The 56,733-nt window shown below is 62.5% G+C and carries 53 protein-coding genes (2 of these 53 running past the window's edge); 25 read left to right on the plus strand and 28 right to left on the minus strand.

The genetic code is table 11. The features are described from left to right. Positions 1-492 carry the 3' end of an MFS transporter gene (locus tag J7I86_RS04945; RefSeq protein ID WP_214816279.1) on the plus strand. Its footprint begins 1,143 nt before the window's first position, so only the last 492 of its 1,635 coding nucleotides appear in the window; the start codon falls outside the window, past its left edge; the stop codon is at positions 490-492. Between the two features lie 128 nt (positions 493-620). Here the strand turns inward: J7I86_RS04945 and J7I86_RS04950 are convergent, their stop codons facing one another. Continuing rightward, positions 621-2,036: a PLP-dependent aminotransferase family protein gene (locus tag J7I86_RS04950; RefSeq protein ID WP_214816282.1), complete on the minus strand. Its 1,416-nt coding sequence runs from the start codon at positions 2,034-2,036 to the stop codon at positions 621-623. Between J7I86_RS04950 and J7I86_RS04955 the strand changes: the two genes are divergently transcribed. Further along, a complete protein-coding gene (locus J7I86_RS04955; RefSeq protein WP_214816285.1) occupies positions 2,035-2,955 on the plus strand; it encodes a DMT family transporter in 921 nt (306 codons plus the stop codon). The two genes, J7I86_RS04950 and J7I86_RS04955, sit on opposite strands and share 2 nt — an antisense overlap. 62 nt (positions 2,956-3,017) lie before the next feature. Continuing rightward, the gene (locus J7I86_RS04960; RefSeq protein ID WP_214816288.1) at positions 3,018-3,419 is read left to right on the plus strand and encodes a VOC family protein; all 402 of its coding nucleotides are present in this window, start codon (positions 3,018-3,020) and stop codon (positions 3,417-3,419) included. Here J7I86_RS04960 and J7I86_RS04965 read toward each other — a convergent pair. Further along, the gene (locus J7I86_RS04965; RefSeq protein ID WP_214816291.1) at positions 3,392-4,423 is read right to left on the minus strand and encodes an endonuclease/exonuclease/phosphatase family protein; all 1,032 of its coding nucleotides are present in this window, start codon (positions 4,421-4,423) and stop codon (positions 3,392-3,394) included. The two genes, J7I86_RS04960 and J7I86_RS04965, sit on opposite strands and share 28 nt — an antisense overlap. Before the next feature lie 62 nt (positions 4,424-4,485). Here J7I86_RS04965 and J7I86_RS04970 point away from each other — a divergent pair, with 62 nt between their 5' ends. After that, positions 4,486-5,169 (plus strand): response regulator transcription factor, encoded by a 684-nt coding sequence (locus J7I86_RS04970; protein WP_214816294.1) that lies wholly within the window; start codon positions 4,486-4,488, stop codon positions 5,167-5,169. Between the two features lie 14 nt (positions 5,170-5,183). Continuing rightward, positions 5,184-6,509 carry a cell wall metabolism sensor histidine kinase WalK gene (locus J7I86_RS04975; protein WP_214816297.1) on the plus strand — a complete coding sequence of 442 codons (1,326 nt, stop codon included), beginning with the start codon at positions 5,184-5,186 and terminating at the stop codon, positions 6,507-6,509. Between the two features lie 12 nt (positions 6,510-6,521). Here J7I86_RS04975 and J7I86_RS04980 read toward each other — a convergent pair whose 3' ends face one another. Both J7I86_RS04980 and J7I86_RS04985 read right to left on the minus strand, forming a co-directional pair. Further along, the gene (locus tag J7I86_RS04980) at positions 6,522-7,043 is read right to left on the minus strand and encodes a GNAT family N-acetyltransferase (protein ID WP_214816300.1); all 522 of its coding nucleotides are present in this window, start codon (positions 7,041-7,043) and stop codon (positions 6,522-6,524) included. Further along, complete coding sequence (locus J7I86_RS04985; protein ID WP_214816303.1) at positions 7,040-7,522, minus strand: SRPBCC family protein; 483 nt, start codon at positions 7,520-7,522, stop codon at positions 7,040-7,042. The genes J7I86_RS04980 and J7I86_RS04985 overlap by 4 nt, the downstream gene beginning before the upstream one ends. Before the next feature lie 123 nt (positions 7,523-7,645). Between J7I86_RS04985 and J7I86_RS04990 the strand changes: the two genes are divergently transcribed. Next, positions 7,646-8,722: an FUSC family protein gene (locus J7I86_RS04990; RefSeq protein ID WP_396019856.1), complete on the plus strand. Its 1,077-nt coding sequence runs from the start codon at positions 7,646-7,648 to the stop codon at positions 8,720-8,722. Positions 8,723-8,734: 12 nt separating this feature from the next. Here the strand turns inward: J7I86_RS04990 and J7I86_RS04995 are convergent, their stop codons facing one another. Together J7I86_RS04995 and J7I86_RS05000 are read right to left on the minus strand one after the other, a co-directional pair. Beyond that, the gene (locus tag J7I86_RS04995) at positions 8,735-9,166 is read right to left on the minus strand and encodes a hypothetical protein (protein ID WP_214816306.1); all 432 of its coding nucleotides are present in this window, start codon (positions 9,164-9,166) and stop codon (positions 8,735-8,737) included. A gap of 87 nt (positions 9,167-9,253) precedes the next feature. Continuing rightward, complete coding sequence (locus tag J7I86_RS05000; RefSeq protein ID WP_214816309.1) at positions 9,254-10,033, minus strand: SDR family oxidoreductase; 780 nt, start codon at positions 10,031-10,033, stop codon at positions 9,254-9,256. A gap of 136 nt (positions 10,034-10,169) precedes the next feature. On the opposite strand from J7I86_RS05000, the gene J7I86_RS05005 reads away from it, so the two are divergent. Next, complete coding sequence (locus J7I86_RS05005; protein ID WP_214816312.1) at positions 10,170-11,480, plus strand: BNR-4 repeat-containing protein; 1,311 nt, start codon at positions 10,170-10,172, stop codon at positions 11,478-11,480. Here J7I86_RS05005 and J7I86_RS05010 read toward each other — a convergent pair. The 7 genes from J7I86_RS05010 to J7I86_RS05040 all read right to left on the minus strand — a co-directional run bounded on the left by J7I86_RS05010 (position 11,477) and on the right by J7I86_RS05040 (position 19,434). After that, a complete protein-coding gene (locus J7I86_RS05010; RefSeq protein WP_214816315.1) occupies positions 11,477-12,235 on the minus strand; it encodes an NUDIX domain-containing protein in 759 nt (252 codons plus the stop codon). The two genes, J7I86_RS05005 and J7I86_RS05010, sit on opposite strands and share 4 nt — an antisense overlap. After that, positions 12,232-13,341: an AAA family ATPase gene (locus J7I86_RS05015; RefSeq protein WP_214816317.1), complete on the minus strand. Its 1,110-nt coding sequence runs from the start codon at positions 13,339-13,341 to the stop codon at positions 12,232-12,234. Before J7I86_RS05015 ends, J7I86_RS05010 begins: the two co-directional genes overlap by 4 nt. Before the next feature lies 1 nt (position 13,342). Continuing rightward, positions 13,343-14,014 carry a nicotinamide riboside transporter PnuC gene (gene pnuC / locus J7I86_RS05020; protein WP_286179307.1) on the minus strand — a complete coding sequence of 224 codons (672 nt, stop codon included), beginning with the start codon at positions 14,012-14,014 and terminating at the stop codon, positions 13,343-13,345. Between the two features lie 80 nt (positions 14,015-14,094). Continuing rightward, positions 14,095-15,936 (minus strand): IucA/IucC family siderophore biosynthesis protein, encoded by a 1,842-nt coding sequence (locus J7I86_RS05025; protein WP_214816320.1) that lies wholly within the window; start codon positions 15,934-15,936, stop codon positions 14,095-14,097. After that, on the minus strand, positions 15,933-16,523 hold the full coding sequence (locus J7I86_RS05030; protein WP_214816323.1) for a GNAT family N-acetyltransferase: 591 nt from the start codon (positions 16,521-16,523) through the stop codon (positions 15,933-15,935). Before J7I86_RS05030 ends, J7I86_RS05025 begins: the two co-directional genes overlap by 4 nt. After that, entirely contained in the window at positions 16,520-17,875 is a 1,356-nt protein-coding gene (locus J7I86_RS05035) for a lysine N(6)-hydroxylase/L-ornithine N(5)-oxygenase family protein (protein WP_214816325.1), read from the minus strand. The genes J7I86_RS05030 and J7I86_RS05035 overlap by 4 nt, the downstream gene beginning before the upstream one ends. Beyond that, positions 17,872-19,434 (minus strand): aspartate aminotransferase family protein, encoded by a 1,563-nt coding sequence (locus J7I86_RS05040; protein ID WP_309476667.1) that lies wholly within the window; start codon positions 19,432-19,434, stop codon positions 17,872-17,874. Before J7I86_RS05040 ends, J7I86_RS05035 begins: the two co-directional genes overlap by 4 nt. A 253-nt stretch (positions 19,435-19,687) precedes the next feature. Here J7I86_RS05040 and J7I86_RS05045 point away from each other — a divergent pair, with 253 nt between their 5' ends. Beyond that, positions 19,688-20,041 carry a hypothetical protein gene (locus tag J7I86_RS05045; protein WP_214816328.1) on the plus strand — a complete coding sequence of 118 codons (354 nt, stop codon included), beginning with the start codon at positions 19,688-19,690 and terminating at the stop codon, positions 20,039-20,041. Here the strand turns inward: J7I86_RS05045 and J7I86_RS05050 are convergent. After that, positions 20,038-22,971 carry a hypothetical protein gene (locus J7I86_RS05050; protein ID WP_214816331.1) on the minus strand — a complete coding sequence of 978 codons (2,934 nt, stop codon included), beginning with the start codon at positions 22,969-22,971 and terminating at the stop codon, positions 20,038-20,040. The genes J7I86_RS05045 and J7I86_RS05050 overlap by 4 nt on opposite strands. Before the next feature lie 191 nt (positions 22,972-23,162). After that, positions 23,163-24,815, minus strand: a complete 1,653-nt coding sequence (locus J7I86_RS05055) for a sigma-70 family RNA polymerase sigma factor (RefSeq protein WP_214816335.1) — start codon at positions 24,813-24,815, stop codon at positions 23,163-23,165. A 186-nt stretch (positions 24,816-25,001) separates the two neighbouring features. On the opposite strand from J7I86_RS05055, the gene J7I86_RS05060 reads away from it, so the two are divergent. Beyond that, a complete protein-coding gene (locus tag J7I86_RS05060) occupies positions 25,002-25,478 on the plus strand; it encodes a hypothetical protein (RefSeq protein WP_286179311.1) in 477 nt (158 codons plus the stop codon). 40 nt (positions 25,479-25,518) lie between these two features. Here the strand turns inward: J7I86_RS05060 and J7I86_RS05065 are convergent, their stop codons facing one another. The 4 genes from J7I86_RS05065 to J7I86_RS05080 are packed head-to-tail and all read right to left on the minus strand — an operon-like array spanning position 25,519 to position 29,940. Beyond that, on the minus strand, positions 25,519-25,875 hold the full coding sequence (locus J7I86_RS05065; RefSeq protein ID WP_214816338.1) for a GNAT family N-acetyltransferase: 357 nt from the start codon (positions 25,873-25,875) through the stop codon (positions 25,519-25,521). After that, positions 25,872-27,227, minus strand: coding sequence for an acyltransferase (locus J7I86_RS05070; protein ID WP_214816341.1), 1,356 nt, complete (start codon positions 27,225-27,227; stop codon positions 25,872-25,874). Before J7I86_RS05070 ends, J7I86_RS05065 begins: the two co-directional genes overlap by 4 nt. 38 nt (positions 27,228-27,265) lie before the next feature. Further along, positions 27,266-28,483, minus strand: coding sequence for a M20 family metallopeptidase (locus J7I86_RS05075; protein WP_214816344.1), 1,218 nt, complete (start codon positions 28,481-28,483; stop codon positions 27,266-27,268). A gap of 38 nt (positions 28,484-28,521) precedes the next feature. Continuing rightward, positions 28,522-29,940, minus strand: coding sequence for an MFS transporter (locus J7I86_RS05080; protein WP_214816347.1), 1,419 nt, complete (start codon positions 29,938-29,940; stop codon positions 28,522-28,524). Positions 29,941-30,059: 119 nt separating this feature from the next. On the opposite strand from J7I86_RS05080, the gene J7I86_RS05085 reads away from it, so the two are divergent. Continuing rightward, positions 30,060-31,115: an Lrp/AsnC family transcriptional regulator gene (locus J7I86_RS05085; protein ID WP_214816350.1), complete on the plus strand. Its 1,056-nt coding sequence runs from the start codon at positions 30,060-30,062 to the stop codon at positions 31,113-31,115. Next, positions 31,112-31,531 (plus strand): VOC family protein, encoded by a 420-nt coding sequence (locus J7I86_RS05090; RefSeq protein ID WP_214816353.1) that lies wholly within the window; start codon positions 31,112-31,114, stop codon positions 31,529-31,531. Before J7I86_RS05085 ends, J7I86_RS05090 begins: the two co-directional genes overlap by 4 nt. Positions 31,532-31,546: 15 nt before the next feature. Here the strand turns inward: J7I86_RS05090 and J7I86_RS05095 are convergent, their stop codons facing one another. The 5 genes from J7I86_RS05095 to J7I86_RS05115 form a co-directional block, all read right to left on the minus strand. Next, positions 31,547-31,939, minus strand: coding sequence for a DUF1304 domain-containing protein (locus tag J7I86_RS05095; RefSeq protein ID WP_214816357.1), 393 nt, complete (start codon positions 31,937-31,939; stop codon positions 31,547-31,549). Positions 31,940-31,978: 39 nt separating this feature from the next. Then, on the minus strand, positions 31,979-32,854 hold the full coding sequence (locus J7I86_RS05100; RefSeq protein ID WP_214816360.1) for a class II fructose-bisphosphate aldolase: 876 nt from the start codon (positions 32,852-32,854) through the stop codon (positions 31,979-31,981). Then, a complete protein-coding gene (locus J7I86_RS05105; protein WP_214816363.1) occupies positions 32,854-34,320 on the minus strand; it encodes a GntP family transporter in 1,467 nt (488 codons plus the stop codon). The genes J7I86_RS05100 and J7I86_RS05105 overlap by 1 nt, the downstream gene beginning before the upstream one ends. Before the next feature lie 101 nt (positions 34,321-34,421). Continuing rightward, positions 34,422-35,324 carry an NAD(P)-dependent oxidoreductase gene (locus J7I86_RS05110; protein WP_214816366.1) on the minus strand — a complete coding sequence of 301 codons (903 nt, stop codon included), beginning with the start codon at positions 35,322-35,324 and terminating at the stop codon, positions 34,422-34,424. A gap of 25 nt (positions 35,325-35,349) precedes the next feature. Then, positions 35,350-36,858: a four-carbon acid sugar kinase family protein gene (locus J7I86_RS05115; RefSeq protein WP_214816375.1), complete on the minus strand. Its 1,509-nt coding sequence runs from the start codon at positions 36,856-36,858 to the stop codon at positions 35,350-35,352. A 129-nt stretch (positions 36,859-36,987) separates the two neighbouring features. Between J7I86_RS05115 and J7I86_RS05120 the strand changes: the two genes are divergently transcribed. The 3 genes from J7I86_RS05120 to J7I86_RS05130 all read left to right on the plus strand — a co-directional run bounded on the left by J7I86_RS05120 (position 36,988) and on the right by J7I86_RS05130 (position 39,862). Further along, positions 36,988-37,797, plus strand: coding sequence for an alpha/beta fold hydrolase (locus tag J7I86_RS05120; protein WP_214816377.1), 810 nt, complete (start codon positions 36,988-36,990; stop codon positions 37,795-37,797). 75 nt (positions 37,798-37,872) lie between these two features. Continuing rightward, a complete protein-coding gene (locus J7I86_RS05125; RefSeq protein WP_214816380.1) occupies positions 37,873-38,574 on the plus strand; it encodes a FadR/GntR family transcriptional regulator in 702 nt (233 codons plus the stop codon). A 139-nt stretch (positions 38,575-38,713) separates the two neighbouring features. Continuing rightward, positions 38,714-39,862: a Fic family protein gene (locus J7I86_RS05130; RefSeq protein WP_214816383.1), complete on the plus strand. Its 1,149-nt coding sequence runs from the start codon at positions 38,714-38,716 to the stop codon at positions 39,860-39,862. Between the two features lie 14 nt (positions 39,863-39,876). Here J7I86_RS05130 and J7I86_RS05135 read toward each other — a convergent pair whose 3' ends face one another. Further along, positions 39,877-40,800, minus strand: coding sequence for an AraC family transcriptional regulator (locus J7I86_RS05135; protein WP_286179314.1), 924 nt, complete (start codon positions 40,798-40,800; stop codon positions 39,877-39,879). Positions 40,801-41,030: 230 nt separating this feature from the next. On the opposite strand from J7I86_RS05135, the gene J7I86_RS05140 reads away from it, so the two are divergent. The 7 genes from J7I86_RS05140 to J7I86_RS05170 all read left to right on the plus strand — a co-directional run bounded on the left by J7I86_RS05140 (position 41,031) and on the right by J7I86_RS05170 (position 49,328). Beyond that, a complete protein-coding gene (locus tag J7I86_RS05140; RefSeq protein WP_214816388.1) occupies positions 41,031-41,180 on the plus strand; it encodes a hypothetical protein in 150 nt (49 codons plus the stop codon). A 127-nt stretch (positions 41,181-41,307) separates the two neighbouring features. Then, positions 41,308-42,096 (plus strand): SDR family oxidoreductase, encoded by a 789-nt coding sequence (locus tag J7I86_RS05145; RefSeq protein ID WP_214816391.1) that lies wholly within the window; start codon positions 41,308-41,310, stop codon positions 42,094-42,096. 52 nt (positions 42,097-42,148) lie between these two features. Then, positions 42,149-43,390, plus strand: a complete 1,242-nt coding sequence (locus J7I86_RS05150) for a styrene monooxygenase/indole monooxygenase family protein (protein ID WP_214816394.1) — start codon at positions 42,149-42,151, stop codon at positions 43,388-43,390. Between the two features lie 27 nt (positions 43,391-43,417). Further along, entirely contained in the window at positions 43,418-45,157 is a 1,740-nt protein-coding gene (locus tag J7I86_RS05155) for a flavin reductase (RefSeq protein WP_214816397.1), read from the plus strand. Between the two features lie 43 nt (positions 45,158-45,200). Next, complete coding sequence (locus J7I86_RS05160) at positions 45,201-46,856, plus strand: NAD(P)/FAD-dependent oxidoreductase (RefSeq protein ID WP_214816400.1); 1,656 nt, start codon at positions 45,201-45,203, stop codon at positions 46,854-46,856. A 7-nt stretch (positions 46,857-46,863) separates the two neighbouring features. After that, positions 46,864-47,655, plus strand: a complete 792-nt coding sequence (locus tag J7I86_RS05165; protein ID WP_214816403.1) for a cyclase family protein — start codon at positions 46,864-46,866, stop codon at positions 47,653-47,655. Continuing rightward, a complete protein-coding gene (locus J7I86_RS05170) occupies positions 47,652-49,328 on the plus strand; it encodes a thiamine pyrophosphate-binding protein (RefSeq protein WP_214816406.1) in 1,677 nt (558 codons plus the stop codon). The genes J7I86_RS05165 and J7I86_RS05170 overlap by 4 nt, the downstream gene beginning before the upstream one ends. 71 nt (positions 49,329-49,399) lie before the next feature. Here the strand turns inward: J7I86_RS05170 and J7I86_RS05175 are convergent, their stop codons facing one another. Genes J7I86_RS05175 through J7I86_RS05185 form a run of 3 tightly spaced genes read right to left on the minus strand, consistent with a single transcriptional unit; the run spans position 49,400 to position 52,871 of the window. Then, positions 49,400-50,428, minus strand: coding sequence for a LacI family DNA-binding transcriptional regulator (locus J7I86_RS05175; protein ID WP_214816409.1), 1,029 nt, complete (start codon positions 50,426-50,428; stop codon positions 49,400-49,402). Continuing rightward, a complete protein-coding gene (locus tag J7I86_RS05180) occupies positions 50,425-52,005 on the minus strand; it encodes a glycoside hydrolase 43 family protein (protein WP_214816412.1) in 1,581 nt (526 codons plus the stop codon). The genes J7I86_RS05175 and J7I86_RS05180 overlap by 4 nt, the downstream gene beginning before the upstream one ends. A 5-nt stretch (positions 52,006-52,010) precedes the next feature. Beyond that, complete coding sequence (locus tag J7I86_RS05185; RefSeq protein ID WP_214816415.1) at positions 52,011-52,871, minus strand: PmoA family protein; 861 nt, start codon at positions 52,869-52,871, stop codon at positions 52,011-52,013. Between the two features lie 302 nt (positions 52,872-53,173). Here J7I86_RS05185 and J7I86_RS05190 point away from each other — a divergent pair, with 302 nt between their 5' ends. From J7I86_RS05190 to J7I86_RS05205, 4 genes are all read left to right on the plus strand, one after another. Continuing rightward, a complete protein-coding gene (locus J7I86_RS05190; protein WP_214816418.1) occupies positions 53,174-54,490 on the plus strand; it encodes an ABC transporter substrate-binding protein in 1,317 nt (438 codons plus the stop codon). A 33-nt stretch (positions 54,491-54,523) separates the two neighbouring features. Next, positions 54,524-55,471: a carbohydrate ABC transporter permease gene (locus J7I86_RS05195; RefSeq protein WP_214816421.1), complete on the plus strand. Its 948-nt coding sequence runs from the start codon at positions 54,524-54,526 to the stop codon at positions 55,469-55,471. A gap of 9 nt (positions 55,472-55,480) precedes the next feature. Next, positions 55,481-56,377, plus strand: a complete 897-nt coding sequence (locus J7I86_RS05200; RefSeq protein ID WP_214816424.1) for a carbohydrate ABC transporter permease — start codon at positions 55,481-55,483, stop codon at positions 56,375-56,377. A gap of 78 nt (positions 56,378-56,455) precedes the next feature. Beyond that, positions 56,456-56,733, plus strand: the 5' portion of a protein-coding gene (locus J7I86_RS05205; protein WP_214816428.1) for a pectinesterase family protein. The gene runs 1,711 nt beyond the window's last position; the window shows 278 of its 1,989 coding nt (coding positions 1-278); its start codon is at positions 56,456-56,458; its stop codon lies off the right edge, out of view.

The raw sequence follows: 56,733 nt of genomic DNA on the forward strand, positions 1-56,733 counted from the left end.
TTCTCCGTCCCGGCCTTCCTGCTGATCGGTATCGGCGAGATCTGGTCCACGCTGGCCGGCCTTGCATTGATTGCTTTCCCGGTGACGTTCTACATCGCCAACCTGGCCTCGGCCCTGCCGGCCTTGTTCCCGACGTCCAGCCGTTACGGCGGAATGGGCATCGCTTACAACTTCTCGGTGGCGATCTTCGGCGGAACCACGCCGTTCATCGTACAAGGCCTCATCGAAGGCACGGGCGATGACATGATGCCGGCGTACTACCTGATGGCCACGTCCATCGTGGGCGCAATCGCCATCTACTTCCTGCGCGAATCCGCCCAGCGTCCCCTGCCCGGCTCCATGCCCAGCGTGGACACCCAGGCTGAGGCCCGCGAGCTCGTAGCAACGCAGGACACCAACCCGCTCATCAACCTGGACGAGATGCCGTTCGACGGCCAGCCGATTGATGACGCCGTGTTCGGCAAAGGCAACAAGGACCTGACTCCCGCTTAGGAACTCACTGCCTGCAACTTCTGCATAGCGACGCTTATTACAAGCGATTCAGTTAGTTCGCGGCAGCTTGCCGCCCAGCGTAGCCACCAACCCCAAGGCGCTCTCCTTGGTGTTGGTGGCTACGGCTGTTAAGCCCCCAACTGCGTTTGCACTGCCTCGCCAATGATCCGCGCACCTTCCGGGAAGCCGCCCGGATTGGGACCAGCGTAGTTGAGCCGGATGTATGGTCCTTCCGGTTCTGCGGGGAACCACTCCGTACCGGCCGCGATCAGCACCCCGGCCGCCTCGCAATCCTTGGTGAGCTGATCGACGTCGAACCCGTCCGGCAGGCGCAACCACAAGTTCAAGCCGCCTTTGGGCAGGTTGCTGAGGTGTGCCTGCGGAACGTGTTCGCGGAGGCTGGTGACCAGGAGATCGCGACGGGACTGCAACTGATGGCTGAGGCCGCGAAGGTGAGTTTGCCACCCGGGCTGCGTGACGACGTCGAGCGCTGCCGCCTGAAGCACGCCGCTGACGTACATTGATTCGGCAGCTTGAGCACCCATGATGCGTTCACGCGCCGGGCCCCGCGCGATGACGGCTGCAACGCGGATGGACGGCGAAACGCTCTTGGTCAGAGAGCGGATGTAGACCACGTGCCCGGAATCGTCCTTGGCAGCCAGCGGAACTGAAGACGCGGTGATGCCGAAGTCGTGCGCCCAGTCGTCCTCCACAAGGAAAGCTCCATGGCGCCGGACGATCCCCAACACCTCCTCGCAACGCTCGGCAGACCATTGGGCTCCCGTGGGGTTGGCGAAGTTGGGCTGGGCGTAGAACAGCCGTGCGCCCGATTCCTCAAAGGCCCTGTCCAGCTCTTCCGGGTCCGGCCCCTCCTGGCCACTGGGAACTGGAATGACTTTCACACCCGCCTGGCCCGCCGCCAGCAGCGCGCCCCAGTAACTGGGCGACTCCACCAGCAGCGGCTGCCCATGCCCCACCAACCCGCGGAAAATTGAGCTCAGCCCGCTTTGGCTTCCGGGAAGGATTACGACGTCGCTGGGCTGGGGAGGCGTAACGCCCACCGGCGTGGAGCTACTGAGTTCCTGCGCGAACCAGGTCTGGAGCTCGGGAAGTCCTTGTGCCGGAGGTCGGGACAAGGCGGCGTCTCCCCTTGCGGCCCGTGTGAGGGCGGCGCGGACAAGCCTTTCCGGGAGGAGCTCGCGGTCCGGATAACCGGAGTGAAACGCAATGACGTCATTTGATGCGCTCCGCATGGCCCCGGAGTTCAGTGGACGGGCTGCCTGGGCTGCCCGCAACGCCGCTGTTTGCCAACCGTAATCCGAGGGCCTGGCTGTGCGATAGGCGCGCACGAAGGTCCCTACTCCGGGGCGGCTCTCGATCAGGCCCTGCCCCGTGAGCGTCCTCAGGGCCTTCTGCACGGTGACCGGGCTGGCTTGGTACTCGGCTACGAGTTGCCGGGTTGATGGCAGTCTGGCTCCCGGCGCGGCTCCTGCGATCCATTCCTTCAGTCGCACGACGATTCGGGAACTGCTATCGTAATTCATGAGTTCTAATAGTAGCGCTACTACGCTTTCTCTACCAGTGATATCCACCCAGACATCAACAGGTGTCTGGTGGGGCCTCATTGGCGTGGTTGCTTTCTCCTTTACCGTTCCCCTGACACGGGTTGCAGTGGAGGGCTTTTCACCGCTCTTCATCGGCGCTGGTAGGGCCGTGGTTGCCGCCATCCTTGCGGCGCTGGCACTGGCATTGACCCGGCAACGATTTCCGCGCGGCCTCCAATGGTTCCGGTTGGCCGTTGTGGCCGGAGGAATCGTGGCCGGATTCCCCTTACTCACCACTTTCGCCCTCACCAGCACCTCCGCCAGCCACGGTGCCGTGGTGATCGCGCTCCTGCCCGCAGCCACAGCCACAGTAGCGGTGATCAGGGGACGCGAACGCCCCCGGCCGCTGTTCTGGGTCCTGACGGTGGTGGGGGTGATCGCCGCAGTGGTGTTCGCTGTGGTTCAATCCGGTGGCTTCGGCTCGCTGCACTGGTCTGACCTTCTGCTGCTCGGTGCCGTGATTGCCGCAGCCATCGGTTATGCAGAGGGCGGCTTGCTGGCCCGGGAACTCGGTGCGTGGCAGACCATCTCCTGGGCTTTAGTGGTGGCGTCTCCGGTGATGATGCTGCTGACGGTGGTCTCGCTGGGTCAGGGCATCCCTTCCGCTACGCCCATCCAATGGTTGTCCTTCGCCTACCTTGGCGTGGTGAGCATGTTCCTCGGCTTTTTCGCCTGGTACCGCGGCCTGGCCATCGGACCCATGGCGCAAGTCAGCCAGATCCAACTCGTCCAGCCGGTCATGAGCATCGCCTGGGCCGGCCTGCTATTGGGTGAGTCGATGACGTGGACCACCGTTGTGGGCGGTCTGGCAGTGATCCTGTGCGCCGGCGCGGCTGTCCGTGTCAGGCTCAGGAAGTAGGAACCGTGTCCACGGCGAGCACAGCGGATGTGGAGCCCGCCCGGACCTCGTAGAATCGGCGCATGCGTGAGATACCGGTGGGGTCCATCCACCATCTTGAGATCTGGGTGCCGTTCCTTGAACGGGCAAAGGAAGAGTGGGGCTGGCTGCTGGGAGAGCTAGGTTATGAGCCCTTCCAACAGTGGCCCACGGGGTGCAGTTGGAAGCTCGATGGGACGTACGTGGTGGTGGAGCAGACTGATGCCACCACCGCCACCACCCACCGGCGCACTGATCCCGGGGTCAACCACGTGGCTTTCCATGCCGGGACCCGTGAGAACGTGGACAGGATCCGGGCGCTGGGCGCAGATGCGGGCTGGTACGAGATGTTCGAGTCGAAGTATCCGCACGCCGGAGGGCCGGAGCACTATGCGGCGTACCTGCTCAATACGGACAGCTATGAGGTTGAGTTGGTTGCGGGGTAGGTCGGGCGGGGTGTCCCAGGCTGTAGCCGTGCCATCGTAGCGAGATGGTCCGTCCCTGGAGATGAGATCACGGATGCTCCGGTCATGGTGAACCCGCGGAACAAAATGTGGTCCGGTCTGGTGGCGGGAAGGCGTGCCGGCCAGGTGAACCCGAAGCCCGCCCGGGCGTCGTCGAGAATAGCCAGCAACGGCGCGAAGGCGCGGTCAGTGTTGGCGGTATTAAAGTCGCCTACCACCAGCATGCGTGACGAAGTGTCCGCTTCCACTATCCGGGTGAGTTCCGCGAGCCCGTTGTTCCTGCTGCTGACGTCGCCGGGTCGAACAGAGGGCAAATGTACGGCATAGAGCTGGACGGGGCCGTCGGGCGATTCCAGCTGCACGCTTACAGCGCGCGACCAGCCGAGTCCCAAAGCGAGCGGCTCACCTTGGCTCAGCGGGTACCGGCTCCAAACGCCTACGGTTCCTGCCGTTAGTCGATGCCCATATGTACCGTCCAACAGGGGAAATATTCGTTCCAGGGTGGGCCCGGTGAGCTCCTGCAGAACCACGACGTCGGCACCTGACTCGACCAGCTTTTCGACGGCCGCGCCCGGGTCAGGATTTCCTGCACGTAGATTTTGGGTAGCAACGGTCCATCCACTGGCCGCCTCCTCCAATGTCTCCTCGGCGGAAGCGGGGGCGACGCCCGTCATCAGGACCGGCAAGAATACGACGCACCAGCAAATCAGCGCGGCCGCCATTGGGATGGCGCCGAACCAGGCTTTAGACAACAACACCGCTATCAGCAGCGCAGCTATGACCACCCCGAGCCAGGGCAGGAAGCTCTCGATGACCAGCACCACACCGTTAGCCTGCGGCACCAGTCCGTGGCCGAAGAGCAGTACCGTGATTGCTCCCGCGAAGGTTCCTGCAACCCAGTCCCTGGCTCGCGGACGGCGCCGCCGAGCCTCAAGCAGCCCACGTTGGGTGGCCGTTGCATAGGTGGTTCCGATGTCCTTTTCCATAGCCCCATGGTTCAGAAGAGAACTTAAAGGATTCTGAAGCCGTGCGAACTATGCTGGTGGCCATGACGGAGCCCATAACAGTCCTGATCGTCGATGATGATCCGGAAATCAGGAGCTCCTTGCAATCCTTGCTTGAAGCCGCCGGCTACCTGGTGGAATTGGCCGCCGACGGCCGGGAGGCGCTCGAACGGGTCGCCGCAACGTCCCCGGACTTGCTGTTGGTGGACGTCCTCATGCCGGTGATGGACGGGCTGGGCCTCTGCCGAATGCTCCGGGCGGCAGGCAATACGGTTCCGATCCTGCTGCTCACCGCCCGCAGTGACGTGGCTGACTGCGTTGCAGGTTTGGACGCAGGAGCGGATGACTACCTTTCCAAACCTTTTGACCCTCATGAGTTGCTGGCACGGTTGCGGGCCATGGCACGCCGGACAGCCCAGCTTCCCCAGCACCCCACCGGGTACCACGGTTTGGAACTGGTACCCGAGGCTCATGCAGTGAGGCACAACGGGCGTTGGATCGACTTGAGCAGCACCGAGTACGCCCTCCTTTGCGTGCTGGCGGAAAACCCGGAGCAGACGCTCAGCCGGGCCCAGATCAGTGACTCAGTGTGGGGATATGCCATGACTCCGGCCTCCAACTCACTGGAGGTTTACGTCAGCTACCTGCGCCGGAAGCTCGAAGCTGAGGGTGAACCACGGCTCATCCAGACAGTGCGGGGAGTCGGCTACCGGCTGGCAGCATCATGACGCTGAGATTGCGAATGACACTGGTCATCGCGGCTGCCATCACCCTCACCGTTTTGGTATTCGCGGTACTGGTTTACGCCCTGGTAGGCCACGAACTACGCACGAACGAGGATCTGTCCCTGAGGCGTGAGTCGGATCGCATCATTCAACTGATCCAGACTGATCCGAACTGGCAGGGCTTTTCGCAATGCACCTGGGTCCGTTCGCCGGCATGCGCGCAACTCGTGGCGCCAACACCCAATGAAGACCCGGATGCTGGCGCCGGGCCCGCTCTGCCCATTACCGGGCAGATGCGCGACGTGGCTTCCGGCGGGAGTGCGGCCTTCTTCACGGAAGCGACCATCGGCGAAGACCCAATCCGCGTGTATGTCAGGCCGCTGCCAAACCAGAGGGCATTAGTGGTTGGAGTCAGGGACGACAGGGTGTTGGCGTCCTTTGAGCGTCTCGGTTGGCTGCTGGCGGCAACAGTGCTGGGCGCCTTGGTGGTTGCAGCAGGTACTGCCTACGTAGCCGCCAGGCGCGGACTCCGACCAGTCGATCGGCTGACAGCAGTGGCGGAGGGTATCGCCCAAACCGGCGACACCGGCATCAGGATCCCTCGAAGCAGCACAACCGAGACGGACAGGCTGGGCATCGCCTTCAACACGATGCTGGGCAAACTGGAGCAATCCCGCCGCCAGCAGGAACAACTGATTGCCGATGCTTCCCACGAGCTGCGTACTCCCCTGACATCGCTGCGGACGAACGCTGCCATGCTCAAGAACCCCGAACTGGACCGGAGGAGTAAAGAACGCATCACGGGGGCCTTGGAGCATGAACTGATGGGTATGCAGTCCCTTGTTGAAGACCTGATCGACTTGGCCCGCCATGAAGAGGCACCGTCCTTCGTGGAGGAACTGGACCTCAACGAACTTGTCCTCTTTTGCATGGAGAACGCCCAACGGCGCTACCCCGGAATCGAGTGGTTCCTGAACGGGTCCCGGGAACAACTCCTGGTGACCGGAGAACGCGCCAGGCTGGCGCGTGCGGTATCGAATTTACTGGACAACGCCGGAAAATTTACGCCTGAGCCGGGCCAGGTCAGGCTGGCGCTCAGCGTTTCCGAACGCGCAGTCACTCTTGATGTGCGTGATACAGGACCCGGAATCCCGGCGCAGGATCTAGCCCATGTCTTTGACAGGTTCTACCGCTCAACCAATGCACGGAGCGTGGCCGGATCGGGTCTGGGACTCGCCGTGGTGCACAACGTAGCCATGGCACATAACGGGACGGCAAGAGCGCACCCGAGCCCAAGCGGGGCGCACCTCAGCCTCACCCTCCCGCTTGCCCAAGGCAGCTAAGCCTGTAGGGGTCTATGAGGGGTTAGGCGGAACAACCGGGCGCCACATTGCCACGCGTGGCCAGCGCGTCAAACCCAACTCTGCCTCGTGCTCCATCAGGCGGGACAACTGCGGACCCCAACTGCCGGCGTCGAGCACTTCGAAGCCCAGGCGCCGATAGTACGGGCCGTTCCACGGCACATCCCGGAAAGTGCTCAAGGTTTGGCGCTGCATCCCGTGGCCCCGCGCCCAAACGCGCGCAGCGTGCAACAGTTCCCGGCCCAGGCCCTGGTGCGCTTGATCCGGGTGGACGCTGACCTGCTCCACATGGCCTTTGCCGTCCACGATGTCCGCCAACAGATACGCCACCGGGTAGTCCAGCCCGTCCACGGACACCCACGCGCGCCCCGCTGCGGCGTAGCTGCTCAGCTCATCGACGGAAAGCGGCTCGTCGTCAGCGATTGAGTCCATGCCCAACGTCCTGAAAGCCTGGCCCGCGGCACGCTCGATTTCCTGCATCATCAGGAGGTCGTCCGCATGCGCGAGCCTGATCATTGCCCGGAGTCCATGCTTGGAGGAGCCTGGTTTGGAGTGGTGGTCACCAGGAACTCGTTGCGCTTCTCAATAAGGTTCTGCAGATACCGGGCCAGGACCAGCTTCTCCACCAGCCTGCCCAGCGGACCGAACGGTGCGGCGAATTCCACCGTATCCACCATGAGGGTCCCGCTGCCATCGGCCCGGAACTCGTGCGTGTGGCGGAGGTACTTGAAAGGGCCCTTCACCTGCTCATCAGAGAACGACGACGGCTCCTCCATCCGCGTGATGCGGCTGGTCATCCGGAACCGGACTCCGAGGTGCCACGCCTGCCAGGTGACAGTCTCACCTTCTGAGATCAGTCCGGTGGTGACGCCGGCGATGGCCTTCTCGCGGCTGTGCGTCATGGACCCCACATGGGCATCGATGTCGCGGGAAAGATCGAACAGTTCCTGCGGCGACATGATGGAGCGGGTGCGGCAGACGAAAGCGACGGGCATACCTCGATCTTCGCAGACCTTCCCCTCTGCGCGCGCCGAAGTCTGCTACGGGTTGTGACCGGGCTTATGGCGGCCCGTGCGGTGATGCTGCTAATTTGCAAAGACAACCCTGACTGATTGGTGGTGTTCCCCGTGCCCGCATTGATGGTCCACGCCCGCGAACTCCACCGGCTGGGCCCGGCCAACAACGATCGCCTCTCGGCAGTACGTGTGGCCCTAAGCGTGGCAGTACCCGGGCTGTTCCTCATTCTCATCGGCCGCCCTGACCTCATGATGTACGCCGTTTTCGGTGCGCTCACCGGCATGTACGGCCGCAACGAAACACACCAGCTCAGGCTCAAGCACCAAGCCCAGGCTGCCCTGTTCCTGGTGGGCGGGCTGACTATCGGGGCGTTCCTTTCCCTCAACCACATCCAATCATGGTGGTTGGTCCTCGTGGCTACGCTGTTCGCCGGCGCCGGATCCCTGTATGCCGATGCCGTCCGCCTCAAACCCATCGGACCTTTCTTCGGCATCCTCGCACTGGGCGCCTGCGCTTCGGTGCCCACCAGTGTTCCGTTCACGACGGCGGTGCTCATCGGTGCCGCGTCCGCCGCCTTCTCCCTGGTGGTGGGTTTCGGCGGCTGGTTCCGACGACGCACCTGGGTAGCTGGTGCCGGCCGCAACGTTCCCACCCTTCGCGGCCCGCGAAGTCGGGCCGCATTGGTCCACGCCGCACGCTACGCGCTCGCAGTGGGGGCCGCCGGGACCATCGGGGTCCTGAGCGGCAGCGGCCACCCGCACTGGGCCATGGCCGCAGCGGCCGTGCCCCTCGCAGGAGCCGACCTCCCAAGCCGCGTCCACCGGGGTATCCACCGGATTGTGGGGACGTTCCTCGGATTGGGGATAGTCGCCGTCGTGCTTTTTCCCGGTCCGCTATCGCCGCTTCAGTACTTCCCGGGCCAAACCGCGGTGGTGCTCGCTGTGCTGGTAGTGCTGTGCCAGTTCCCCACTGAGCTGTTCATGGCACGGCACTACGGGTGGGCCATGGTGTTCTTCACACCGGTCATCCTGCTGATTGCGCAACTGGCTTCACCCATGGATCCCGGGGTGCTGGTCATGGAGCGAGCCATTGAGACGTTCGTAGGAGCCGTGGTTGGCATTGCGGTAGCTGTCCTGGTGAGGTCACCGCGAAAGCAGATGGGTGCTCAACCGGGCTGATTCGTTGGTGCGCTAGTTCGTCACTACAAGGATGTTGGGGTGGATTTTCGTCAAGCCGCTGGACTCCAGCTCCTTGGTGTCATAGCCATCGGAAACCAGAACAGCTGTTTTCTGTTCGGGACCACTGATTCTCAGCATCTCACCCTGGATGGAATCACTGCAGCCGCTATGCCAGAAGGATGGGTTCGCAGCTTCCACGATCAGGCACGACGGGCGGCCCTGCTTGCCTTGTCCCAAGTAGTACTTGTTCCCGTTTGCCTCGGCAACCAGGAGCACCTTTTCCAAGGTGATTTCGTGAAGGTTGATGTCCTCAGGCAGAGTGTCCGCCTCGGTTGCTTCGCGTTCCAACGCCTTGAAGCCGGTATAGCTGGTTCCGGAACACCCGCCCAACAACACTCCGCCTACAACCATGGTCACTACGAATGCCTTTGATTTGTTCTTCATAGCGCTGCTCCCTCAGGCTCGAATGAAGTGTCATAGTAACCCGGCCCCCGCCATGGGGCGTGGTCAAGTTACGGACAGTTTTCGTGGCTACGGTTCAAGGGGCCGACGAGGTGGGCCGGACGTGAGCTTGGCCGGAAGGACCCGGGCGAAGAAGCTGACCACTTTGTAGCGGCGCGTCGGAATGGAGACGCCCTTGCCCTTGGCGTTGTCCTCCAGCCCTTCGCGCACTACACGCTCGGCGGTCAGCCAAAGGAAGCGGGGAGCAACGGTTTTATCCATGCCCATGCGATCGTGGAATTCGGTGTGCGTGAAACCGGGACAAACCGCGGTAACCTGCACTCCTGATTTCGCGTAGCTGATGTTGGCCCACCGGCTGAAGGTTACCTGCCACGCTTTGGCTGCGGAGTAGGTGCCCCTGTTGGCGAACGCTGCCACGCTGGCCACGTTGATGATCCGGCCCTTCCGGCGAGCCAGCATGACTTCAAGGGCAGCGTGGCTTAGCTCCATCGGCGTTTGCACGTGGAGTCGCAGGTGTCGTCGTTCCTCGTCCAGGTCATTTCGTTCAAAGGACTTCAACAGTCCTATTCCGGCATTGTTGACCAGCACATCCACAGGCCGCCCGGCATCCCGCAAGCGGTCCGCAACGGCTGAGACCCCGACGTCGGTGGTCAGGTCCGCTGAAAGGACCTCCGCCGAGATACTGAAGTCGCGTTCAAGCTCCTCGGCTGTTTCTTTCAGGCGCTGTTCATCGCGGGCTACCAGGACCAGATGGTGCCCGGCTTCGGCGAGCTGGCGCGCGAATTCCGCGCCGAGCCCGGCTGTGGCCCCGGTGACGAGGGCTGTAAGTTCATTGGCGCGAGTGGTCATGCGCCTAGACTAACCCCTCCCCTTTTCCGCGCCGAGATGGCATTTGATGGCAATGTTTCCAGGTGGGATTGTCATGAAGTGCAGTACGGGCGCATAGGATGACTTTTGAAACGATGCAACGTCGCAAAGGATTCCCATGGTCAGCAAAACCCCTTCCCCTCTTGATCCTGTTGTGGTCAACTCCAACGGGGCCTGGTGTTGGTTCCAGGATGAGCGCGCACTGATCGACCCCGCCACCAACACGCTGCTGGTGGGCTCGGTGGCCGCCCCGGAAGGCCCGGGTGGTGCGGAACGCGGCGGCAACATCGAGATCACAACCGTGAATCTGGGCACGGGCAAGAGCCATGTCCACGTCCTCCATGAAAGGTTGGAGGCTGACGACCACAATGCCCCGGCGCTCCTGATCCGGCCTGACGGACATTATGTTGCGATGTACGCGAAGCACAAGACGGACAACTACTCCCGTTGGCGCGTCTCCACCAAGCCGCACGACGCTTCCGGGTGGGAGCCCGAGCAGCACTTCGATTGGACGGAACTCGCCGACGGCCGCGGCGCCACGTACTCCAACCTTCACGCTCTAAGTGCCGAAGGCCGGGTCTACAATTTTGTCCGCGCCATCAACGACGACCCCACGCTGATGATCTCCGAGGACGACGGCGGCACCTGGAGTTACGGCGGCAAACTCTTCACCCGCCCCAAAATCGGCTACGTCAACGGGTACACCCGCTATGTCAGCAACGGCACGGACCGGATCGACCTCATCACCACGGACCACCACCCCCGCGACTACAACAACAGCATTTACCACGGCTACCTCCAGGATGATGCCCTCCACGACGCCGAAGGCAACGTGGTCAGCAAGCCGGTCATCGGCTCTGCAGGCATCAACCAGACGGCCCTGACCACCGTCTTCAAAGCCGGAACAACCCTCGACGGCGACACCCTCGCCCACGGTTGGACTGCTGACCTGCGCCGGCAGGGCACCGAACTCGCCGCGATCGTCACCTGCCGGGCCAACGACGTGAACGGTCCGCTGCAGCGGGAGCAAAGGCTCGACGTCGATGATCACCGCCTGCTGTACGGGCGCTTCGATGGCGTGCGCTGGGAGCTTCATCCGCTCGCCGTCGCCGGTCCCGGCCTCCTGCCGCACGAGCAGGACTACACAGGGCTGGGGGCCGTGGACCCGAACAACCTGGACAGGGTTTACATCTCCGCACCTGTGGATCCGCGAACAGGTGAAACAACCCCGCACTATGAGATCTACCGGGGCCTCACTGCCGATTCCGGTGCCGGCTGGACGTGGGAAGCCATCACCGAGGGATCCGCTGTGGACAACCTGCGGCCCATGGTGGTGCCCGGCGATCCATCAGTTCACGCGGTGTGTTGGTTCCGGGGATCAATGATCTCCTCGCAGAGCTATTCCACAGAGGTAGTGCTGCTTCTTTAACGCGTGAGATGGGTGGTCGGTTTGGCCAGGGGCGGATGGATGTGCCGATCAGTGGCCGCGAACAGCGCCGCTGGGGCACCACCGGTTGCGGCCCTCGCCTTCCGGCCTGTGTCTTTAAGGTGCGGCATCATCTTTCGGGTGAAGTTTCCAGCAGGCAAGGTGGTGTCCCACACGGCGTCATAGACGGTGCGAAGCTGGGTCAAGGTGAACTCGTCCGGCAGCAGGCGGGCGGCGAGGGTGGTGTATTCCATCTTGCCGGCCAGTCGCCCCAGACCGTCCTGCAGGATCTTGAGGTGATCGAAGGCCAGATCATTGCTGCGCAGGATGTGGTGGACCGGGTGCCACGCAGCACCTGCGGCGTCGGACCCTGCGGCAATCGCCGGCAGGACGGTCCCGTCGGTTTCGAGCAAAACGAGATGGGCCACGGAAACCACCCGCATCCGTGGGTCCCTCTCCGGGCTGGTGTACGTGGCCAACTGCTCGATGTGCACCGGCAGGCTCCCTAGATCCAGCCCTGTCTCTTCTGCGAGCTCCCGCTTTGCTGCTTGTTCGGCAGACTCCTCAGGCCCGACGAAACCACCGGGCAGCGCCAGCGCACCCTTGAACGGATGTCCTCCCCGACGCACCAGCGCGACGTTCAACGTACCAGCGGACACCGCAAACACCACCAGGTCCGCAGTGAGGGCTATGGAAGGGTAATCCCCAGGCTCGTAGCTTTCGAGGAATTCCTTGGCCGACTTGGAATCCGACGTCATGCCGCCGCGCCTTCCAAAGCAGTTCGGGTTGCCCACGGGGGTGAAGTAAATCCGTTCCGCTGGGCAATTATCAGGTCAATTGTCTCAATTGCGGTCTTCAGGCGCCGATCATGGTCACCAGTAACCAGGATCCATGAATGCCCCTCCTCGGTGAGGGTTTCCTTGAACCACTCGGTCATGTCTGCCCTTCGGTGCTCGCCTTCACGCCAGCCATCATCTTCAAAAGCCACCCCTTCGTGATCGGTGATCAGGTACAAATCCCTGCGGGGCAGAACGTCTGCTGCATGGTAGGAGCCAAAGCTTCCTTCACCGAGGTAGTAGCGCTCCCACAGGGTGGTCGCCAGCGAATCGGTGTCTGCAATCACCAGCGGGCAGGCATCCGCGGCGGCGTTTTCCATCTCGTTCTGCCGTGCGCCGATCACGCCGAAGTCGTCGGCAGTCCACACCATGTCTCGTATCCCGGCGTCGGGCGCCTCGGAGCGAAGACTGCGGAACTTCTCATAGGTGAACTGACGACCATACTCGGGGACGTCGGCGATCCCGGGAAACCTCGGCCTGTAGTGTTCGGTAAGCGCTGTGGTCAAAGTGGTGGTGCCAGTTGATTCGGCGCCTACCACGATGATTCGCGTTGCCAGTTCCTGGCGGGCGGGAGCGATGATGTACGGCCACGCGGCGCCGAGGTCCTCGCGGCACATTGTGCCGCTGATCGGGTAGGCATTCCGGGACGGGTCCACCAGCACGTGGTCTGCCCCGAACGCCGCAGCAAGCCGCACACCGTATTCCTCAGAACTGAACACAATATCGACCGACGTCACACCGCGGCTCTTCAAGGCCAGGCGCATCAGCTCGTTCTGTGCCTTCCAGATTTCGTCGGAGTGGTAATCCTCAGGGCAGTCGTTGCGCATTCCCATGATTTCCACCCCGTCAACACCATCGAATTCAGCGGCCAGCCATGTGACCCGCTCGTCAACAGTGATGGACTCAAAACGGCTGCCAAGTACCAGGACGGCGACTTTCCCGGACTGTGCAGCGGCAGTGGCTATCAGATGCGCATGGCCTGCGTGCGGCGGGTAGAACTTGCCGATGACCATTGCTTGCTTGTACATCTCAGACTCCTGCCTTGATGGCTTCGGAGGTGACCGGCGTTGAAGCGCTTCGGGTGCGCTTCCAGTCGATGAGTCCATAGATGCAGAGAGCCAGGAACCCGATGTAGAGGATGGCGGTCAACGTCAGTCCGCGGCTGAAGTAGAGCGGGATGGAGACCACATCGATGAAGATCCACACGTACCAGTGCTGGAAAATCTTCTTGGCCTGCCCGTAAGTGGCCACTAGGGATGCAGTCAGCACGAAAGCGTCCGGCCAGGGAACCTGGGAATCGGTTCCGTGGGTGAGGACCATCGCCACTACTGCAGTGCCGATAGCAGTGGCCCCCAGGCCGAGGAACACCTCTTTGCGGCTCGCATCGCGGATGGGGAGGTCGTTGCGGCTCTGGGTGTCAGCCCTGCCCCGGATCCAGTTGCACCAACCATAGACGGCGACGACGGCGAAAATGACCTGCAGGACGGCTTCACCGTAGAGGCCGGCTCCCAGGAACAGGACCGTGAACGCGATGTTGTTCAGGATACCGATGGGCCAGTTCCACAGCTTCTGCTTGGCAACTCCATAGACACAGGCGGCGCCGGTGACGAAACCAATGATTTCGATCCAGCTCACAGGGCTGCCGAAGAGGTTGGGAATCGCTGCGGAGTTCATCCAGTCGAGCAGTACCATCGTCATCATCCTTCAAGTCGTTATTATCAAGCTGACAATAATGACTATAGCGGGTTATCGTCACTCTGACAATAACCCGTCGGAACAGCCTAGGCGAACTTAGCCAAGGGATTCTCCAAGCGACCCGCCATCTGAAGCCCGCCGGAGGGATCCGAGATGTCCAGCATTTGCTGGTTGTTCCTGAGCTGCAGGCGGTTGAGGCAGGACAACTCAAAGTCCGGCGCAAACAGATCATGCATGGCGAACTGGCCAGCAAGCTCCGCGTGACGTTGCTGGTATTCCCGGAGCACGGCGGCAGCAGTCCCCCAGAACTCGTCCTCGCGCAGCGTCCCGTCCTCCACAAGGATTGCCCCCAGGAAGCGGAAGATGCAGTCGAACACATCGGTGAAGATGGCCAGGACCATTTCCTCGGCCGGGATCTCCGCCTTCACGCGCGAGACTTCCTCGGGAAGTTCCAGCCGGTCCCCCATGACCACGATTTCCTCGGCAATGTCCTTCATAATCGCGCGGACAGGCACGCCGTCCTCGAGGATCAGGATGACGTTTTCGCCGTGCGGCATGAACGCGAGCTCGTACTCGTAGAGGCAGTGGACCAAGGGGACAAGGTAGGCCTCGAAGTAGCGGCGAAGCCATTCAGTGGGCGCCAGGCCGGACAGCTGAATCAGTGATGACACCACCGATTCCCCGGTAGCGTCCACGTGCAACAGCGATGCCATGGTGGCCAGCTGCTGCCCATCCTTGAGCAACGGCAGCGGGCTTTCCCTCCACAGGGCCGAGAGCATCTTCCTGTACGGGGAACCCTTAGCCGAAGCAGCCTCATAGTACTGGTTGTGGTAGCCGATTGCCGCGGTTTCACGGATCATGGCCAGGCCCCGGTTTTGGAGCTCCCTGTCATTGCCGATCAGTTCCTGCAGCCAGTCATTAATGGCCGGTGTTGCCTTCATGTATTGCGGTGACAGGCCTCGCATGAAGCCCATGTTCAGCACGGACATTGCCGTTTTGACGTAAGCCTTCTCCGGGTAATCGGTGTTGAAGAACGTACGGATGGATTGCTGTGCCTGGTACGAATCCTCGCCGGTGCCAAGGTTCACGATGTGGCGCTGGGCGATTTCTGCCGCGAACGTCACCGTGAGCTTGTTCTCCCACTGCCAGGGGTGGACCGGCATAAGGAGGTATTCCTGGGGATCCAGGCCGGACGCGGAGAGCTCCGCGTTGAACCAGGCAAGAGTGGCCGGGCCCAGTTCGGCCTCGAAGTGCGTCCGGTAATCAAGCCCTGCACTTGAGGTGAACACTGCCTTGCTGCGGTGGACGGCGATCCACTGCAGCTTCACGGTTGCGCCGGTTTCCGGTGCGAACGCGTGGTAGTCCGCGATCCCGAATCCAAGCCGTCCATTGTTGGCCACGAAGCACGGGTGCCCTTCAGTCATGCTGTGCTCAATGGCTTGGAAGTCAGCGGCGCGGTCAGTACCGCCGGTGATGCCCGCTGCCAATTGCGCCGAGCTGAAGGGCTTGCCCTGCTTGTAGGCGTGGCTGGCCAGCGTGCTGCCGATTTCTTCGAGGTACACGGGCAGCATTTCCTGGCGGATGGCCAGTGCCTCGTGGAATTCGGCAATGAAGTCCAGGGCGTCCACCGGCAACTCCTGGCCCTCCCGCAGCCGAACAATTGATTCCGCGGAGACAGACCAGTGCTCAAGCTGCAAAAGCCGGGCGCGGAAGCGGTATTCAGTAGCGTCGTCATCGCTGACCACCTTGTAAAGTCCGACGCCGCCGCCCTCCTCGCGGATTAGCTCCGGTACCAGGATGCGCTCGTGCGAGAACTCGGCGATCGCCTTACGGACGAGGTGCCGGTTGGCTATGGCCCAGCGTTCCGGGGTCAGATGGGATACGGAATCAGCAGCCGCAGTGGTCACGGCATGGGCGGTGGTGGTCACAGGGATTCTCCTCTGGTTGCCGCAGCGGGCGCGGCCAGAATCAGGGTCAGGGTGGCGAGGAAATCCTCGCGGGTGCAGAAGCTCAGCAGGCCTTGCTTCTGGTCTTCGGCGGGGTCGACGGCGGGAAGGGTCACCACGCCGTGCGGCCGGAAGCCCACCTTTTCATTCAGGACATGGATCTTGTGATTGCGGGCGTCAGGTTCGACCACCACCCGCCGCGTTGCCGGGTCGGCGAACAGTTCGGCCATCACAAACTGCATCACTGCGGTGGTGAAACCGGGCTGGGGCTCTCCGGTGGGCGGTGACACCAGAAGGTGCATGCCAACATCACCTTCTTGGACCTCGTAGACGTCCGCCAACGGCGAGGACTCCGGCCGGTACCGCTCCATCAGGAAGGCGGGGTCGCCGTCGTCAAGCCCCAAAAACGCTTGGTGGTGGCCCGATTCGGCAATTTTCGAGTACTCCTCCACAACGTCCTGCTCGGTGGCCGAAACCATGCCCCAGAACCGCGCATACTCTTGGCTGACCCAGCTGTGGAGGACAGGTGCGTCCGCTACGGGGTCGACGGGCCGGAACGTGAAGCTCATACGGTTGCTCCTGCGGGTTCGGGGACTGCAACAGGTTCTGCAGCAGTGGCCGGAGCAGGCGCGCCGAACTGCTGGAACGCGATACTGCGCTCGATCGGATAGACCTCCCGGCCGGTGATTTCGCGCAGGATGCAGGAGTTGCGGTAGGCAGCCATGCCGAGGTCCGGGGTGACGAAGCCATGGGTGTGCAGCTCGGCGTTCTGGACGAAGATTTCGCCGGGTTCCACGCCGGTGCCGTAGTTGCGATCGACGTCGAACCGGCCCTTGGCGTCGCGGCGGATCCGGTCCTGGATTCCTGCCAGGAAGGCGGGCTCCTTGTAGGTGTAGCCGGTGGCGAGGACCACGGCCTCGGACTCCAACGAGTAGTCGCGGCCGTGCTCCTCATGGCGCAACTGGAGCGTGTGGGCGCCGGTGGTGGCATCCCACTCTGCGGCGGTGAGCGAGGAGTGCGTGTGCAGCTGGGTGTCCACCATGCCGGAGAGGCTCTTGGTGTAGAGGAGATCGTAGATGTCGTCTATCAGGTCCGAGTTGATGCCCTTGTACAGGTTCTTCTGGCTCTTGATCAACGAATCGCGCTGCTCGCCTGGGAGCGAATGGAAGTAGTCAACGTATTCCGGCGAGGTCATCTCCAGCGTGAGCTTGGTGTACTCCAGCGGGAAGAAGCGGCCCGAGCGCGTGACCCAGTTGAGCTGGTAGCCGTACACATCAATTTCCTGAAGCAACTCGTAGTACAACTCCGCGGCGCTCTGGCCGCTCCCTACGATGGTGATGCTCCGCTTGGACTGCAGCTCACTCTTCCTCGACAGGTAGTCGGCGTTGTGGAGGACAAGTCCACCGGCTTCCACTATTCCTGCACAGGAGTCCGGGACGTACGGGGAAGTTCCGGTGCCCAGGACCAGCTTGCGGGCGCGAAGCACCTCAGCACCCTCCGGACCCTGCACCGAAAGCCGGTACACGCCGTCGTCGTAGGACACATCCAGCACATCCGTGCTAAATGAAACGGATTCCAGCTGGCCGGCCACCCACTGGCAGTACTGGTTGTACTCGGCGCGCAGCGGGTAGAAGTTCTCGCGGATATAGAAGCGGTACAGGCGGCCGGTCTGCTTGAGGAAGTTCAGGAACGAGAACGGCGACGTCGGGTCCGCGAGCGTCACGAGGTCCGCCATGAACGGAACCTGCAGGTGCGCCGGCTCCAGCATCATGCCAGGGTGCCAATCGAAGGACTCGCGGCGATCCAAGAACACGCAGTCGAGGTTCTCCACCGGCTCGCTCAAGGCGGCCAGGCCCAGGTTGAAAGGCCCGACGCCGATTCCTGCGACGTCGTAGATCTTGCCGTTGTCTTGGGTGCTCACGCTGCAGCCTCCGTGGTGTTCGCCAGCAGGTGGTTGCCCGTCCGGCGGATAAGTTCGATGATTTCCTGGATGTCCCTCAGGCTCGCCTCGGCGTTGAGGAGGGTGAATTTGAGGTAGTGGCGGCCAGCCACCTTGGTGCCGGCAACAACTGCCTCACCGGAAGCGAAGATTGCGGCTCGGATGGCAGGGTTAAGGACGTCTGCGGCATCGTCTTGGAGGGGCGCACCGTCAACCACGGGGCGGTAGCGGAACACCAAGGTGCTCAACTGCGGCGCGGCAGCGAGCTCGAACTCGGCGTCGTCAGCCAGCAAGGTTCCTACCCGGGCGGCGAGGTCGATCGCTTCGTCGAAGAGCGCACCGATCGCGTCGGCGCCCATGATGCGGAGGGTCAGCCACAGCTTCAGGGCATCGAAGCGGCGGGTGGTCTGGATGCTCTTGTCCACCTGGTTGGGGATCTCTGCCCTCGCGGCGCTCTCCGGGTTCAGGTAGTCCGCGTAGTAGGTGACATGGCCCATCATGGAGCCGTTGCGGACCAGGACCGCGCTGGAACTGACAGGCTGGAAGAAGGTCTTGTGGAAGTCCACCGTGACGGAATCAGCCAGATGGATGCCATTCAGGAGGTGCCGGTGGCGGCCGGACACCATGAGCCCACCACCATAGGCACCGTCAACGTGGAGCCAGGAATCGTAGGCGCGAACCAAGGCGGCCATTTCCGAGAGCGGGTCAACCGAACCGAAGTCCGTGGTCCCGGCAGTGGCTACAACCGCCATCGGTACCAGCCCGGCGTCGTGCGCTTCCGCCAAAGCAGCCGCGAGGGCAGTGGGATCCATGCGGTGGTCTTCAGTGGTGGGTACCGCGATGACGGCGTCGAAGCCCAGGCCCAGCATTGAAGCCGACTTCTGGATGCTGAAGTGGCTGTCCACGGAGGTGAAAATCCGGAGGCGGTCAAGAAGGTGCGGCAGGCGGGCGTCCCCATTCGCGACCCGCAGTTTGGCAACGGCATGGTTGCGGGCAATCAGGAGCGCCTGGAAGTTGGACTGGCTTCCACCGGAGGTGAACACACCGTCAGCGTTGGCGTCGAACCCGATGCGCTCGGCGGTCCAATCGATGAGGCGGCGCTCGATCATGGTGGCACCCGCGCTCTGGTCCCAGGTGTCCATGGAGGAGTTCACGGCCGAGAGCACCGCTTCACCTACCAGTGCAGGGATGACAACCGGGCAGTTGAGGTGTGCGGCGTAGCGGGAATCGTGGAAGTAGATGGCGTCCTTGAGGTAGAGCTCGTCGAGCTCTTCCAGGGCGGCAGCTGTGTCCGGCAGCGGACGTTCAAGATCCACGGCACCAACTTTTGCTTTCAGTTCAGCATGCCCGACGCCGGTAAACGGCTGGGAAGTCCGCTGGACTTTGGTGGAGACCGCATTGACCCCTTGAAGGACCTGAGCGACGTAACTAGGTGAATTTCGTGCGTTGAACAGCTGGTTGGTGGCAGCGAGGGCCAGTTCCACTTTGGAGCCAAAATCTTGCTCCTGAGCGATCCGCTCTTCGACACTAGGTGACGTCACGTCAGCTTCCTTCCATTGCGTTGGGGCGCTTGTTAGCAAGGCAAGCCTTACTTAGGTAAGCCTTTCCGTCAAACTTTTGTGACCTATTTCGCTAAGAAGGCGGTTTCTCAGCTTTCTACCATCCGGTACTGCGTCATTGACTTCTCATGGCGCTGTTTAGCGTGCAAAATATGGCACTCTTTTTTGGCCGCGGCCCGGATCGGGCAGGGAGTAGAGTGCAAGGACTATCGGCTGCCAGCGGTTGGGGGACCCCATGCAAGACCACATTCACGAGCGCATCGGTTTCCGCGAAATCGACGAACACGGCAACGCAGTGCCCGCGGTCAGCCCTCATGTGCCCGAGCAGCCGGACCCGGCACGGAAGCGCAGTTCAATCAACCCGTTCATCATTGCGCTGTGGGTGCTGGATGCGGCATTGATCATTTTCGGGTTGTGGGCTCTGAGCGAAGCAGCGGCCGCGATGGCAGGACCGACCCAGTTCAATACCTCGCCACAGCTGAGCTTCATGTTGATGTCCTACACCCCGTACGTACTCCTGGGCGGAGTGCTGCTGACCGCGGCCCTCCTGTTCTGGCATGCAGTTCAGTGGCAAAAGAAGCGGCCCTAAACAGACCGTGAGCCCCTGCGGCGTCCCGCCACAAACATGAACAGCCCCAGTCCGACCACCAGAAGGCTAATGGGCAGAACCGTGAGGACAACGCCGGTAGAGGCGAGGAATCCCTCAGACAGACCACGGACATCCGAAGCGTGGGGTGAAACAGCACTTCCGGAAGGTGAAGTTTCCGGCTCCGATGTTGCCCCGGCTCCGGGCATACCCGCCACAGGTGCCATACCCGTTGCGCCATTACCCCCTGCAGGTGCCGTTTCCGCCGTCGGCGGCCCAATCGCGTCCGTATCGTCCTGAGGGAAGGTCACAAGTACGCGTGCAAGTGGCGTAGTAACCGGCGGCCCCAAGGGAGGCGTCCCTGTGGCTGTGGCCGCACTGGTGAACATTCCGGCGTCGGCGTCGGCCTGCGTGACGGCATAGCTTGCCGTAGCGGTCACAGTTTCACCGGGAAGCAGGGTTCCCTCAGCACCGGGCCAGGCATAGTCCGGACCCGGTAGGCCCGGCGTCTGATGATTGACCGCGACGGCCGTCAAGGGCACGTTCCCGGTGTTGTGCAGTGTGAACTTGTAGACGATCACCTCGCCCACCTGTGTTGGGTCTCCGAGGGCAGAAGCGCCTGCAGTCATCGTGAACTCCAAACCCGAGGCCGCGTTCAATGGAGTGTCCGTTTTACTCGGCGGAGGTGTTACGGAAGGTCCCAAGGGCGGAGTACCCGTAGCGGTAGCGCCACTGAGAACATGGCCGGCGTCGACATCCACTTGGGTGATGGCATAACTTGCCGCAGCCGTTACCGTTTGGCCCGGGAGAAGTACGCCCGGAGTACCCGGCCAGGTGTACGACAAGGCGGAAAGACCGGCCAGCGGAGCCTCGATCCGCGCGTCCTTGAGCGTGACATTACCGCTGTTCGTCGAGGCGAAGTTGTACCTGATGATGTCGCCAACCTTGGACAACCCGTCCGCATCAAGTTTCCGAGAAGATCCGGTGAACTGCATCGCAGGCGCCATCACCAGGGGGATATCCGCATCCCTGGGAGGAGGAGCGACGGGCAAGCCCGCGAATGGATGTCCGGTACTCGAAGCCCGGTTGGCGACGTGACCTGCGTCGATGTCTGCCTGCGTAATGGCGTACGTCGCCGTTGCAATCAACCTCTGGCCGGGAAGAAGTACGCCGGGCGTGCCCGGCCAGGCGTAGCTCACGGCAGATAGACCAGACTTGGGAGCATCGATTGCGACGTCGGCCAAAGGCACGTTACCCGTGTTCTTCGACGTGAACGAATATCTGATCCGGTCCCCCACAACTGCAGGTGAACGGACCCCGGAAGCATCGGCGGAGAACGCGAATTCCATGCCCGGTGCGGAGGTGGCAGTGTTGGTCAGGACGCAGCTGACATCGGCACCGGCAACGGGAACAATGGCAAGAGAACCGGCGAAGGCCGCGCCGTTGGGCAGGCCCGGCTGGAGACCGCGGGCGTCAGTACAGGTGATGCTTTTGTCATATCCGGACAGGTTGGAGCCTGATTGGGTGAGGTAGTACGTTGCACCCGCTGTTGCAACGTACTCGCCCGTCGTGCCGGTGCCTGCAGCGATCGTGGCGCCGGAGCCCCGGGTGGTGGAGTTCGCGCTGCTACTGACCACAGGCCCATCGGCCGAACCTGTGCGGATTTCGGTGGTGAATTGGTCCTCATTCAGCAACCGTGCGGCATTCAAGGCGGTGCTCAATGTCAGACGCGGGGCGCGGACGGTCAGTGCAGCATCCGCAGGTGGGGCCAGATTGGTGACCATGGTGGCTGGACCGTTAACGTATGTTCCCTCCGCAGCAGCGGTGACGTCCACCGTGATGGTGCACGCCGTCATACCCGGCGCAATATCGCCGCCTGTCACGGAAATAGAGTTGCTTCCGCCCACCGCGGTCCGAACAAAAGGGTTGGTCCCCGGGGCTTGTTCGCACGTGCCACCAAGGTTAGGGGTTCCGGCCACAACAATTCCGGCTGGGAGGGTATCCGTCAGGAACCAGTCGTCCTTCGCTGTTAGCTCGTCGGTGTTGGTGACAGTCAGCGTCATCCGGGTCGTTCCGCCGGGATTCACCAAGGCGGGAACAAACGCTGTGTCCAGCTGCGGAGTAACGTCCACAATCTGCGGGAGGTCAAAAGCCACATCATTGCCGGCGCCGGTGGTGGTCTCATTCCGCAGTTCCAGGCCAAGGGTGGGGTTGGTGGTGCCAACCGGGACTTGGTAGGGGGCGGATTGCAGCTTGGTGACGTGAACGCTGGCTTGGTTGCTGCTGCCACAGGGGTCCAGCCCGGCGCTGAGGACTTGCCGCGTCCCGTTGACGAGGAGACTGAAGGTCTGGCTTGCGTGTGCCGCATGGCAGTTCACTTGGGCGAAGTATGCGGAAACAGCGTAGTAGTGGCCCGCTATTGCCGGGGCGGCGTTCCGCTCGGTCCGGAACTGGACACCGGCCGCGATACTTCCAAAGGCACTGTTGGTGTACTCGGACAACACCTGATTTCCGGCAGCTTGGGGCGGGCTTTGCCCCTGTGCCAAGCCAAGCGCAACTGCCATCTGCCGGACCTGCTCCCAACCCGCCGGCTGGTTCATGAGGCAGCCGGAGTCGGACGTCGGCAACGGCGTGGAGGAGTTCAGTATCCAACCGTCGCATTCTCCGCCGGCCGGCGTGTAGGGCGTATCGGCCGTGTACGTCACATCGGCTGCTTCGGGGCCGCCTTGGTAACGCAGGATGCTGATGGCGCCTGCAGTGGCGTCCTCGTTTGAGAAGCTCTCACCATAGACGGTGGTGCCTGTTTGGGCCACGCCGGGTGTTCCCGGCACTGAGGCAAGGGCAGCCGGCATCGAAGCCCCGCCCAGCCCCAGCGTCACCATCGCCGTAACGATCAGGCTCGCCAACAGCTTGTGCGGACGTGCGTCCTTCATGGGCCATCCTCAGTGCGCTCAACCAAATTTCTTGCCGTTGAATGTTCAATTGATCCAACGGAGGGCACCGAAAACACAGGGGACCCGAACTCTTAGTGCGGGCAGTTGGGGAATCGTGACGCGGATATCCGAAATTCTTTGAGAAAGATTTCAGCTGACTGCCCGGAGGATGCGGGACGGGCACAAAGCGCCTAGTGATATGCGTTGGCGAAGGACTTGCTGGCGATGCCTCGGCCGCCAAACTGATAATTCAGCATTCCACCGCCTGCGCTATCCGGCACGGTAACCCCCAGCTTGAAGTCCAGATCATGAGCGGTCAGTGAAGAGGCGACGCAGCGAACTTGCCGCGGGTCAGAAGCAGGGTTGGCGCAGGTCCAACCAGACGGAGCAACAGTCCTTCCTGCCACAAAAGTCGCCTGGTCCGGGAGGGTGAAAACCGCTTCACCCGTAGTGGGCGACCCCTCGCCGTCCAGCGAAAACTCCACTCGGAGCTCCCGTTCCGCTGGGCCTGGGCCGGCAGCTGAGGCGAACGTCGCATCAACCGTGTGAGTCACAGGTGACGTTGACGCGGAAGCCGCGGGGGTCGTCGTGGACGACACCGTACCGGAGCCCACCACCACGGCACTGCGCTTCCCCTGCACTGGCGGCGTAACGACGGCGGGTTGCGGCTCAGCGGGCGCGGGCGCCTCTGCGGAGGAAGCCTGAGTGGGATTCGGCGCCGCCGTGGCGTCGGCCCCCTGTGTTCCGGCGGGACCAGGCGTTGTGGCGGGCTCGGAGGTCGTAGGTTGGGTGGTTGGCGCGGACGTTGCGTGGACCGGGGGGACTTTCTCACCGGCGTCACCTGCCACAGCGGACTCGGTGGCGGCAGTCGGTTGAAGCAACCATGCCAGGACTCCCACCAGTGCCAGCACTCCCACGACGATTGCCGCCGTCACCTTCCATACTTGGCCAACACTGCGCGCAACGACGGTACCGGCTTGGGCTGAAAACGCCGGCGAAACTGCTGCATTTATGGCTGATGATCCCAGCGCGGCAAGCGCGGCTGGGCTGAAGGCGATGCCCGTCACCAAGGGGAACAGGATGGCCCTCATGCCGCCCTGAACATCATTGAGTTCCATCAGCAGAGCCGTGCACTTGGCACAGCCATCCAGGTGAGCTCTGACCCTCTCCTCAGACGTGCGTTTCAGGGCGTTCCGGGCGTACTTTCCCAACTGGATGGCGTACTCTTCACAGCCCTCGCCCATCGGTTGGCTGATGTGCTGCTGAAGGTAGGCCTGGCGCAGCCCTTCCCTCGCCCGGAGGGCCAATGAGGAGACGCCGTTGGGAGTAAGGCCCACCAACGGGGCGGCAGCGGCGGGCTTCAGGCCCTCGATATCCAAGTGCCAGAGGACAGCCTGCCAGCGTTCGGGCAAGGACTTGAACGCCTTCGCCATGATGCTGGACTCGAGGTTACTCAGGACGGGGTCGGCGTCCAGGACGGCGGAATCCAGGACGGCGTCGTCGGCAGCAGTCGGCATTCGGCGGGCCTTGCGGTTCCGATCGTGGGCCGTGCGGCGTACCACAGTCAAAAGATAGGAGCGGAAGAACTCCTTTGGCCCCTTGCCCTCGGTCAACAACTGAAAGATGGCGGCGAAAGACTCTGCCACGACGTCGTCGGCATCGCTGGGATTGTCCGTCTGGGAACGGGCCACGTATTGGGCGATCTTCACGTGCCGCTCATAGAGAACATCGAAGGCCTCAGTGACCCCCTGGCGCACCATGGACATGATGTGGGGATCGCTTTCAGCGGCCATCGCCAGGGTTGGGGAGGCCCTATCTGCATTTACCGAAAATACTTGATCCATAAACAGTAGTGTGACATCAGATGCCGTTTGACTTGAATTGGGCTCTTCATACCTGTAGAGAACTCTTCTTTTTGCCTCCTTCGCATCACGATTCCCCACTTCGCGGCACTAGTCAGGCATGAACTTCCAACCCCCTGGAGCGATTCGAGGAATCATGGCCATCCGGCGCCCGCGCCCCCTCTTGAGATGACGCGCGCTCTCCACAAGAAGGGCCCACGGCGTCAGAGCGTTGTGGTTCAGGGATTGCCACACTACCGCTCCGGCCTGCTTACCCGAAAGAGGAATGCGGGCCATATCGCCTTGGTTTACGGAGCGGACAGGCCATGGGCCATTCCGGGCGATACCGTCATTTTCACGGCATGGATCACCAATGACTCGGCCAGCTACCTACGGGACGTCACACTGATACCGCGTTCCTTTACCAACGAGGGCATGGAGGCACTTCACTACACAGCAGAACCTGTGCCGGGGGACCTTGAAATCAGCCTTCTGGCGCCCGGCCAATCAGTGATGCGGAGCTTCTCCTACGTGGTCGCAGACTCCGATTACCTCCACGGGGGAAGCCTGGTCAGCGCTATGCGGGTCCGGGCCACGTGCCGGGGACGCGTCATTTTGGATGAGCACGACGCCATGGTCTCGCTCAGCGGAATGCGACGGGACTGACCGTTTGAGACCAACCCCGGCAGCGCAAAACAGCTGACCGCTACTCGTTGTTCGGTTGACCCACGGGCCTTTCAGCGGGCCAATCCACATCCTGCTCGTAGCCCTCGTGCTTCTTCAAGTACGCGGCAATGTAAGGGCAATGCGGGATGATGCGTTTTCCGGACGCCACCACATCATCCAAGGCAAAATGCGCCAGTACTTTTGCCAAGCCCTGACCCTCGAACCCGGGCTTCGTTTCAGTGTGAATGAAGTCGATATGACCGGGCTTGTCCATGAACTGGGAAATCACGGCCACCTCTCCGTCCACATGCAGCTCGTAGCGGTGAAATTTGTCATTGCGCACCGTGGTGACGCCAGGGCGGAACGACTCTGCCAGTGAATCCGTGTACTCGGTCATGTTTCGAGATTGGCACGTAAATCCGGCTCTGGCAACGTCCGCCATCGCCCCGCGCGTAGTTCCGTACTCTCACGCACCGGCGGTGGCAGCACCGGCGTCGGAACCCTGCCAAGCAGAAGGACGGCAAGAGCGAAGCAAGCCGCTCCCCCGCCCAGCAGTGCCAGAGTTAAACCGTTAAAAGCGGCGTCAGCCACCGGGACCAAAACCACGACGGCGGCCGTCACCACAGCGGCACGCGACGGACCCCGGGCGTGGCTGGCCGCCGTCGGACGGTTCTCCAGGCGACCAAAAAGCCACACCACGGGGACCAACAGAGTGACCACCGCGAAGAAGATGGGTATACGTGCCCACCACCAGTCTGCCGTCCCGGCCAGCGGCTTGGGCACTTCGGTGAGCAGCAGCAACCCGGACATGCCCACCAGGAGCGGCAGGTGCCACAGGTAGACGGTCATGGAACGCCGTCCCGCGAAGGCTATGATTGCCCGAATCCAAGGTGCGTCAGCAATCCCCCGGATGCCGTTTTGCAACATCTGGAGCGTCGCGGCCTGCGAAATGCCCAGGAGCAGCAGGCAGAGATTGGGCGGGTTCAGGTTCACCACCATGTTGCCCGGGTACACGGCCACACCGGTCACCAGTCCCAGCAGAAGGTTGCTGGACACAATTGCCCCAACGAGCCACGTGCGGCTCCGGTTCTCGAAGAAGCCGTCAGTCATGAGAAAGCCCAGTTGCTGGATGGCGCACCACACAAAGATCATGTTCGCGAACGCCAGGACGGGAAGGGCGCCGCGAAGGGAATCGACAGTGATGATCAGGGTCACCAGCGCGCCGAAGGTCAGAAACGGCGCACGTTGGTGAAGCCGCGCCAGCAGGGGAATGCTGAGCTGGGCGGTGAGGTAAGCCGCCAGGAACCATAGGGGCATCGCGGCGCCGGCGGTCATCAACTGGATGACCTGAGGGTGGACACCCAGCAGCAGCGCGACCCACAGCCCTCCCCACATGACCGCCAGCAAAGCCATGGCCGGGCGGACCAGGCGCAGGAGCCGCAAGTGCGCGAAATCGAAACCCGTGCCGCCATGCGCCTTCAGCCGCCGCCACGATTGCAGCCCGGTCACGCCGCCCAGAACAAAGAACAAGGGAACGATCATCAGGGCCCATGCCACAGGGGTAAACCAGCCTTGCTCCATGAGCACGTTCCCGGTGCTGACAGTCCCATCCTTTAGCCGGACAGGGCTGACCATCATGCAGTGCGCCGCGACAACCAGGAGAAGGCAAGTGAAACGGACAAGGTCGATTACGGGGTCCCGTTGCACAGCCGTTGCTTGGCCGGCGGGAGGATTCACGCCCTTTTCCATGGCTCTCCCCTGCAGTGGCACGCACATGCGTGCTGACTTCATTGTCCGCCCGGGCGACGGGCTGGGCCAGCAGGCGGGGCGCTGCGTTTCCAACTGCGCGTCCTTTGCAGCAAGCGCTCCCGTTGTGCCGGGTCCAAAGCAGCGGCGCATGCCGCTGCTGCCAGTCCAAAGGATCCGTCCAACACCGCTTTGTCAGCTCCTGCCGATGCGCCGAAGGCTGCGAACTCCGCCGTGTGATGCGCGGCGCCACGCACGTCGTAACCCACCATCGGGTGGATGCTCGGCACCAGTTGCGAAACGTTTCCCATGTCAGTCGAGGCCACGGGATCGGCGTTGAAAGCAACGTCCCTACCCTTGGCTTTCATCGCTTCCTGATAAGCCGTGGACAGATATGTGTCCTGGCGCAGTTCCGCATAGTCGTTTCCGGAGGGCGTCACCCGGAGTGTGCATCCGCTCGCATGGGCACCGGCCTCCAAGCAGCGCCGAACTTTGTCTTGGATGACGCGCAGTTGATCAATGCCTGGTGCCCGCATTTCCACACTCGCCCGGCTGCGCTCAGGGATAACGTTGACGGCGCTGCCGCCTTCGGTGACGATCAGCGACACGACGGAGCCCACGGGCAGTTGCTGCCGAGCCAAAGCAATCGCCAACTGCGCCACCACCAACGCATCCAGCGCATTGACTCCTTCAGATGGCGCCGCCGCCGCATGGGCCGGACGCCCCTCGAACAGCACATCCCACATGGACATGGCCAGGGACGATCCACCCACCACATCCGCTGCACCGGCGTGGACCATCATGGCCAGCGAGACGTCGTCGAAGAAGCCTGCATCAATCAGGTCCACTTTGCCGCCGGTGGTCTCTTCCGCGGGCGTGCCGAGAACTTTGACAGAGATGTCCAGTTGCTCGGCCACCGCGGCCAACGCCAGCGCCGCTCCCACGGCGCTGGCCGCGTTGACGTTGTGGCCACAAGCATGGCCGATGGCGGGCAGGGCGTCGTACTCCACACACAGCGCCACCATAAGCTCGCCGGATCCGAAGCGTGCACTGAATGCTGTGGGCTCCTCAGGCTGCGCTTCATCGAAGGTGAAGCCTGCTTTACGGAGGACCCCCTTGACCCGTTTGACCGCACGGAATTCCTGGCCGCCAAGCTCCGGGTCGGCATGGATGGCGTGGCTCAAATCGAGGATTTCAGGTGTCCAGCGCTCCACCTCGCTGCCCAGGATGGAGTGGATGTTGGCTGGGGATGAAAGCACGACGGCGGGCCCTTGGGTCCCGCTGCTCAGCCCGGCCATCATGCCGTCACCTCAGCAGCCTGTCGCTTCGGGTACCGGGCACTGGCCGCGGCAGCGATCAGCGCCGCTGCACCCAGGGCTCCCCAGATGGTCAGCAATCCGGATTCGGTGATGCGTCCGGACTCAACGGATGCGGAAGAGATCAGCTTCACCACAGCGGCGCCAACCGCAATGCCGACTGAAAGTGCCAACTCATTGAGTCCGGCGGCCGTTGAGGTTTCCTCCAAAGGAACACCTTCCACGGACAGCGAACGAGTGCCCGCTTGGTACATTCCCAAGCTCAAATTGAACATAGCGAAGCCGATGCAGTATCCGGCAAAGGATCCGTGCGCGAACATCATGACCAAGAACCCGCCTGCCAGCAGAACACCGGCAAAGACCAGCGTGGCCCGTTCACCGAACCGTCGCAGCGCGCGTGCTGTCAGCAGGGATGACACCAGGGAAAGTACGGATGCCAGGGCAAGGACAATCGCGATCATCAGCGGACTGAGGCCGAACCCATAACCCGTTTTGTCCGGGTTGGAGTGCAGGAAAATACCGTTGGTTCCGAAATAGCTGATGGAAGCAAAGCCGAAGAAGAACGTGGCCAGAGAGATAGCGCGGATCCGGGGCGTAGCCAGCATGCGCAGGTCCATGAATCGCTGTCCGGCGGCACCGCTGTAGTCGCGCCTGGCCCAGAAGGCCAGCAGGGCGAGCCCCAACAGGCCGACCGCGAGGGTGCGGGCATCCAGCCAACCCCATTCCGGTGCCATCGACAACGCCACAACAAAACCAATGAGACCCAGCGAGCATGCCAGCAGGGGTGCCAGGGCGACGCCCTCACGGGTCGGGACCCCGGCGTCGGGCAGTAAGAAGGAGCAAACGAAAGCGACCACCGCGAACGGGACCGCCACCCAAAATCCGAGCGTCGGGTCTGTGACGCCGACAATTCCGGCGAGCAAACCGCCGCCTCCCACCATGATCATTAGCATGCCGATCATGACGCTGACACCAGTGCGCGTGTGTGCAGGGCTGGTGACTCGCAGGATTCCCATCATCAGCGGGATGAAACCCACCACGCACGTCAGCATGACGACGCCGAGCGTCACCGTCCACAACGACGGCCACAACGCCATCTGCAGCACACCGGCGGTCACAATTCCGGTGGACCAGCGCAACACCAGGCGGTATCCGTAGCTGTCGCCAAGCCTCGAAATGATGGGGGTGAGAACGGCGAAACTGACGTTGGAGATGAGGAAAATGCCGTTGATGGTGGGGTCGTCAATCTCGAAGACGGGTCCCAGCGCGGGCAGGATGGGATTCAGGTACCCCTGGGTCACGCCGCTGAGTGATTCGATGAGGGCCATCGCCAGGATCATTCCTGCAATGCTCCTGCGGGTCATGGCTGACGTGGTTGGAGGGGCTATGTTGCTTGCCATGTGCTTCCTTGGGGTCTTGAGCCTTGGTGGACGACTGGGCGGTGATGCGAGTCACAACGCTACGATCGTCGTCTACACTGGCCATGGAATTGTCTAAAACCTACTAAAAGCAGGAAATATTGAACGAATCAGCCATAATCTCGGAGCTTGACCTTGAAATCGTTAACGCGCTCCAGATCAACCCGCGGGCGGAATGGAGTCGGGTTGCGGATGCTCTTGGACTCTCAGGACCCACTGTCGCGCGACGTTGGCAAAGTTTGGCCGAGGGCCGGCTGGCATGGATCACGCCATCTCCCGGTCAGCGCTATCTCAGCGCGGGTTGGTCTGCCTTTATCCAACTCTCCTCACTGCCAGGCGAAAGTGAGGAACTCATTCGCCGGCTTTGTGCGGAGCCTGCATTTGGCACAGTGTCCATGGTCACCGGCTCGCACGACGTCTTTATGGATTGCTTTGCATCCAGCCATGAGGAACTCATGGACATCATCACTGGTTCTTTTCCCAAGCTTCCAGGTGTCACGCATCGCGAGGTGGTTTTCGTTACCAAGCTGTACCGCCAAGCCTCGGAATGGCGCAGCGGCACGCTGGAACCCGGACGTGCGCGGCAGGTCTCAACGCAAACAAAGGAAGCCCCCGCCGGCTATTCCCCTGATCGATTGGATGCCACGCTGCTGGAAGAGCTCGCCAAAGATGGCCGGGCCAGTTGGGCGGAACTTGGCGCTGCCTGCAACGTCTCACCCCAGACTGCCCGACGGCGGGTGGAGCGTTTCCTCGCTTCCGGCTACATAACGCTGAGGTGCGACGCCTCCACTGCAGCAAACAGGGGCCTGCGGGAGGTCACCCTCATGCTCAACATCCCGGCGCAATACGTGGACGACGTAGGCCGCTACTTCGCTGCGCAATCCAACTGTCGCCTCAGCGCCCAAGTCCTGGGTACGCAGAACCTGGTGGTCACCTTGTGGGTGCGCGACTATTTGGAAGCGCAAGCGTTCGAGCGGGAGCTGGCTCAACGGGCACCGGGCAGTTCGGTGATTTCACGGCAGGCGGTGGTGAGGACATACAAGCGCCTGGGCCATCTTCTTGACGAGTCCGGACGCAGTTTGTCAGTGGTGCCCCTTCCGCTGTGGAGGGAAGGGTCTGGACGGGGCGTCGAAACACCGGCAGGATCAGGCGCATGACTACGTCAATTTTCGTGAACCTGCCCGTCAGCGACCTCGAAGCATCCAAGGCCTTCTACACGGCCCTTGGCTACTCCATCAACCCGAACTTCACCGACGAGACCGCTGCCTGCGTGGTCATCAGCGACACCATCTATGCGATGCTCCTGACCCATGCAAAGTTCAGTGATTTCACCAAGCAGCCCATTGCGGACACACAAAACTCGACGGCGGCGATCGTCGCCATTTCAGCCGAGAGCCGTGAGGACGTGGATTCCCTGGCTGCGAAAGCACTCGAAGCCGGCGGTTCCGAAACCTACGACCCCATGGACATGGGATTCATGTACAGCCGCGCGTTCCGTGATCTGGACGGCCACCATTGGGAAGTCCTCTGGATGGACGACGCCGCAGCCCAGGCCGGTCCGCCGGAGCACTAGGAAAGTCCAGCGTTCCTAGCCCAGCGTTACTGCCAGCACACCAAGTACGACGGCGAGCAGCGGCGTGGTGCCTTGGAGAGTAGCTGCGCGGAGGTACTTTTTGCCGCTTGCTGCAAGCACAAGAGCGGCCAGGAGCATGGAGCCACAGCTGCTGAAGATGAGGGTCCAGCCCACTTGGGTTGCGCCCGTGGCTACCGCGATGATGCCGATTAAGGCGCCGATGGCGAGGAACAGGTTATAGAAGCCCTGGTTGTACGCGAGCGGCTTGGTAGTTTCCGCGTCGGCCTGGGAAGTGATGCTGAACGTTTTCCAAGTCTTAGGTTTGGTCCAGGTAATGGACTCCATGGTGAAGATGTAGACGTGGAGCAGGGCGGCAATCGTCGCAAAAATCAGGGAGGCCAGGATCATGTTTTGATCCTAGCCTCCCGGTGTTCTTGAGTTCGGCTGTCAGGCGCTGAGCAACTCCAACGTGGCGCCGGCGAAGGTCGCAGCCGTGCCGTTCCATCGGGCCAGCAGACCTTGGAGATTCTCGCCATCGGCCCGGTGCGCTGCGGTTTCAGATTCCAGCGTGGCCAGGATGCCCGTCCGCAGTTCGGTGTTGAAGTTCACTTTGCCGACCCGCAGGGAGGGAGCCTTAGCGAGCTCGCCGGCGGGGATTCCGGACGCGCCATGCAGCACCAGCGGGACGTCGGTCATAGCTGCCACGTCCTGCAGCACGTCCCAACGGATGTTTGGCTCGCCCTTGTACTTTCCATGCACATTGCCCACGGCCACGGCCAGCAGTTGGGCACCTGTCCGCTCCACGAAGTCGGCCACCTGCACAGGGTTGGTGAGCCCGGCAACGGGAGCACCGGCGTCGTGCGTTGAAGCTTCAGAACCGAACGCCTTGTCCTCATCGCCTGCAAGGCCGCCAAGTTCTGCCTCAATCACGACGTCGGTTGCACCTTGCGCATTCAGCGCAGCACGGACCTTGCGGACCAAGGCGATGTTGTCCTCGTAGGGCAAGGACGAGCCATCGGCCAGGACGGCGTCCGCACCCGCGGCCACAGAGCGGAGGATGACGTGGAGGTCCGAGGCATGGTCCAGCTGGACAGAAACCGGCACCGCGGCGTCGTCGGCCAAACCACGCAGGGCCGCGATGAGGCGCAGGCCGTTGGGTGTGGACGCAGTTTTCGGAGCGACCAGCAGTATCACGCCGAGCCGGGCTTCCTCCGCCGCGCCAATAACAGCCAGGGCAGTGGTGAAGTCGTAGCAAGTGAAGGCCGGAACAGCGGAGCCGGATGCCAGCGCAGCGTTGACCAGGTGATCGAGTTTGGTGCGCATCAGTGGGCCAGGCCTCCTACCAGGATCCAAGCGACGTACGTCAGCGCGAAGCCGGCCAAGCCCAGGATGGTGGTGAGGACGGTCCAGGTCTTGAGGCCATCGGACACGGTGAGGCCGTAGTAGCGGATCACAGTCCAGAAGCCGGCGTCCGTCACGTGGGACAGGCCCAGCGCACCGAAACCGATGGCGATCACGATCACGGCGATCTGGGCCGGGGTGTAACCGCCCTCCATCACCGCGGAAGTGAGCAGGCCGGTGGTGGTCACGATAGCCACGGTGGCCGAACCCTGCGCGGCGCGCAGTGCCAGGGAGATGATGAATCCGAGGACAATCACCGGCAGGCCAAGGCTGTCCAGCGTGTGAGACAACGCGGCGCCGATGCCTGAGGTGCGCAGGACTTCACCGAAGACGCCGCCTGCAGCAACCACCATGAGGATGGAGGCGATGGGAGGCAACGCACCTTCGAAGATTTCGCCGGTCTCCTTGAGCGACCAGTTACGGCGGACGGCCAGCAGGAAGAAGGAGAGGGCCACGGCAACGAGGAGCGCGAAGAAGGGATTGCCGACGAACGCGGCCACGCCGTACCAGTAATTGTCCTTGGGAATGGTCAGCGTGCCGACGGTGCCGAGGAGGATCTGGGCGATGGGTGCGGCGATCAGGAACATGATCAGTCCGGGACGCGGAGGGGCGATTGCGCGGGCGCCGGGACCGTCGTGGCCAACGTGGACCAGGGAGTCGGAGCCGAACTCCTCAACCTGCTGCTTGACGCCGGGGAGAAGCTCGTAGTCCTTGCGGTTCATGATGCTGGCAACCCAGTAGGACAGGAATCCAAGGGGGATGCAGATGATGAGCGAGATCATGGTGATGAGCCCGATGTCCGCACCAAATACGCCTGCACCAGCAACGATGCCCGGGTGCGGCGGAACAGCCACGTGGATGGAAAGCATGATGCCGGCCATGGGCAGGCCGAACTTGATGGGGTGAACGTTGGCGATCTTGGCGAAGGCGTAAACGATCGGAACGAGGACGATCACGCCCACTTCGAAGAACACGGGGATGGCTACGAGGAAGCCGACGGCGGTCAGCGCGACAGCGACGCGCTTGGCGCCGAGCTTCTCAGTGAAGTGGGTGGCCAGTGATTGCACCCCACCGGAAACCTCGATCATGCGGCCGAGGATGGCGCCGAGGGCGATCAGCAAAGCGACCTTGCCCATGGTGCTTCCAACGCCGGTGGTCACCACGGTGAAGATGTCCTTGAGCGGAATCTGCGCGGCAACACCCACCAGGATGCTAACGGCCAGCAGGGCCACGAAAGCCTGAATTTTGAAGCGGATAATCAGCACCAGCAGCAGGGCAATACCGGCTGCTGCGATGGTCAGCAGAAGCGGTGTTCCGAGCTCCACAGCGGGTTTGATCGGTGGCGCATCGGCCGCCTGGACCATCAAGGAGTTGACGAGGGGATTCATTGGGGGTGTCTCCTTTGACATACCAGTCTAGAGAAGACCGGCGGGAGGTGGCGGCGACGGCGAAGGGGGGATCGCCGTCGTCGCGCGTTCTGGTGGGGTGCTTAGACGGTGCGCTTTGCGGGCGCAACAACCTTGATGACGGCAGAGTCGTCGGCGGCGGCAAGGCCTTGCGCCTGACCGAGAAGGTAGAGCTGTTCAGCAGCGGCGGCAACGGGTGCGGCGAGGCCTGCGGCCCGGGTTGCCTTACCCACGATGCCCATGTCCTTGACGAAAATATCGAGGCGGCTGAGGACCTCAGCGCCTTCTTCGGAGTAGGCCTCAAGGATGCGCGGGCCACGGTTGGAGAGCATGAACGAACCGGCGGCGCCTGCTTCCAGGGCGGCGAGGGTCTTGGCTTGGTCGAGGCCGAGAGCGTCGGCAAGGGCCATGGCTTCTGCAGCGGCGGCGATGTGGACGCCGCACAGGAGCTGGTTGACGGTCTTGAGCGCCTGCCCGTCGCCGGGCTTGTCGCCCACGATGCTCAGCGTGGAGGCCAGAAGTTCGAGTGCGGGGCGGGCCTTTTCGAGTGCCTCGGGCTCAGCGCCGACAACGATCAGCAGGTCACCTTCGCCGGCACGCTTGGGGCCGCCGGACAGCGGAGCGTCTACGAGGGCCACTCCGTATTCGGCCAGCTTGGCCACCGTGGCGGGGATGGCCTCGGTGCCCACGGTGCTGCCGAGGATCACTACAGCACCCGGCTTCAGAACCGATGCCACGCCGTTCTCGCCGAAGAGGACATCGTTGAGCTGCTCGCCGTTGCGGACGGCCAGGAGCAGCGCGTCGGCGTCCTGCGAAGCTTCACGGGCTGAGGCGAAGGTCTTGATGCCCGCCGCGGCGGCGAGTTCCAGGCGCGGTTCGGCGATGTCGAACCCGTGGACGGTGAGCTCGGATGCGAGGCGGGTTGCCATGGGCAGGCCCATGGCGCCGAGGCCCAGGACGGTGACGGTGTAGTTGCTGCTGGTCATGGTGTTCTCCATTGAATTATTGCTGTTAGAAAGTGGCGCTGAGCTTGCGGGTGACTTCGGTCAGTGATTGGTCGTCGCCCACGTTTCCGGCGAACACGATGTACGGGATGCCCTTGGCCGGGCCGTCCACCGGCTCCCACAGGGAGACGATGCCCGGCAGCATGGGGCCGCGGACAATCGCGTGGCGAATTTCCAGGCCGTGCGCTGCGACGTCCGAGGACGTGATGCCGCCCTTGGCGATCACGAACCGCGGCGGGAAGGTTTTCAGCGTCCGGTTCACCACTGCGACGACGGCGGCGGAAACGGTGCGGGCGATCTTCAGGCTCGCTGCGGCGTCGTCGGTTTTGATGAGCAGGCGGCTGGTGTGGACGATGACGTCGCCGTTGTGGAGGGCGTCGACGACGTCGGACACGACGGTTCCGATGTAGGCGTCAGCTTCCGCTTCACCCGCGGTTTCGGTACCGGCAATGAGCTTCTCGACGTCGACCTCGATGATCCGCGCCGCCCTGTGTTCTGCCGTCAGGGCGTTGAGCTGGCGTGTGGTGACGCCGACGTGGGAGCCGACCACGATCAGGCCTCCCGCTGTGGAGGGAGTGTTGCCCGCGAAGGCCTCTGCGGAGGTCAGTGCGGTGCGGATTTCCTGGCCGATGCGGCCCCTGACGAAGGGCGGGCCTACGCGGTAGAGGAGCTTCTTGCCGCGGCGTTCTGCTTCTTCCAAGCCAAGGGCGAGGGCGCGGAAGTCATTCTCAGTAACGATGTCTGCCACGATCGGGGTGGAATTGGTGGCAGGCTCAAGGGCATCGGCGATCGCCTTGGCGGAGATGGTGGGGTCCTGCGCGGAGGCTCCGGCGCGGATGATGTTCAGGTCCAGGACGATGACGTCGCCGGCGGGGAACCGGCCTAGCGACTTCTCCTCCACGTACTTGGCCATCTCGGAGTTCGCGAAGCCGAAGCTGGCATCCTTGGCGAATTCTGTTTCGGCTACCGGAGTGAGGGAGCCGGCGTTTTCTCCGGTGCCGCGCATGTAGTGGATGCCGCCGATGGTGACGCGGCCGGCGTCGGGGAAGGCCGGGACGATTACCACGCCGTCGGTGGCTTCACCGGTCTCGGCGGCTACGGTGGCGGCGATGACGTCCGGTTCCAGCGGGTAGTGGCCGCGGAGGGTGGAGTCGCTGCGGCTGACAAAACCGAGCCGGACATTGCCGGCAGCTGCGGCCAGAGCGTTGCGGACGATTTCCTCGTTACGCGCTGCGGCTTCGGCCGGGTCCAGGCTGCGGGTGTTGGTGAGCACGTACACGGCAGGCTTGGTCTGGTGCTCGCCGATGTGGGTGAAGGCCCACGTGAAGTCTGCAACCTCCCAGCGGGTGAGGACCGCGAGATCAGCCACGGATTGCGTTCCCGTGGGGTCGTCGTCGAGGACTACCAGGATCTTTGGTGCGGCCGCCGACGACGCCGTAACGGCGTCGGCAACCAACTGAGCGGGAATCTGGACTTCCGCCGGGAAAGCGGCCAAAGCGTCGGCTTCAAGGGTCACTGTGCACTCCATCGTGGGAAATCTCTGTAGCGGTTTGGTGAATGTAAGATGTCAGACATCTAACATTTGAATTAGTGTGACATAAGGCCCTTCACCACGCAAGGTGTGGCGCATCACTAAGCTGGATGGATGGCTGACAGTGTTGTCCCGCTCCCGTTCGTGCATGTCCTCACGCCCGCCATTCCCGATGGTCAGCCTGTTCCCGCAGTGCTGATCCACGGATGGGCATCCGGTTCCGTGTACTGGGAACCCCTCGCCAGAAAACTGCTCGACGCCGGACGTGAAGTCTGGATTCTGGACCTCCCCGGCTACCACCCGGGCGAGGAATTGCCGCCGGACTTCGAGTGGACGCTGGACTCGGCAGCGGCTTCGGTGGCGGCAGCCCTTGATGCCCGTGGCGCTGACCAAGGTCCCGTGCACCTGGTGGGACATTCAATGGGTGGAAGTGTTTCACTGACCCTTGCGGCAGCCCGCCCCGACCTGGCGGCCTCGCTGACCTTGGTGGGCATGGCCCCGGTGCCGCAGAACCAGGGATTCAAAGAGGTGCTCAGGTCTCAGCTGGACCAAGGATTTTTTGACTCCGGAACCAAGGCCAAGCTCATGAACGCCTGGTACGGGGACTTGTCCGCGGCAGACGTGGAGCGGCTCAGCAAGGGGTTCGATGTGCCCTTCCCTGTCCTGTCCGCCAGCGCGTTGGCGGCCATGACCGGCGTCGAACCCTCAGTGCCTGGGCGCGTCCACGCTCCATTGCTGGTGATCGCCGGTACCGACGATCGGGTGCGGCCCATGGAGCAAATGCGCGCGTTCGTGGCCGAAAGCCCGCATCGGCGGTTGACAGTCATCGTCGGCGCCGGCCACAACGTCCACTGGGAGCAGCCCGAAGAATGCGCAGCGGCACTCACCGGGTTGTGGGAAACAAGCTGGCCACACCCAGCGTAAGATGTCTGACAACCACCCGTCCCGCGGGAAATCCGCGGGGGGCCGGGCGGTCTGAAGTACAGGAAATGGGGATACATGGCACGCAAGTCGCTGGTGGGCGTCGTGGCCGATGAACTGCTGGACCGGATCATCGCGGGCGAGTTTCCGCCCGGCACAGTGGTACCCGGCGAGCTGGAGCTCAGCGCCAAGCACGAGGTCAGCCGCATGACAGTGCGCGAGGCCATGAAAACCCTTGAGGCGCAGCGAATCCTGAGCGTCGAACGCGGACGCGGAACCTTCGTCAATCCCCTCAATCGGTGGGCGTCGCTGGAAGCCGTATTGCGCGCGGCCTCAGAGGGAACCAAGGACGCAGCTGCCGCGATCCAGTTGATCGAACTCCGCCGCATGCTTGAAACCGGGGCATGTGAACTGGCTGCCGAGCGCATCTCGGATGATGAGCTCGCGACGCTCAAAGAGCACGTCGAGAAGATGCAGGCCGCCCACGAAGTCAACGATCTCGCTGCCTTCGTGGAAGCGGACCTCGGCTTCCACGATGTGATTCTCCACGCCTCCGGCAACGTGTTCGTCGCAGTGCTTTTCGAACCGCTTCACCGGGTCCTGGAGGCCCGACGCACCGAGACTTCGGCTTTCCCTGAGATCCAGGAACACGCGATCGGCCATCACCGGAAGATCGCGGCCGCTTTGGAATCGCGCAATCCCAACGAATCACGCCTCGCCATGGATGCTCACATGCAGCAGACGCTGGACGACCTGAAGACGTACGTGCTGGAGGCCTAGTTAGCGGCGCAGGCGCCTTAATTGTTGGACCCGGATAATTTAAATCCTGCACGGGCCGGATCTAGCAAAATCATTGATTTCTAGGGGATAATCGGACCATGCTCTTAATTGTTGGAAACCTCTCTAGAAAATTCTCCCCGTGAACCCACTCGATTTTCCCGAGTTCCCCTTTAGCTCTCCACTGGCGAAAGCCATCATCGACCTTGAACGGGTTCGCGCAGATTTAGGTGAAGGAACCACCGCTCCCGAGGTCTTCACGCAGTTGCGAACACTCTTTCAACTGCTGTCGAGCATCATGAGCGCACGCATCGAAGGCAATCGCACGTCAATTGTGGATGCTGTTGCAGGCGTTCAGCTCGCGGACCGAGCCGACATCAAGCGGGACGACGGTGTTCAAGAGATCGTCCAGCTCCAAGAAGCAACGGCTTTCGTCGACTCCGCCGTCGGCCGGGGGACGATACTGACGCACGGGTTTGTCCGGGAGCTGCACCGCATCTCCGTGGCCGGTTTGGAACGCGAAGGGGACCGCACACCTGGCGCCTACAGGCTCGCCGATGTCACCATCAGCGGCTCATCGCACCGGCCACCCTCGCCAGGGAGCGTGCACGGAGACATGACGGCACTCCTCGACTTCATCAATGCGGACGTAGATCAAAACTACGAGCTCCTCAAGATTGCGCTCGCCCACCATCGGTTCGTCTGGATTCATCCTTTCGGCAATGGCAACGGTCGCGTCGGGAGACTCATGACTTACGCCGCCATGCGGCGGCAAGGGTTCTCCGACACCGCCGGATACCGGGCGCTGAACCCAACGGCCGTATTTGGGGAGAACCGCGCCCTCTATTACGAACGACTCGAAGACGCCGACTCCCTCGAACCCGAGTCCCTGATTCGCTGGTCGACGTATGTCCTCGAAGGACTACTGACAGACCTCAGAAGGTTGGCGAAACTCGGTGACAAGGACTTCGTTACGGAAGGTCTGTTGGTTCCCGCAATCGCAAGAGGCCTCGCCTCGTCGCGCTTCACGGCGGACGAAGCCCTGGCCTTGACCATCATCGCGCGCAAAGTTGATGTGAAGGCCGCAGACCTTAGTTCAGCATTCGCAGGTTCAGCTGCGACACGAAGCCAAGACATTCGAAAGCTCCTGGACCGCGGCGTCATTGAACCGATCGCCAAGGGGAAGAGATCCTACCGGCTTCGGCTGGCCCCGAGTGAACTAACGCCACTTCTGGTTCGGGAATTGGATCAATTGGGATTCCTGCCCCGCATTCTGCGCGATTCAGAATAGTCTCCGCCCCCTACCTAGCGGCGCAGGCTCTCGCTGGGCAGCTCCCCGAAAGCCTTCACATAGAGCGCAGAGAAGCGCCCTTGGTGCGTGAAGCCGCATAGCTCAGCCACCGCCGTGGCGCTCTGCTCGCGGGGGCTCGCTTCGAGAAGCATTTCCCGGGCACGGTCCAGCCGGATACTGCGTAATAACTCCGACGGCGTCGCTCCGGTTTCCGCCCGAAGGGCCGTTTGCAGTGTTCGGACCGAGACACCCAAACACTCGGCGATGTCCGGCACGGTGAGCTCTTCAAAAGCATGCCGTTCCAACAGCTCCCTGCATTCGCGGACCAAGCGGCTTTCGGATTCCATATCCCGGGTCTCATCGCCGGGCAACTCCATAGCCATCAGCAAGCGTGACACCATGCCATCCGCCAGCAAGCCCTGAACGAACACGGGAGCAGTGGAAAGCGGTTGGCTGATCATGTCGTCATGAAGCTCGACGACGGACCTCAAGAACGCGCGGCCGGCGGCACCTGAAAGGTCCATACCGTAGCCCAAGTCCACAGCGTTGCTGCCGTACAACTGCCCGGCTACCCTCTCCAGCGCAGAGCGCCTTACGTAGACAATCAGATGCGGGCTACCGCTGTCCCAGCTCATGGAAAATGGACGGTCGATGGGCGGAACAGTAGCCATGCGGGGACTGGATTCCACGGTGCGGGCGCCCACCTGCATGGAAGCGTGCCCGGCCAGCGGGATCTGCACAAGGTGGAAGTCCTGCAGGCCTTCGGGTTCGATCCGAACGTCAGCCCCGTAGTCCAGGAACTCGATTCCAACATCGCCGCGGTGGAGTGAACGTAGCTTCATGTCCATCAAGGATGCACGCGTCCGCGGGGCGAGCTCATGGCTGCAGAACAATTCCGCGATCTTGGCATGTGCCTCGTCCACATCCGTTGTGGCCATTGTTGGCTGCCCCCGCAAAACATCACGGGCAAGAATTCTGACCATCCGCCACCTACTTCACGGGTATTTGCAGTCCACATAACAAACGGTATTTTGCAGCTTTTCGCCTTTCGGATGATCCCCGCGCCAAGTGGATATTCCGGAGTGCAGCGGCTCTCTAGAGTCGCTTTTAAGACAAGTATGACGCAGCTCACAGAACCATAACAGTCGTGGAAGCGAGGTGAGGACAAGTGAAGAACATCAAGGTTGTACACGACCGCCGGGACGAATGGGACCGGAGTCACTTCGAACTCTGGGCGGCGGAGCTGCAGGCCAGGGAAACCCGACTCACTTCCGCGGCTTGGGTTGGTTGGCATGAAGAAGAGGAAGACCCTGCGTAATTTGGATGATCCTCGCGCCAAGTGGATATTCCCACCGGCAGCCCCTGCCTAGAGTCGCTTACAGGACAAATATGACGCACGTCATATCTTCGTAACAGCATCATCTCCACGCGAAAGGGTTCGGCACATGTCAGCACTCAAGGGCAGGACAGCAATTGTTACCGGTGGAGCCACCAAGGTGGGGCAAGGCGTGGTCACCGCCTTGCGGGACGCCGGGGCCACGGTGGTGGTTGCTGATATAGACCCCAACGGCGCCTCACTCACCGCCGGGCTGGGCGAAGGGATCACCTACTCCCACGCTGACATCACTGACGATGCTGCCGTGAACCAACTGGTCAGCGAGACCGCAGCCCGGTACGGCAGCCTGGACATCCTGGTTAACCTCGCATGCACCTACAAGGATGACGGCGCGGCCTCCGGACGCGCCGACTGGCTCGACGCACTCAACGTCAACCTCGTCAGCGCCGTGGTGGCAAGCAACGCGGCCCGCCCCTACCTCAAGGTTTCGGGGCACGGAGCCATCATCAACTTCACCTCCATTTCCAGCTCGGTGGCACAAACCGGACGATGGCTTTACCCCGCCAGCAAAGCAGCTCTGGTCCAGGTCACCCGCAGCATGGCCGTGGACTTCGCACCGGACGGCATCCGGGTTAACTCGGTCAGCCCGGGCTGGGTGTGGAGCAACATCATGGACTCCCTCAGCAACGGGAACCTTGAGAAGACAGATTCCGTGGCTGCACCGTTCCACGCACTCAAGCGCGTCGGCCGCCCTCACGAGGTGGGTGACGTCGTCGCGTTCCTCGCCGGCGATCAGGCAAGTTTCGTGACCGGCGCTGATTGGGCCGTCGACGGCGGTTACTCCGCCTTGGGGCCGGAACGCGCCGAAGAAACCATCCCCCTCCTCGCCGCCAACTGACAAGCGCAACCAGACCCAGACTGCAAACAGACCAAGAGAAAAGGGCAACACCATGACGCAACGCCACATCACCATCGTCGGCGCCGGCCAGTCCGGACTGCAACTCGGCATCGGCCTGCTCGACGCCGGCTACCAGGTCACCACCATCTCCAATCGCACACCGCAGGAAATCCAGGAAGGCAAAGTAGCCTCCAGCCAGTGCATCTTCCATAACGCGCTGGAGCACGAGCGCGCCCTCGGGCTGAATTTCTGGCCGGACGCGCCCACCGTGGACGGTATTTCCTTCACCATCCCCCACCCCGAGCTGCCGGGCGAGAAGGCCATCAGCTGGGCTTCCCGCCTGGACAACCACGCCAAGTCCATCGATCAGCGGGTGAAGTTCCCCAAGTTCATGGAGGAGTTCACCGCGCGGGGCGGCGAGCTGGTGTTCGAAGATGCCAGCGTAGCTGAGCTGGAGAAATACACGCAGAACTCGGATCTGGTGATTGTGGCGGCCGGCAAGGGTGAGATCGCCCAACTGTTCACCCGCGACGCCGACCGCAGCACCTACGATGCACCGCAGCGCGCACTGGCCCTGACCTATGTGAAGGGCCTGAGGCCGCGTGAAGAGTACTCCGCGGTCTCGTTCAATCTCATCCCCGGTGTTGGCGAATACTTCGTCTTCCCGGCACTGACTACGTCCGGCCCTTGCGAAATCATGGTCTTCGAAGGAGTTCCGGGTGGCCCCATGGACACGTGGAAGGGCCTGTCCCCCGAGGAACACCTGGAGAACTCCAAAAACATCCTCAGTATGTTCCTGCCGTGGGAAGCCGAGCGTGCCACGGATGTGGAACTGACCGATCCCAACGGCGTGCTTCAGGGTCGCTTCGCTCCTACCGTCCGCCACCCGATCGCTACGCTGCCCAGCGGCAGGCAAGTACTGGGCCTGGCCGACGTCGTGGTGTTGAACGATCCCATCACCGGGCAGGGTTCAAACAACGCCAGCAAGTGCGCGGCGTCGTATCTGGCCAGCATCATCCAGCACGGATCCGGCGTCTTCGATGCAGGCTTCATGCAGGCTACGTTTGAGCGCTATTGGGATTATGCGCAGCACGTTGCACACTGGACAAATGCCCTCTTGGCTCCGCCTCCGCCCCACGTCCTGGAGCTCCTGGGCGCTGCGAACAACGAGCCGGACATCGCGCACCGATTCGCCAATGGTTTCAACCACCCGCCGGAATTCCAGAACTGGTTCATGTACCCGGACAAAGCTGCTGACTACTTGGCCGGCCTCTCCGCCGCCAAGGTTTCTTAGCACAGCCCTGCTAATAAGGAATCCTTTATGCGCAAGATAGCAATTATTGGTGCCGGCGAATCCGGCGCCCAACTGGCCCTTGGCCTCCAACGGGACGGCTTCGCTGTGACGCTCCTGTCCGACCGCTCCGCAGCCCAGATCCGCACCGGCAAGGTCATGTCCAGCCAGTGCATGTTCTCCACTGCCCTGGACGCTGAAGCCCAGATGGGGACGGCCCTCACCGGGTTCTACGAGTCGGGTTCCGTCCCGGGCATCACTTCAATCCGGCTGCGCGTGGATGCTGAAAACCCCATCGAGTGGGAAGCCCCCTTGGATGGCCCCGCCCACTCCATCGATCAGCGCATCAAGAGCGCCCTGTGGATCGAGACGTTCGTGGCCGCCGGGGGTGACTTCCGCATTGAGAAGGTCACCCCGAGGATGCTCGAAGAACTCGCCCATGATTACGAGCTGGTTATTGTCAGCACCGGCAAGGGAGAGATCGGCCGGATCTTTCCCCGCGACAAGACGAAGTCGCCCTTCGACCGTCCGCAGCGGGTGCTGGCCCTGAACTACGTCAAGCACGACGGCGGCGCTTCCGCCAGTACCTCCACCAGCGGCGACGCCATCCGCATGTCCATGGTCCCCGGCGTCGGGGAGTTCTTTACCTTCCCCGGCCTAACCGTCTCCGGGCCCTGCCGCATGATGGTGTTCGAAGGCGTGGTGGGCGGCCCCATGGACCGCTGGACCGACGTCGGGACCCCGCAAGAGCAGCTCGAACGTTCGTTGGAGATCCTTCGCGAGCATTTTCCGCACGAGGCTGAGAACTTCGCCGGGGCGGAACTGACGGACGACGGCGCCACGCTCCTGGGGCGCATCACTCCAACGGTGAGGTCCGCCGTCGGGGAGCTCGGCAACGGGAAGCTGGTGTTCGGACTCGGGGACGCAGTGGTCCTCAACGATCCCCTCACCGGGCAGGGGTCCAACAACGCGACACTGGCCGCCAAATACTACCTTGACGCGATCGTTCGCCGCGGCCAGCAACCATTTGACCGCACATGGATGGAGCGGACATTCGATGAGTTCTGGCGCGGCTGGGGGCAATGGGCAGTGGAGTGGACCAACGATCTCCTGAAGCCGCGCAGGGATCACCAAAAGACGCTGCTGAGCGAGGCCGCGGACCATCCGGCACTGGCGGCAAGCATTGTGAGCGGTTTTGATGATCCGCGGACGTCGTACCCATGGTGGTTTGACTCCGCTGCTGCCGCCGACTTCATGCAGGCCAGGAAAGAAGAGGACACGTCGGTTTTCGATGTCCGTGATTTCCGGAGCGCCTTGGGGCAATTCGCCACCGGCGTCACCGTGGTGACCACCGTCGCGGCGGACGGCCGCAAGGTGGGTATGACCGCCAATTCGTTCACCTCGGTTTCCATGGAGCCGCCGCTGGTGCTCTGGTGTCCCAGCAAACGGGCGCCCAGCCTGGGCGATTTCGAGGACGCAACGCACTTTGCCATCAACATCCTTGCCAGCGACCAGCACGTCCTGTCCCGCCAATTCGCAACACCTGCAACGGACAAGTTTGTGGGCGCGGACACCACCGAGGGCATCGCCGGTGTTCCACTGCTGAACGGCGCCGTGGCAACCTTCCAGTGCCGCACCGTTTCGCGACATGACGCCGGGGACCACGTCATTTACGTGGGTGAGGTGGAAAGCTACAAGCACGACGGCGGCGCTCCCCTGGTGTTCCACGGCGGCAAGTACCACGCCACCGCCAGCCATCCGGATTTCTAAGCACACCCTCGTGACCAGGCACACCCTACTGAAAGGTGCGGATATGGACGATTCAGTTGACGTCGCCATCATCGGTTCAGGCATCAATTCCTTAGTGGCGGCGGCCGAGTTGGCTTTGGCCGGGAAGCGGGTGTGCATCATCGAGCGCTCGGACCGGCTGGGAGGTTTTGTCCATTCCGCCGAGCGGACTCTTCCGGGCTTCATCCACGACTCCTTCTCCTCCTGGCACCCGTTGTTCGTGTCCGGCGCCGCCTACGGGGCGCTGGGCAAGGAGTTGCATGCCAGGGGCCTGGAGTACGCCAACACCTCCGGCCCGGTGACAGCGAGCGTTGCCGCGGATCCCACCACCGGAGCCCACCGTGTGGTCATCGCAGAGCGAGATCCGGGGCCAACTGCTGCTGCGTTCAAGTCCGCTGGTGACCAAGCTGCGTACCTGGCCATGCTCGACGACCTGGGCCGCAATGCAGGAACTGTGTTCGGCGCTTTCGGAGCAGAGCTTCGGTCCTTTGGGGAGGTGACCAAGATTGCGTTTGGCGCTGTTCGTCGCGGGCGCTTCACGGGGACGGAAGCCTTCGTCCGGGATTCGGTGATGAGCGGCCGCAACTACGTCCGCAGCCGCTTTGACGGGTGGGAAGCGGACCAGCTGTGGTCGCCGTGGCTCCTGCACGCAGGACTCGGCCCGGACCAAGCCACCGGCGGGGTCATGCTCCCGGTCATGGCCATGAGCATGCACAGCTTCGGACTCCCGATTGTGAAAGGCGGGGCATCGAGGTTCGTGGAGGCATTTGACTCCTTGCTGCGCGACAATGGGGTCCGGATCATGCTGGGCGTGGACGCGGAAGAAATCCTGGTTGGCTCCGACGGCGGCGGCTCCGGGAAGGGCGGTTCCGTCACCGGCGTCCGCACGTCACAAGGCGTGGTTTCCGCCGGGACAGTGCTCGCAAACGTTTCGCCCCAGGCCCTTTACACCCGGCTTCTTCGCCATCCACCGGCCGGTACTGCCGATGCCGCTGAACGCTACCAGAACGGCCGCGGAGCCATGCAGATTCACCTCGCGCTGGACAAACCTGTGGAATGGCTTGATCCCAGGCTCAACGCCGTCCCGCTGGTTCACATCAGCAACGGCTCAGACAGCACCGGGATCGCCTGCGCCCAGGCCGAAGCCGGACTGTTGCCCAACGAACCCACCGTGGTGGTGGGTCAACAGTGCGTGCTGGATCCGTCGCGGGCTCCGGAGGGTAAGGCCACGTTATGGCTGCAGCTCCAAGAAGTCCCGTTCTCGCCCGTAGGTGATGCAGCGGGCCACCTGAACGTTGCCGCCGGCTGGACCGATGAGCTGAAACAGGGCTACCTTGAACGGGTCCTCGCGCGGTTGGAGCAGTTCGCGCCAGGAACCCGGGCTACGGTTCTTGCTTCAGACATCCTCGCCCCCACAGACCTGGCGGCAGCCAACCCCAACGCCGTCAATGGCGACCCCTATGGCGGCTCAGCCGAGCTCTTCCAAAACCTGCTGTGGCGGCCTTTCCCGGCAGCGGCAGGACACCAAACCGCCGTCGAAGGTCTCTGGCACATCGGCGCATCAACCCATCCGGGCCCAGGACTTTCCGGCGGTTCCGGACACTTGGTGGCCCAAAAACTGACCGCACCACCCTCACGACTTTCCCGCCTTCAATCAGCACTTAAACCAAGCAAGCGATAGGAGAACAATGTCTGTTCTGGCCGGGCTCACTGCAGCCCTCTCGAGTGGTTCGGTGGAAATCATCGATCTCACCACGCCCCTCAGCTCCGAGACCCCCATTCTGAACCTGCCGCAGCCGTTCGCGAACACGGTGGGCTTGTCCGTCTCGCCGGTGAGCAATTTCGACGACGCCGGACCGGCCTGGGCGTGGAACGACGTCACGGTGGGCGAACACGCCGGAACGCACCTGGATGCTCCGATCCACTGGATCACGGGCAAGGACGGCAAGTCCGTGGACCAGATCGAGCCGCGCCGCCTGGTGGGTCCTATTGCCGTGATCGACAAGACCTCCGAGGTTACCGGGAACCCCGATTTTTTGCTGGAACCCGAACACTTTGAGCAGTGGCAGGAAGAGCACGGCGCTTTCCCGGAGAATTGCTGGCTTATCTTCCGGACCGGGTGGGCGGCGCGCGGCACGGACGCGGCGGCTTTCGTCAACGCGGACGACGCCGGACCCCACACTCCCGGGGTCTCTGCCGCAGGCGCAAAATGGCTTGCCGGAAACGCCTCGATCAGCGGTTTCGGTGTTGAGACCGTGGGTATCGACGCCGGTCAGGCCGGTGCTTTGGATCCAATGTTTCCCGTGCACTCGTTCCTCCTGGGCGCGGACAAGTATGGCGTGACCTCACTGCGGAATGTGGACCGGCTCCCCGTCACGGGTGCCACGTTGGTAGTAGCACCGCTGCCGATCGTGGGCGGAACCGGCAGCCCCAGCCGCGTGTACGCACTGGTGGAAAAGGGCGCGGTGGAGAAGGCATGAGCGAGCAAGTACGGGTTTCAACGCTGGTGGGCAGGACGTTGGCGAAGCTCGGCGTCGGGCATGTTTTCGGGGTGGTGGGCAGCGGCAACTTCGATGTCACCGGCACCCTCATGGCCGAAGGCATTCCCTTCACGGCCACCCGGCATGAGGGCGGTGCTGCCACCATGGCTGATGCGTACTCGCGGATGTCCGGCAAGGTAGGTGTGGTCACCACACATCAGGGGTGCGGGCTGAGCAATGCCATCACCGGGATTGGCGAGGCGGCGAAGAGCCGCACCCCCATGATTGTGCTCACCGCCGACACGCAGGCCGCAGCCATCAGGTCCAACTTCAAAATAGACCAAGACGGGCTGGCCAGAAGCGTCGGAGCAGTGGCGGAACGCATCCACTCGCCCGCAACAGCTGTGGCAGACACTGTGAGGGCTTTCCGGACGGCGGTGAACGAGCGCCGCACGGTGGTCCTGAGCTTGCCGCTGGATGTCCAAAGCGGCACCGCCTCAGATGAGGTGAGTGCCGTCGTCGTGCCTGAGCCGTTGAAGGTCCGCCCGGACGCCGCCGCCGTTGAGCAGTTGGTGGCACTGATTTCCGCCGCGGAACGGCCCGTGTTCGTCGCCGGACGCGGAGGACGGGGTGCCCGGGACGAGATCCTGGAGCTGGCACGGCATGCCGGTGCGCTGGTGGCGACGTCGGCAGTGGCGAGCGGGCTGTTCAACGGCGACTCCCACAACCTGGGAATTTCCGGCGGTTTCTCATCGCCCACCACCGCCGAGCTCATCAGCGGCGCGGACCTGATAGTGGGGTGGGGCTGCGCGCTGAACATGTGGACCATGCGGCACGGGCGGCTGATCTCGGCCGGTACCAACGTGGTGCAGATCGACGTCGAAGATTCCGCGCTTGGTGCCAACCGGCCCATCACTCTTGGCCTGCTGGGCGATTCTGCGCTAACGGCTGCGGATGCCCTGACGGCGCTGCGGTCCGTGCAGTCCGAACCGGCAGAGAAGTACCGCACCGAAGCCAACGCCCTGGCCATCAAGCAGGGATCGCGGTGGCGGGACGTCGACACCGAAGACCTGTCCACGGCAACATCAATTGACCCCCGGATACTCACCCGCGAGCTCGATACCCTGCTGCCTGCCGAGAGGATCGTGGCCGTGGATTCGGGGAACTTCATGGGCTATCCAAGCCAGTACCTTGCCGTGCCGGACGAGTTCGGTTTCTGCTTCACCCAGGCGTTCCAAGCAATCGGGCTCGGGCTCTATACGGCGATCGGCGCCGCTCTTGCCCAGCCTCACCGGCTGCCGGTGCTGGGTGCCGGAGACGGCGGGTTCCTGATGGGCATCAGCGAACTGGAAACCGCTGCACGGCTCAAACTGCCTTTGGTGTGCATCGTCTACAACGACGCAGCCTACGGGGCAGAGGTGTACCACTTCGCGTCGGAACACAACGAAGCCGAGCTCTCCAGCGTCGTGTTCCCCGAGACGGACATCGCTGCGATCGCCCGCGGCTTCGGCGCCGAGGGCGTGACAGTGCGGACCCTGGCGGATCTGGACGCTGTGCGCCCGTGGATCGCAGCCTACCAAGCCGGGACACAGGACCGTCCCTTGGTGATCGACGCCAAGATCGCATCCGATGGCGGCTCGTGGTGGCTGGCCGAAGCGTTCCAGGGCCACTGAGTGCCGGGCCCACCCCGGTAGCTCGCAGCAAAGCGCGTTCTGAGCTCTGAGAACGCGCGCGCTGCTGCTACTTACCGGGGTGGGGCGGTGCTTCCACGGACAACCAGCTCCGTGGCGACTTCGAGGGCAGCCGTGGAACCCTTGCCCTGTTCGATCTGCTCCGTGAGCATTCCCACGGCCATGGACGCCAACTGCGCCAGCGGCTGCCGAACCGTGGTGAGCGGCGGTGATGTGAGGGCTGCCTGAGCGATGTCGTCGAACCCCACAACGCTGAGGTCGCCAGGAATTTTCAGGGACCGCTGCGCCGCAGCGTTCATGACGCCCAGGGCTTGCAGGTCGCTTCCCGTGAAGATTGCTGTGGGTCGCTCCGGCAAGTCCAGAAGCTCCCCACCCAGGCGAGACCCGGATTCGATACTGAAATCGCCATCGCGCACGAACTCGGGAAGTACTGGCAGCCCGGCTTCGTGAAGGGCGGCCGCGTACGCAGCGTAACGGGCACGTCCGTGACCCGGACTGTGGACGCGGCCCGTAATGATGCCTATGCGCTCATGCCCCAGTTCCAGGAGATGGGACACCGCCCGCAATGCTCCGGAGAACGACGCCGGGCTAACGCTGGGTATTTGCAAGCCTTGGGAGCCTTCGGGGTCGATAGCAACCGCCGGGATGTTCAGCGTCCGCGCCAGCTCTACCAAGGGTGATCCCTGCCGCGGAGCCAACAGCATCACGCCGTCCAGGCGGTTGCTGGAGGGCTCACGCAGCTTCTGCCAGTTCTCCGCAGTGGCATTCACGGCTCGCGTGTAGGCCACGGTGTGACCAAGGCGGGCGGCAGCAGCTTCAACGCCTTCCATGGTTTCCAGGACCCACGGAGAATCAAAGTTGTTCACTACCAACTGCAGCAGGCCGGGTTCGCTGGGCGAGTTCCGCTTGGTGTAGTCGAGCTCCTCCAAGGCCTGCTGGACCCGGGCACGCGTTGCCTCGGAAACATGCGAGCGCCCGTTCAGCACCTTGGAAACTGTGGGCACGGAAACGCCCGCAGCCGCGGCCACATCTGCGATCTTGGGGCGCGGAGTGGCGGTCAACGGGGCGGTCCTTGAACTCATGGGGATACGGGAGCGGCAATGCGCTGGGTGGTTGCCCGGCGGACCGGCGCAGTGTCCACACGCACGGGTCCAACCCTAACACTGCCGTGTTCACGCGAGCCCAGGGGTGCTGTAGCGAAAATCCCCAGTTCAGCGCCGATCCACCGGCCCTCCACGACGTCGAAATCCCAGATGGGAATCTGCCACGGATCCGTTGGGCCAACACGCCAGGCAAACGTGGCCTGAGGGGTCTCATCCGTTCGGACCTGAAGCTCAATGCGCGGGCCTGGAAGTGCCACTGCCCGCCCGATCGGTTGCTCGTGGGGGCCTTCGCTCCCGGCGCCACTACCCAGGACGTAGCCGTTTTCGGTGCGTACCATTCCCAGCCAGGCGTATCGCTGACCCAAAACCACGACGCCGGCCCGGGTGCCTAGGGGCACGTCGTCCAGTTCCAGTGTGGTGGTGAAGGTGGACGGTTCGCCGGGGAGAATCTGGGCAAGGATGTTGGGGAGTTCACGGAGGTTGATGGGGTCATTGGCTTGCGGGCGGAGTACCAAATGCCCTCCTCCACAGGTGGAAAGCCATTCGTCCCGGGGGTTGGCCTGCCAGTGCCACTGCGGGCCCAGGCCTGGGGACGTGAAGTTGTCGCTGGATGGAGGGGCGATGTCTTCGGGCGAGGTGCCCAACGGGTAGGGGTGGCTCACAACCGGGGTTCCCGGTCCGCCGTCGTCCGCTGTTTTGCCCATCCATGGCCAGCCGTCCGCGCCCCACCCCATGGGCTGGAGGTGGACCACCCGGCCGTACGCCCCCCGGTCCTGGAAATGCAGGAACCAGTCTTCGCCCTGGGGAGTAGTGACCCACGCACCTTGATGCGGGCCGTTCACCGGCGAATCGCCTTGCTCCAAAACCCGCCGTTCCTCGTAGGGTCCAAAAGGCGAACGCGAGCGGAAGACCGACTGCCACCCGGTGGCGACGCCGCCGGCCGGGGCGAAGATCCAGTACCAGCCATCGCGTTTGTAGAACTTGGGTCCCTCCAGGGTTGTGAAACCCGGAAGGTCCTCGCCGTTGATGACGTGGGTTCCATGATCCAGAAGCTCCGAGGCATCCGGGCTCATCCGATGCACGGTGAGCCGGTTCTTGACTCCGATCCGGCTCTTGGCCCAGCCGTGGACCAGATACGCCGTGCCGTCTTCATCCCACAGGGGGCAGGGGTCAATGAGTCCGCGGCCGGCGTAGAGAAGATGAGGTGCGCTCCACGGTCCTTCGGCTTTGTCCGCACTGAGCACAAAGATCCCGTGATCCGGATCGGGGTAGAAGATCCAGAATTTACCGTTGTGGTGACGCAGCGCGGGAGCCCAAACGCCACTACCGTGCCGCACCAGCGAATAGTGCCCCAGCTGCGGGAGTTCAGGCAGTGCATGCCCGGCATGTTCCCAATCCACAAGGTTCCATGACCGCAAAACCGGGAGGCCGGGAACCCTGTTGAAGCTGGAGGCAATGAGGTAGTAAGTGCCATCAACCTGGATTGCGTCCGGATCCGGCCAGTCGCCGTTGAGTATGGGGTTGTTGTAGACGGGGATGCGGTGGCGATTTCCCATGGTTGTCATGATGTCCTGTCCGGAGTGCTGCTGAAGTGGTGGAGAAGAAGTTCGTCAACGTGATGGCTGCTGGTGATGTGGCCGTCGTGGATTACGGCGTGGAGGCTGAGCTGGAGCGGGTTGGCCCGGTCCACCGTGACCGGCTTGTCCCAGGCGACGGCGGGACCGGCCCCCACGTAGCCTTCCGTCCGGACAAACCAGGGATGCAGCTCCGCGAGGTTTTGGGCGAGGACGACGCTAACGTCCTTTCCCCCTTGCCGGATGCCCACCACGAGCCAGGGAGAAAGGGATCCATGGGCGGCCTCAGTACCAGCGCCTTCGGAACACAGGACCTTCGCCGGCGCGTCACCTGGCGGTAAGCGCCAGAAGATTCCGCCGTAGCCGGCGCCAACGCGCCCTTTAACGGCCGACGACGACACGGTCAGCCGTTCCAGCTCACCGGCTGGCCGGAGTACTGAGTCGAAGGAAAGGCTCCAAGTATCCGCGTGGGGGTGTGTTCGGCACCGGTAGCTCCGTTGCTCCAGAGCCAGCTCACGCCCGTTCCTGTCGAGCCAGGTGACCGCCCCCTCGCCCAGGCCGTCCTTATACAGCCAGCCCGACGGCACCTGTCGGCCGTGATTGGGAAGGACCTCCGGACCGCGACGGGTAAAAGTGGATCCGCCCCAGAAGTTGCTGCCGTTCACGTCCGAGAAGGCGAGCGAGAGGCCCACATGGTGCGGGTGGTCGGCAGGGCCGGCTTCCGTGAGGGGCACACCGGCCAAGGTCCGGAGGGGGTGAAGGTACGGCCGGGGAGACAGCATCGCTGCCAGGTCAACGCCATCGTTCACCTGCGCCACGGTTGCGCCGTGGATTTTGAAGCTTCCCATGAGACGTCCTTGTGATGGGTTGGCGGGTGTGTGGAGTTCAGCATAATCAAAACGGAAATAGTTCGGCAACTGTACGGGAAAGTTTCTTTAAAGATTTTTCCGCTTGAGCCTACTGATGTGTTGACAGTCACAAGCAATTGTTGCTAGAAATCGTTTACTCAGTTATTTTTCCCTTGATTTTGGTCTCCATGGGGCTTCGCACCTCGCCTCTCAGTCCACATCGTGCAGAAAGTTTCTGCAACGGATGCTCAAAATTCCTTGTACCTACGTCCCTGAGTGGGGCATCAGAAAGGCGTCATTCAATGAAGAAGACAGCAAGCACTCCTATACCGCGCAGGCTGGTCTTAGGAGGGGCAGCGGTGGCGGCAGGGCTGCTCCTCAGCGCCTGTGGAGGAGGCGCCAGCTCCTCCGGCAACAGCGGCAGCGGCAGCAACGTAGAACTGAACTTCGTCTTCTGGGGTGATGCCAACCGGGCCAAGATGACCGAAGCTGCCCTGCGGATCTTTGAGAAAAAGAACCCTGGCATCACAGTGAAAACTGAATACCAGGACAGCGCACCCTATGCGGACAAACTCGCTACCCGGTTTGCCGGCGGCAACCCGCCGGACGTTCTGGCCATGGCCAACCGTAGTCTCCTGGAGTACGCCCAGCGCGGCACCCTCGCCGACCTCAAATCATTCCCGGAGCTGAACTTGGACAAAGTTCCGGAAACCACGCTGAGCCGAGGCGAGGTTGACGGGAAGCTCTACGGCCTCGCCACAGGTGTAACAACCATCGGCGTTGTGATCAACAAGACCATCACGGACCAGGCCGGCGTCACCATCCCGGACGACAAAACGTGGAGCTGGGAGGATTATGCCAAGTTCGCCACGGAGGTTACCCAAAAGACCGGCGGGAAGGTCTACGGGGCGGGCTACGACGTCGCGACGGAAACCGGCCCTATCATTCTCGCCCGCCAACGAGGCGAGGATTTCTATACCAAGGACAACAAGCTCGGCGTCAGCGAAAAGACCATAGAGGACTGGTTCCAGTACAGCGTGGACCTCCGGAAGGCAGGCGGTTACCCGCCAGCGGGCTTCTTCGAGCAGATCGGAGGCTCCCCCGCACAGTCATACCTGGCGAAGGGCACCGTGGCTTCCCAAATCATCCCGATCAACAATTTCCGGGGCTACAACGAGGCCGTGGAGGGTGAAGTGGTCCTTCTGCGCGTGCCCGGAGAAACCACCGGCGAGCGCCGTGGCTACTCCGCGGATCCCACCATGCTGTGGTCAATCGCTGCCAAGTCCAAGCATCCCAAGGAAGCCGCAAAGCTGGTGGACTTCCTGACGAACGACGCCGAAGGTGCCGCCGAAGTCCTCACCCAGCGCGGTGTCCCCATCAACCCGGAGGTGGCGGATGCCATCACGCCCAAGCTGAACGCGGACGACAAGACGTTTGTGGACCTGATGGCAGCCATCCAGGAAGACGATCTGCCGCCCGCTTACGTGTATCCGAAAGGTGCCAGCGTTGTAGCCGACACCCTCAAGCAGCTCACCACTGAAGTGGAGTTCGGACGGGTCAGCCCCGCGGATGCTGCGAAGACCTTCATGGAGAAGAGCAATGCAGCAATCAATAAGTAGGCCCGCAGCTACTTCCGAGGGGGCGGTGGCGTTATGACAGTTCTGACCAAGCAGCCACCCGGAGCTCCGGCGCCAGCTGCGGCAGGCGGCAAACCGCGCATACGCCCGTCCCGGCGCAGGAAGCAGCGCTCTGGATATCTTTTCCTTCTCCCGTGGTTTCTGGGGATGTTGTTTACCGTCATTCCGTTCTTTGCCTCGCTGTACTTGGCCTTCACGGACTACAACCTCTTCACTGAGCCCAACTTTGTGGGACTGGCCAACTTCCAGGCCATGTTCGAGGACCCCCGGCTTATTCAGTCTCTGAAGGTCACTTTCATTTACACCTTCGTCTCGGTGCCTATCTCCCTGGCTGTTGCGCTGCTGGTCGCACTGGTGCTGAACCGGGGACTTCAGGGCTTGTCGATCTACCGTTCCGTCTACTACTTGCCTTCCCTGCTGGGTGGGAGCGTGGCAATCGTGATGCTGTGGCGTTACATCTTCGGCAACGACGGAATCGTCAACGGGTTCCTGGGCATGTTCGGGATCCAAGGGCCCGCCTGGGTCACTGATCCCCAGTTCTCCCTCAGCACCCTCATTGTGTTGAACGTTTGGACGTTCGGCTCCCCCATGGTGATCTTCCTTGCCGGCCTCCGGCAGGTCCCGGGGATGTATTACGAGGCTGCCTCGATTGATGGCGCATCCAAGTGGCGGCAGTTCCGCAGCATCACCCTGCCCCTGATCAGTCCCATCATCTTCTTCAACCTCATCATGCAGCTCATCGGTTCGTTCCAGACGTTCACGCAGGGTTATGTGATGAGTGGAGGTACAGGCGGCCCGGCGGATTCCACACTGTTCTACAACCTGTACCTGTACCAGAAGGGCTTCACCGAGTTCGAGATGGGGTATGCCTCGGCCATGGCCTGGCTGCTGTTGATGATCATCGCGATTTTCACGGCCATCAATTTCATCGCATCCAAGTTCTGGGTCTTCTACGACAATTAAGGCAACCCCATGGCACTCCTTGATTTACCTCTTAAGCGCAAGCTGGCCAAGCAGGATCAACCCGAAGACGCCCTGACGGGAACCCCGGTTTCCCGCTTTTCACGGCATCTGATCCTTTGCCTGGTGGGGCTGGTGATGCTCTACCCGCTAATGTGGCTGATCTCCAGTTCGATGAAGCCCAGCAACGATATTTTCCGGCAGCTGGGCCTATGGCCGAAAAACTGGGACTTTTCCAACTATGCCCAAGGCTGGACAGCATTGGACCAGCCGTTCCACGTGTATCTCATCAACTCCATGGTGGTGGTGATCTTCTCCATCATCGGCAACATCTTCTCCTGCGCGTTGGCTGCGTACGCCTTTGCCCGGATGGAGTTCACCGGCCGGAAACTGTTCTTTGCCCTCATGCTGGGAACGCTGATGCTGCCGGGCCACGTACTCCTGGTTCCGCAGTACATCATTTTCTCCCAGCTCGGCTGGCTGGACACCTACCTGCCGCTGATCGTCCCCAACTTCATGGCCACCAACGCCTTCTTCATCTTCCTCATGGTGCAATTCATGAAGTCACTGCCCAAGGAACTGGACGACGCCGCCCAGATTGACGGGTGCGGGCCGTTCCGTACGTTCATCCGCGTTATCTTGCCCCTCTGCGTTCCGGCCATGGCTACCACTGCTATCTTCACGTTCATTTCCACGTGGAACGAGTTCTTTGGTCCGCTGCTCTACATCCAGAACCAGGACCTCTACACCGTTCCCTTGGCTCTTCGCGCCTTCATGGACTCGGAGGGGCAAAGCATGTGGGGTCCAATGTTCGCCATGTCAGTGGTGTCCATTGCCCCCATCATCGGCTTCTTCATTGCAGGGCAGAAATACCTGATCAACGGCATTGCAACCACCGGTCTCAAGTAGCCACTGCCCAAGCAACACCGGCCTCAAGACAGACCACGCCCCGAACAAGATCATTCAGTCAAGACAAAGGAGTTTTGCATGCGCCTGCGACACTTACTCGGCGCGGCCACCGCCGTCGTCATTCTTGGAAGCCTTACCGCTGTGCCGGCAAGGGCAGAGCCAATCCACACCGACACAGGGTGGTCCGCACCGGCCGCCCTGTGGAAGCAGGGGCCCGATGGGTTCGCATCCCTGCCAGGCAACGGGCTGGAAGGGACCACGGGCGGCCAGGCGGGTCGGCATGTCAGTGCCTCGTCACTGGAGGACCTCAAAGCCTATGCCGCGGCCGAGGAGCCGCTGGTCATCTTCCTCAAAGG

It is taken from the genome of Arthrobacter sp. ISL-95 (assembly GCF_018613695.1).
Lineage (GTDB): Bacteria > Actinomycetota > Actinomycetes > Actinomycetales > Micrococcaceae > Arthrobacter.

Coding starts and splice junctions, on each gene's coding strand:
- J7I86_RS04955 (WP_214816285.1), top strand. CDS start 2,035: ATGAGTTCTAATAGTAGCGCTACTACGCTTTCTCTACCAGTGATATCC.
- J7I86_RS04950 (WP_214816282.1), bottom strand. CDS start 2,036: ATGAATTACGATAGCAGTTCCCGAATCGTCGTGCGACTGAAGGAATGG.
- J7I86_RS04960 (WP_214816288.1), top strand. CDS start 3,018: ATGCGTGAGATACCGGTGGGGTCCATCCACCATCTTGAGATCTGGGTG.
- J7I86_RS04965 (WP_214816291.1), bottom strand. CDS start 4,423: ATGGAAAAGGACATCGGAACCACCTATGCAACGGCCACCCAACGTGGG.
- J7I86_RS04970 (WP_214816294.1), top strand. CDS start 4,486: ATGACGGAGCCCATAACAGTCCTGATCGTCGATGATGATCCGGAAATC.
- J7I86_RS04975 (WP_214816297.1), top strand. CDS start 5,184: ATGACACTGGTCATCGCGGCTGCCATCACCCTCACCGTTTTGGTATTC.
- J7I86_RS04980 (WP_214816300.1), bottom strand. CDS start 7,043: ATGATCAGGCTCGCGCATGCGGACGACCTCCTGATGATGCAGGAAATC.
- J7I86_RS04985 (WP_214816303.1), bottom strand. CDS start 7,522: ATGCCCGTCGCTTTCGTCTGCCGCACCCGCTCCATCATGTCGCCGCAG.
- J7I86_RS04995 (WP_214816306.1), bottom strand. CDS start 9,166: ATGAAGAACAAATCAAAGGCATTCGTAGTGACCATGGTTGTAGGCGGA.
- J7I86_RS05000 (WP_214816309.1), bottom strand. CDS start 10,033: ATGACCACTCGCGCCAATGAACTTACAGCCCTCGTCACCGGGGCCACA.
- J7I86_RS05005 (WP_214816312.1), top strand. CDS start 10,170: ATGGTCAGCAAAACCCCTTCCCCTCTTGATCCTGTTGTGGTCAACTCC.
- J7I86_RS05010 (WP_214816315.1), bottom strand. CDS start 12,235: ATGACGTCGGATTCCAAGTCGGCCAAGGAATTCCTCGAAAGCTACGAG.
- J7I86_RS05015 (WP_214816317.1), bottom strand. CDS start 13,341: ATGTACAAGCAAGCAATGGTCATCGGCAAGTTCTACCCGCCGCACGCA.
- pnuC (WP_286179307.1), bottom strand. CDS start 14,014: ATGATGACGATGGTACTGCTCGACTGGATGAACTCCGCAGCGATTCCC.
- J7I86_RS05030 (WP_214816323.1), bottom strand. CDS start 16,523: ATGAGCTTCACGTTCCGGCCCGTCGACCCCGTAGCGGACGCACCTGTC.
- J7I86_RS05045 (WP_214816328.1), top strand. CDS start 19,688: ATGCAAGACCACATTCACGAGCGCATCGGTTTCCGCGAAATCGACGAA.
- J7I86_RS05050 (WP_214816331.1), bottom strand. CDS start 22,971: ATGAAGGACGCACGTCCGCACAAGCTGTTGGCGAGCCTGATCGTTACG.
- J7I86_RS05055 (WP_214816335.1), bottom strand. CDS start 24,815: ATGGATCAAGTATTTTCGGTAAATGCAGATAGGGCCTCCCCAACCCTG.
- J7I86_RS05060 (WP_286179311.1), top strand. CDS start 25,002: ATGACGCGCGCTCTCCACAAGAAGGGCCCACGGCGTCAGAGCGTTGTG.
- J7I86_RS05065 (WP_214816338.1), bottom strand. CDS start 25,875: ATGACCGAGTACACGGATTCACTGGCAGAGTCGTTCCGCCCTGGCGTC.
- J7I86_RS05070 (WP_214816341.1), bottom strand. CDS start 27,227: ATGGAAAAGGGCGTGAATCCTCCCGCCGGCCAAGCAACGGCTGTGCAA.
- J7I86_RS05080 (WP_214816347.1), bottom strand. CDS start 29,940: ATGGCAAGCAACATAGCCCCTCCAACCACGTCAGCCATGACCCGCAGG.
- J7I86_RS05090 (WP_214816353.1), top strand. CDS start 31,112: ATGACTACGTCAATTTTCGTGAACCTGCCCGTCAGCGACCTCGAAGCA.
- J7I86_RS05095 (WP_214816357.1), bottom strand. CDS start 31,939: ATGATCCTGGCCTCCCTGATTTTTGCGACGATTGCCGCCCTGCTCCAC.
- J7I86_RS05100 (WP_214816360.1), bottom strand. CDS start 32,854: ATGCGCACCAAACTCGATCACCTGGTCAACGCTGCGCTGGCATCCGGC.
- J7I86_RS05105 (WP_214816363.1), bottom strand. CDS start 34,320: ATGAATCCCCTCGTCAACTCCTTGATGGTCCAGGCGGCCGATGCGCCA.
- J7I86_RS05110 (WP_214816366.1), bottom strand. CDS start 35,324: ATGACCAGCAGCAACTACACCGTCACCGTCCTGGGCCTCGGCGCCATG.
- J7I86_RS05120 (WP_214816377.1), top strand. CDS start 36,988: ATGGCTGACAGTGTTGTCCCGCTCCCGTTCGTGCATGTCCTCACGCCC.
- J7I86_RS05125 (WP_214816380.1), top strand. CDS start 37,873: ATGGCACGCAAGTCGCTGGTGGGCGTCGTGGCCGATGAACTGCTGGAC.
- J7I86_RS05135 (WP_286179314.1), bottom strand. CDS start 40,800: ATGGCCACAACGGATGTGGACGAGGCACATGCCAAGATCGCGGAATTG.
- J7I86_RS05145 (WP_214816391.1), top strand. CDS start 41,308: ATGTCAGCACTCAAGGGCAGGACAGCAATTGTTACCGGTGGAGCCACC.
- J7I86_RS05150 (WP_214816394.1), top strand. CDS start 42,149: ATGACGCAACGCCACATCACCATCGTCGGCGCCGGCCAGTCCGGACTG.
- J7I86_RS05155 (WP_214816397.1), top strand. CDS start 43,418: ATGCGCAAGATAGCAATTATTGGTGCCGGCGAATCCGGCGCCCAACTG.
- J7I86_RS05160 (WP_214816400.1), top strand. CDS start 45,201: ATGGACGATTCAGTTGACGTCGCCATCATCGGTTCAGGCATCAATTCC.
- J7I86_RS05165 (WP_214816403.1), top strand. CDS start 46,864: ATGTCTGTTCTGGCCGGGCTCACTGCAGCCCTCTCGAGTGGTTCGGTG.
- J7I86_RS05170 (WP_214816406.1), top strand. CDS start 47,652: ATGAGCGAGCAAGTACGGGTTTCAACGCTGGTGGGCAGGACGTTGGCG.
- J7I86_RS05175 (WP_214816409.1), bottom strand. CDS start 50,428: ATGAGTTCAAGGACCGCCCCGTTGACCGCCACTCCGCGCCCCAAGATC.
- J7I86_RS05180 (WP_214816412.1), bottom strand. CDS start 52,005: ATGGGAAATCGCCACCGCATCCCCGTCTACAACAACCCCATACTCAAC.
- J7I86_RS05185 (WP_214816415.1), bottom strand. CDS start 52,871: ATGGGAAGCTTCAAAATCCACGGCGCAACCGTGGCGCAGGTGAACGAT.
- J7I86_RS05190 (WP_214816418.1), top strand. CDS start 53,174: ATGAAGAAGACAGCAAGCACTCCTATACCGCGCAGGCTGGTCTTAGGA.
- J7I86_RS05195 (WP_214816421.1), top strand. CDS start 54,524: ATGACAGTTCTGACCAAGCAGCCACCCGGAGCTCCGGCGCCAGCTGCG.
- J7I86_RS05200 (WP_214816424.1), top strand. CDS start 55,481: ATGGCACTCCTTGATTTACCTCTTAAGCGCAAGCTGGCCAAGCAGGAT.